This is a genomic window from Variovorax sp. GW821-FHT09B01, from assembly GCF_059418345.1.
On sequence record NZ_JBWKPQ010000015.1, the window covers coordinates 1 to 56169 of the forward strand.

Annotated in this window: 56 protein-coding genes and 3 pseudogenes (1 of these 59 only partly in view); 10 read left to right on the plus strand and 49 right to left on the minus strand. The window is 64.3% G+C overall.

Translation table 11 applies throughout. From position 1 onward, the window contains the following. Positions 1 to 51: 51 nt before the first annotated feature. Entirely contained in the window at positions 52 to 663 is a 612-nt protein-coding gene (locus AC07RV_RS30720; protein WP_492714965.1) for an AAA family ATPase, read from the minus strand. 79 nt (positions 664 to 742) lie between these two features. On the opposite strand from AC07RV_RS30720, the gene AC07RV_RS30725 reads away from it, so the two are divergent. The 3 genes from AC07RV_RS30725 to AC07RV_RS30735 are packed head-to-tail and all read left to right on the plus strand — an operon-like array spanning position 743 to position 6278. Further along, positions 743 to 3547 (plus strand): DEAD/DEAH box helicase, encoded by a 2805-nt coding sequence (locus tag AC07RV_RS30725; protein ID WP_444852557.1) that lies wholly within the window; start codon positions 743 to 745, stop codon positions 3545 to 3547. After that, a complete protein-coding gene (gene pglZ / locus AC07RV_RS30730; RefSeq protein ID WP_444852556.1) occupies positions 3544 to 5559 on the plus strand; it encodes a BREX-3 system phosphatase PglZ in 2016 nt (671 codons plus the stop codon). Before AC07RV_RS30725 ends, pglZ begins: the two co-directional genes overlap by 4 nt. Next, positions 5556 to 6278, plus strand: a complete 723-nt coding sequence (locus AC07RV_RS30735; RefSeq protein ID WP_444852555.1) for a hypothetical protein — start codon at positions 5556 to 5558, stop codon at positions 6276 to 6278. Before pglZ ends, AC07RV_RS30735 begins: the two co-directional genes overlap by 4 nt. A 32-nt stretch (positions 6279 to 6310) precedes the next feature. Here the strand turns inward: AC07RV_RS30735 and mobH are convergent, their stop codons facing one another. Next, positions 6311 to 8152, minus strand: a complete 1842-nt coding sequence (mobH, locus tag AC07RV_RS30740) for a MobH family relaxase (protein ID WP_444852554.1) — start codon at positions 8150 to 8152, stop codon at positions 6311 to 6313. 309 nt (positions 8153 to 8461) lie between these two features. Between mobH and AC07RV_RS30745 the strand changes: the two genes are divergently transcribed. From AC07RV_RS30745 to AC07RV_RS30755, 3 genes are read left to right on the plus strand one after another with little or no spacing between them, the layout of a single operon-like run. Further along, positions 8462 to 8779 carry a type II toxin-antitoxin system PrlF family antitoxin gene (locus AC07RV_RS30745; RefSeq protein ID WP_077565934.1) on the plus strand — a complete coding sequence of 106 codons (318 nt, stop codon included), beginning with the start codon at positions 8462 to 8464 and terminating at the stop codon, positions 8777 to 8779. Further along, positions 8779 to 9237 carry a type II toxin-antitoxin system YhaV family toxin gene (locus AC07RV_RS30750; protein ID WP_444852553.1) on the plus strand — a complete coding sequence of 153 codons (459 nt, stop codon included), beginning with the start codon at positions 8779 to 8781 and terminating at the stop codon, positions 9235 to 9237. The genes AC07RV_RS30745 and AC07RV_RS30750 overlap by 1 nt, the downstream gene beginning before the upstream one ends. 26 nt (positions 9238 to 9263) lie before the next feature. Next, complete coding sequence (locus tag AC07RV_RS30755) at positions 9264 to 9629, plus strand: DUF3742 family protein (RefSeq protein ID WP_444852552.1); 366 nt, start codon at positions 9264 to 9266, stop codon at positions 9627 to 9629. Between the two features lie 11 nt (positions 9630 to 9640). Here AC07RV_RS30755 and AC07RV_RS30760 read toward each other — a convergent pair whose 3' ends face one another. From AC07RV_RS30760 to AC07RV_RS30935, 36 genes and pseudogenes are all read right to left on the minus strand, one after another. Next, positions 9641 to 11161 (minus strand): conjugal transfer protein TraG N-terminal domain-containing protein, encoded by a 1521-nt coding sequence (locus AC07RV_RS30760; protein ID WP_444852551.1) that lies wholly within the window; start codon positions 11159 to 11161, stop codon positions 9641 to 9643. Positions 11162 to 11176: 15 nt separating this feature from the next. Continuing rightward, positions 11177 to 11542: a hypothetical protein gene (locus tag AC07RV_RS30765; RefSeq protein ID WP_444852560.1), complete on the minus strand. Its 366-nt coding sequence runs from the start codon at positions 11540 to 11542 to the stop codon at positions 11177 to 11179. Positions 11543 to 11544: 2 nt separating this feature from the next. Beyond that, on the minus strand, positions 11545 to 12963 hold the full coding sequence (locus AC07RV_RS30770; protein WP_444852550.1) for an integrating conjugative element protein: 1419 nt from the start codon (positions 12961 to 12963) through the stop codon (positions 11545 to 11547). Positions 12964 to 12973: 10 nt separating this feature from the next. After that, on the minus strand, positions 12974 to 13921 hold the full coding sequence (locus tag AC07RV_RS30775) for a TIGR03756 family integrating conjugative element protein (RefSeq protein ID WP_444852549.1): 948 nt from the start codon (positions 13919 to 13921) through the stop codon (positions 12974 to 12976). Next, positions 13918 to 14364, minus strand: a complete 447-nt coding sequence (locus AC07RV_RS30780; protein ID WP_444852548.1) for a TIGR03757 family integrating conjugative element protein — start codon at positions 14362 to 14364, stop codon at positions 13918 to 13920. The genes AC07RV_RS30775 and AC07RV_RS30780 overlap by 4 nt, the downstream gene beginning before the upstream one ends. A 144-nt stretch (positions 14365 to 14508) precedes the next feature. Continuing rightward, on the minus strand, positions 14509 to 15003 hold the full coding sequence (locus AC07RV_RS30785; protein WP_444852547.1) for a JAB domain-containing protein: 495 nt from the start codon (positions 15001 to 15003) through the stop codon (positions 14509 to 14511). 186 nt (positions 15004 to 15189) lie between these two features. Continuing rightward, positions 15190 to 15954, minus strand: coding sequence for a DsbA family protein (locus AC07RV_RS30790; protein ID WP_444852546.1), 765 nt, complete (start codon positions 15952 to 15954; stop codon positions 15190 to 15192). 15 nt (positions 15955 to 15969) lie between these two features. Beyond that, positions 15970 to 18879 carry a conjugative transfer ATPase gene (locus tag AC07RV_RS30795; protein WP_444852545.1) on the minus strand — a complete coding sequence of 970 codons (2910 nt, stop codon included), beginning with the start codon at positions 18877 to 18879 and terminating at the stop codon, positions 15970 to 15972. After that, on the minus strand, positions 18879 to 19328 hold the full coding sequence (locus AC07RV_RS30800; protein WP_444852544.1) for a TIGR03751 family conjugal transfer lipoprotein: 450 nt from the start codon (positions 19326 to 19328) through the stop codon (positions 18879 to 18881). The genes AC07RV_RS30795 and AC07RV_RS30800 overlap by 1 nt, the downstream gene beginning before the upstream one ends. Further along, complete coding sequence (locus AC07RV_RS30805; protein WP_444852543.1) at positions 19309 to 20718, minus strand: TIGR03752 family integrating conjugative element protein; 1410 nt, start codon at positions 20716 to 20718, stop codon at positions 19309 to 19311. Before AC07RV_RS30805 ends, AC07RV_RS30800 begins: the two co-directional genes overlap by 20 nt. After that, complete coding sequence (locus AC07RV_RS30810; protein ID WP_444852542.1) at positions 20708 to 21646, minus strand: TIGR03749 family integrating conjugative element protein; 939 nt, start codon at positions 21644 to 21646, stop codon at positions 20708 to 20710. The genes AC07RV_RS30805 and AC07RV_RS30810 overlap by 11 nt, the downstream gene beginning before the upstream one ends. After that, positions 21643 to 22335: a PFL_4703 family integrating conjugative element protein gene (locus tag AC07RV_RS30815; RefSeq protein WP_444852541.1), complete on the minus strand. Its 693-nt coding sequence runs from the start codon at positions 22333 to 22335 to the stop codon at positions 21643 to 21645. The genes AC07RV_RS30810 and AC07RV_RS30815 overlap by 4 nt, the downstream gene beginning before the upstream one ends. Further along, positions 22332 to 22742 (minus strand): TIGR03750 family conjugal transfer protein, encoded by a 411-nt coding sequence (locus tag AC07RV_RS30820; RefSeq protein ID WP_023124764.1) that lies wholly within the window; start codon positions 22740 to 22742, stop codon positions 22332 to 22334. Before AC07RV_RS30820 ends, AC07RV_RS30815 begins: the two co-directional genes overlap by 4 nt. Positions 22743 to 22755: 13 nt before the next feature. After that, a complete protein-coding gene (locus AC07RV_RS30825; protein ID WP_444852540.1) occupies positions 22756 to 23115 on the minus strand; it encodes a TIGR03745 family integrating conjugative element membrane protein in 360 nt (119 codons plus the stop codon). A gap of 16 nt (positions 23116 to 23131) precedes the next feature. Continuing rightward, a complete protein-coding gene (locus tag AC07RV_RS30830; RefSeq protein ID WP_444852539.1) occupies positions 23132 to 23365 on the minus strand; it encodes a TIGR03758 family integrating conjugative element protein in 234 nt (77 codons plus the stop codon). Continuing rightward, on the minus strand, positions 23362 to 23745 hold the full coding sequence (locus AC07RV_RS30835; RefSeq protein WP_237506486.1) for an integrative conjugative element protein, RAQPRD family: 384 nt from the start codon (positions 23743 to 23745) through the stop codon (positions 23362 to 23364). Before AC07RV_RS30835 ends, AC07RV_RS30830 begins: the two co-directional genes overlap by 4 nt. A gap of 98 nt (positions 23746 to 23843) precedes the next feature. Beyond that, entirely contained in the window at positions 23844 to 24593 is a 750-nt protein-coding gene (locus AC07RV_RS30840) for a TIGR03747 family integrating conjugative element membrane protein (RefSeq protein WP_444852538.1), read from the minus strand. Next, positions 24590 to 26773, minus strand: a complete 2184-nt coding sequence (gene traD, locus AC07RV_RS30845; protein WP_014596099.1) for a type IV conjugative transfer system coupling protein TraD — start codon at positions 26771 to 26773, stop codon at positions 24590 to 24592. Before traD ends, AC07RV_RS30840 begins: the two co-directional genes overlap by 4 nt. A gap of 4 nt (positions 26774 to 26777) precedes the next feature. Next, entirely contained in the window at positions 26778 to 27326 is a 549-nt protein-coding gene (locus tag AC07RV_RS30850; protein WP_444852537.1) for an integrating conjugative element protein, read from the minus strand. Then, on the minus strand, positions 27323 to 27928 hold the full coding sequence (locus AC07RV_RS30855) for a transglycosylase SLT domain-containing protein (protein WP_106685111.1): 606 nt from the start codon (positions 27926 to 27928) through the stop codon (positions 27323 to 27325). Before AC07RV_RS30855 ends, AC07RV_RS30850 begins: the two co-directional genes overlap by 4 nt. After that, complete coding sequence (locus AC07RV_RS30860) at positions 27910 to 28647, minus strand: TIGR03759 family integrating conjugative element protein (protein ID WP_106685112.1); 738 nt, start codon at positions 28645 to 28647, stop codon at positions 27910 to 27912. The genes AC07RV_RS30855 and AC07RV_RS30860 overlap by 19 nt, the downstream gene beginning before the upstream one ends. 14 nt (positions 28648 to 28661) lie before the next feature. Beyond that, positions 28662 to 29297, minus strand: a complete 636-nt coding sequence (locus AC07RV_RS30865) for a hypothetical protein (RefSeq protein ID WP_444852536.1) — start codon at positions 29295 to 29297, stop codon at positions 28662 to 28664. Then, positions 29294 to 29872, minus strand: coding sequence for a PFGI-1 class ICE element type IV pilus protein PilL2 (gene pilL2, locus AC07RV_RS30870; protein WP_077565967.1), 579 nt, complete (start codon positions 29870 to 29872; stop codon positions 29294 to 29296). Before pilL2 ends, AC07RV_RS30865 begins: the two co-directional genes overlap by 4 nt. Positions 29873 to 30091: 219 nt before the next feature. Further along, positions 30092 to 30815 (minus strand): annotated as a pseudogene (arsH, locus tag AC07RV_RS30875) (arsenical resistance protein ArsH). Continuing rightward, positions 30808 to 31230 (minus strand): arsenate reductase (glutaredoxin), encoded by a 423-nt coding sequence (gene arsC, locus AC07RV_RS30880; protein WP_077565969.1) that lies wholly within the window; start codon positions 31228 to 31230, stop codon positions 30808 to 30810. Before arsC ends, arsH begins: the two are co-directional and overlap by 8 nt. Before the next feature lie 14 nt (positions 31231 to 31244). Continuing rightward, positions 31245 to 31424: a hypothetical protein gene (locus tag AC07RV_RS30885; protein ID WP_077565971.1), complete on the minus strand. Its 180-nt coding sequence runs from the start codon at positions 31422 to 31424 to the stop codon at positions 31245 to 31247. 56 nt (positions 31425 to 31480) lie between these two features. Next, positions 31481 to 32362: an arsenite methyltransferase gene (locus AC07RV_RS30890; protein WP_492714886.1), complete on the minus strand. Its 882-nt coding sequence runs from the start codon at positions 32360 to 32362 to the stop codon at positions 31481 to 31483. Between the two features lie 50 nt (positions 32363 to 32412). After that, positions 32413 to 32775 (minus strand): annotated as a pseudogene (locus AC07RV_RS30895) (arsenic resistance protein); the annotation flags it as partial. Positions 32776 to 32856: 81 nt separating this feature from the next. Next, entirely contained in the window at positions 32857 to 34635 is a 1779-nt protein-coding gene (locus AC07RV_RS30900) for a hypothetical protein (protein WP_444852535.1), read from the minus strand. 20 nt (positions 34636 to 34655) lie between these two features. Beyond that, on the minus strand, positions 34656 to 34883 hold the full coding sequence (locus tag AC07RV_RS30905) for a hypothetical protein (protein ID WP_444852534.1): 228 nt from the start codon (positions 34881 to 34883) through the stop codon (positions 34656 to 34658). Beyond that, positions 34873 to 35679: an ATP-binding protein gene (locus AC07RV_RS30910; RefSeq protein ID WP_444852533.1), complete on the minus strand. Its 807-nt coding sequence runs from the start codon at positions 35677 to 35679 to the stop codon at positions 34873 to 34875. Before AC07RV_RS30910 ends, AC07RV_RS30905 begins: the two co-directional genes overlap by 11 nt. Further along, positions 35673 to 37724 carry a hypothetical protein gene (locus AC07RV_RS30915; RefSeq protein ID WP_444852532.1) on the minus strand — a complete coding sequence of 684 codons (2052 nt, stop codon included), beginning with the start codon at positions 37722 to 37724 and terminating at the stop codon, positions 35673 to 35675. Before AC07RV_RS30915 ends, AC07RV_RS30910 begins: the two co-directional genes overlap by 7 nt. 160 nt (positions 37725 to 37884) lie before the next feature. Then, entirely contained in the window at positions 37885 to 38319 is a 435-nt protein-coding gene (locus tag AC07RV_RS30920; RefSeq protein ID WP_374726535.1) for a ubiquitination-like system serine protease family protein, read from the minus strand. Further along, positions 38319 to 39488, minus strand: a complete 1170-nt coding sequence (locus tag AC07RV_RS30925) for a ThiF family adenylyltransferase (RefSeq protein WP_204735887.1) — start codon at positions 39486 to 39488, stop codon at positions 38319 to 38321. Before AC07RV_RS30925 ends, AC07RV_RS30920 begins: the two co-directional genes overlap by 1 nt. Then, positions 39463 to 39732, minus strand: coding sequence for a multiubiquitin domain-containing protein (locus AC07RV_RS30930; protein ID WP_204735888.1), 270 nt, complete (start codon positions 39730 to 39732; stop codon positions 39463 to 39465). The genes AC07RV_RS30925 and AC07RV_RS30930 overlap by 26 nt, the downstream gene beginning before the upstream one ends. A gap of 87 nt (positions 39733 to 39819) precedes the next feature. Beyond that, on the minus strand, positions 39820 to 40053 hold the full coding sequence (locus AC07RV_RS30935; RefSeq protein ID WP_310309847.1) for a DUF2188 domain-containing protein: 234 nt from the start codon (positions 40051 to 40053) through the stop codon (positions 39820 to 39822). An 85-nt stretch (positions 40054 to 40138) separates the two neighbouring features. Here AC07RV_RS30935 and AC07RV_RS30940 point away from each other — a divergent pair, with 85 nt between their 5' ends. The 4 genes and pseudogenes from AC07RV_RS30940 (at position 40139) to AC07RV_RS30955 (ending at position 42552) form a co-directional block, all read left to right on the plus strand. Beyond that, entirely contained in the window at positions 40139 to 41206 is a 1068-nt protein-coding gene (locus AC07RV_RS30940) for a helix-turn-helix domain-containing protein (protein WP_204735889.1), read from the plus strand. Between the two features lie 6 nt (positions 41207 to 41212). Continuing rightward, positions 41213 to 41707, plus strand: a complete 495-nt coding sequence (locus AC07RV_RS30945) for a PIN domain-containing protein (protein WP_444852531.1) — start codon at positions 41213 to 41215, stop codon at positions 41705 to 41707. 520 nt (positions 41708 to 42227) lie between these two features. After that, positions 42228 to 42389: pseudogene (locus AC07RV_RS30950) on the plus strand (IS6 family transposase); the annotation flags it as partial. 1 nt (position 42390) lies between these two features. After that, positions 42391 to 42552, plus strand: a complete 162-nt coding sequence (locus tag AC07RV_RS30955) for an integrase core domain-containing protein (protein WP_204734835.1) — start codon at positions 42391 to 42393, stop codon at positions 42550 to 42552. Positions 42553 to 42591: 39 nt separating this feature from the next. Here AC07RV_RS30955 and AC07RV_RS30960 read toward each other — a convergent pair whose 3' ends face one another. The 11 genes from AC07RV_RS30960 to AC07RV_RS31010 form a co-directional block, all read right to left on the minus strand. Next, a complete protein-coding gene (locus AC07RV_RS30960; protein ID WP_310309189.1) occupies positions 42592 to 43281 on the minus strand; it encodes a TetR/AcrR family transcriptional regulator in 690 nt (229 codons plus the stop codon). A 108-nt stretch (positions 43282 to 43389) separates the two neighbouring features. Then, positions 43390 to 44583, minus strand: coding sequence for an acyl-CoA dehydrogenase family protein (locus AC07RV_RS30965; protein WP_204734834.1), 1194 nt, complete (start codon positions 44581 to 44583; stop codon positions 43390 to 43392). A 38-nt stretch (positions 44584 to 44621) separates the two neighbouring features. After that, positions 44622 to 46403 (minus strand): acyclic terpene utilization AtuA family protein, encoded by a 1782-nt coding sequence (locus AC07RV_RS30970; protein ID WP_444852530.1) that lies wholly within the window; start codon positions 46401 to 46403, stop codon positions 44622 to 44624. A 30-nt stretch (positions 46404 to 46433) separates the two neighbouring features. Next, a complete protein-coding gene (locus AC07RV_RS30975; protein WP_204734832.1) occupies positions 46434 to 46925 on the minus strand; it encodes a PaaI family thioesterase in 492 nt (163 codons plus the stop codon). A 38-nt stretch (positions 46926 to 46963) separates the two neighbouring features. After that, positions 46964 to 48589: an MBL fold metallo-hydrolase gene (locus tag AC07RV_RS30980; protein WP_204734831.1), complete on the minus strand. Its 1626-nt coding sequence runs from the start codon at positions 48587 to 48589 to the stop codon at positions 46964 to 46966. Between the two features lie 31 nt (positions 48590 to 48620). Continuing rightward, positions 48621 to 50051: a VWA domain-containing protein gene (locus AC07RV_RS30985; RefSeq protein ID WP_444852529.1), complete on the minus strand. Its 1431-nt coding sequence runs from the start codon at positions 50049 to 50051 to the stop codon at positions 48621 to 48623. Next, positions 50035 to 51003, minus strand: a complete 969-nt coding sequence (locus AC07RV_RS30990) for an AAA family ATPase (protein WP_204734829.1) — start codon at positions 51001 to 51003, stop codon at positions 50035 to 50037. Before AC07RV_RS30990 ends, AC07RV_RS30985 begins: the two co-directional genes overlap by 17 nt. Then, complete coding sequence (locus AC07RV_RS30995; RefSeq protein WP_444852528.1) at positions 50975 to 52135, minus strand: acyl-CoA dehydrogenase family protein; 1161 nt, start codon at positions 52133 to 52135, stop codon at positions 50975 to 50977. The genes AC07RV_RS30990 and AC07RV_RS30995 overlap by 29 nt, the downstream gene beginning before the upstream one ends. Positions 52136 to 52148: 13 nt before the next feature. After that, on the minus strand, positions 52149 to 53312 hold the full coding sequence (locus AC07RV_RS31000; protein ID WP_204734827.1) for an acyl-CoA dehydrogenase family protein: 1164 nt from the start codon (positions 53310 to 53312) through the stop codon (positions 52149 to 52151). 55 nt (positions 53313 to 53367) lie between these two features. Then, on the minus strand, positions 53368 to 55329 hold the full coding sequence (locus AC07RV_RS31005; RefSeq protein ID WP_310309195.1) for an acetyl-CoA carboxylase biotin carboxylase subunit: 1962 nt from the start codon (positions 55327 to 55329) through the stop codon (positions 53368 to 53370). 8 nt (positions 55330 to 55337) lie between these two features. Beyond that, positions 55338 to 56169 carry the 3' portion of an acyl-CoA carboxylase subunit beta gene (locus AC07RV_RS31010; protein ID WP_492714895.1) on the minus strand. It continues 788 nt past the right edge of the window, so the window shows 832 of its 1620 coding nt (coding positions 789-1620); its start codon lies off the right edge, out of view; its stop codon occupies positions 55338 to 55340.

Here is a 56169-nt window from a genome sequence, read left to right on the forward strand (position 1 = left end):
CGCCGGCTTCTTCTTGCTTGGCATAGATGCTCCTGTTCGTCATGCTATGCCTCAAACACAAAATTTCTGACAGGCTCGCACATCTGCTTTTACGCGCTCCTCGTCGTGCATCACGGCTTCCTTGATGGATTCATCTACGGCACGTCTGATCTCCGCGTAGCTCAAGCCTTCTGCCTTGGCTGTGATGGCCTTGAGCGGAAAGGGCTTGGGCGCGAACTTCCCAAGCCGCGACTGGATCAGCTTGGTGGCCTGCGGCGCGCTCGGGAGCCGATACTCGATCACGTCATCAAATCGGCGAAAAAGCGCGTAGTCAAGGAACTCAACATGGTTCGTTGCTGCAACGATCAAGCTATGAGATTGGTCGCTCTCGATCATTTGCAGAAAACTGTTCAGTACCCGCCGAATCTCACCCACGTCATTGGCCAGCCCTCTTTGTGAGCCGATGGCGTCGAATTCGTCAAAGAAGTAGACGCCTCGCACATCATTGATGGCATCGAATATTTGACGCAGCTTGGCGGCGGTCTCCCCCATGAACTTGGTGATCAGTGCATCCAGTCGAACGGAGAACAGCGGAATGCCAAGTTCACCGGCCAACACAGAGGCGGTCATCGTCTTGCCGGTGCCCGGAGGCCCGACCAGCAGCAGTTTGCGTCTCGGCGACAGGCCATGTCACCGAGACTTGGCCAGAGCCTGCATTTGTCCAACAGGCTGTTGGACAAATGTCTTGCGGTTTGATGTGCGAATGAGCAGCCACTTCGACACCGACGACTGGTGCTGGCACACGCGCCAGGCTTCACCGTGCCGCGTGGTGGAGCGGTTGGCGCTGTGGGGCGAGACGGCTTACCGCGTCTGGTTGCCGGCCAAGGACGCCGTGGTGCGCGCCCGGACAGCGGACCTGGCCTCGCTGGAAAGCGTGCGCCCGAGCGTGGAGCAGATCCTGCACACCACGGCTGCGGCCAAACTGCTGGATGCACTGGAGGACAACCTGCTGTTGGCACCCATCCAGTCCAGCGTGGTGCCGCTGCCGCACCAGCTCTATGCGCTGAACCGCGCCATCAGCCGCGACCGCATCCGCTACCTGCTGGCTGACGAGGTTGGACTCGGCAAGACGATTGAGGCTGGCTTGGTGCTGCGCGAGTTGAAGTTGCGTGGCCGGGTGAAGCGCATCCTGGTGGTGGCGCCTAAGGGGCTGGTGCGCCAGTGGCAGGCGGAAATGCGTCTGCACTTTGGTGAGAAATTCCAGTTCATCGAACCGTCCGAGCTGGCGGCCTTCCGGCAGTGGCGCAGCGGCGGCGCGGGCGAGGAAGAAAACCTGTGGCGCATGCACGACCAGGTGATCTGCTCGCTGGATTCAGTGAAGCCGCTGGAAGGCCGTCGCGGCTGGAGCCTGGAGCAACTCAACACCTACAACCGCGAGCGCTTCGAGGACCTGATCTCAGCGTCGTGGGATCTGGTCATCATCGACGAAGCCCATCGCATGGGCGGCAGCACCGAGCAGGTGGCCCGCTACAAGCTGGGCGCAGCGCTGGCCGAAGCGTCGCCCTATCTCTTGCTGCTGTCGGCCACGCCGCACCAGGGCAAGACTGACCAGTTCATGCGGCTAATGCAGTTGCTGGACCGCGAAGCCTTCCCGGACGAGAGCAGCGTCAGCCGTGACCGAGTGCGGCCTTTCGTAATCCGCACCGAGAAGCGCGCATCGATCAATGCCGAAGGCCAGCCGCTGTTCAAGCCGCGTGTCACCCGGCTGCAGGCGGTGGCATGGCAGGCCCGACATGGTTCGCAGCAGCGCCTGTACGAGGCGGTGACCGACTATGTGCGCCATGGCTACAACCAGGCATTGGCATCCAAGCAGCGCCACATCGGTTTCTTGATGATTCTGATGCAGCGGCTGGTGACGTCCAGTACGGCAGCCATCCGTACCACACTGGAAAAACGCCAGGCACTGCTTGATGCGCCACAGCCCCAAGCAAATCTCTTTGAGAACACCAGCGCCGATGAGTGGGCAGACTTGGACGGCCAGTCTCAGGTGGATCTGGCCATGCAGTCCAGTGGCTGGGAGCTGGAGAAGTCCGAAGTCGAGATGCTGCTGGAGCTGGCGCGGGAAACCGAGGCCGCAGGCACCGATGCCAAGGCCGAGGCTCTGCTGGAGCTGATCTACAAGCTGCAGCAGGAGGAAGGCGACCCGGCGCTGAAGGTGCTGATCTTCACCGAGTTCGTGCCCACGCAAGCGATGCTGGCCGACTACCTGGAAAGCCGTGGCTTCTCGGTGACGACGCTCAACGGCAGCATGGATCTGGAAACCCGCACGCGTGCGCAGCAGGCGTTCTCCAAGGATGTGCGCGTGCTAATTTCGACGGATGCCGGTGGTGAAGGTCTGAACCTGCAGTTCTGCCATGTCATCGTCAACTTCGACATGCCGTGGAACCCCATGCGGATCGAGCAGCGCATTGGCCGGGTGGACCGTATAGGGCAGAAGCACGTAGTTCGCGCCATCAACTTCGTGCTTGAAGACACCGTGGAGCACCGGGTGCGCCAGGTGCTAGAGGAAAAGCTTGAAGTCATCGCGCAGGAGTTTGGCGTCGACAAAGCGGCCGACGTGATGGACTCGGTCGAGGCCGACCCGATCTTCGACGAGCTGTTCGTACATGGTCTGCAGAATCCGGATGCCATCGAACAGGGATGTGACGCGGTGGTGGCCCAGCTTCGATCCACCCTGGCGGAGTCGAAAAAGAACAGCGATCTGCTCACCACAGAACACGATCTGGATGCCGACGATGCCCGCAAGTGGCGTGACCACCCAGCGCAGTTCTGGCTGGAGCGCGCCATCACCAGCGGGTTGGCTGCGCGCGGTGGCTCGGCAGCAAAAGTTGGCAAGGCGTGGCGGGTGAAGTGGGCAGACGGCAGCGAGTCGGCACAGGCTTGTTTTGACGCCCGCACGGCGGATGAGAATCCGGAGTTGGAATGGGTCACGATGGAAGACCCACGCGCCCGGGCGGTGATCAGTGAGCTGCCGCGCTTTGTCGCCGGGCAGCCGCTGCCGGTGATCCGCGTGACCGGTCTTCCGGATTCGGTTCGCGGCATCTGGTCGCTATGGGAGATCAGTCTGGCGGCTGAAGGTCTGAGCCGGAAGCGCTTCCTTCCAGTGTTCATCAACGAGGAAGGCCGTCCCTTCGTGCCGACTGCCAAGCGCGTCTGGGATCTGCTGCTTACTGAAATCGTAGACGTGCATGCCGTGACGGGTGCCGAGGAGTCGGTGAGGTGGTTCGAGGCATCGCATGCGGCTGCCAGCGCCCAGGGGGAACGGATCTTCACGGAACTTCTGACCGAACACCGTGCCCGGCTGAAGGAAGAACGCGAGCGTGCGGTGTATGCCTTTGAGGCCCGAGGCCAGGCGATTGGCCGAATCGGCCTGCCCGCCGTGCGCGAGCACCGGCGCAAGCGGCTGCAACAGGAACACGATGCACGCATGGCCGCTCTCGATGACATGGAGGCCAGCGTGCCGGATTTGAATGCCGTGATGATGGTGCACGTCGGAGGTGATGCATGAGCCTTTGGACGGAACGCATCCTGAGCCATTTCACGGCCGATCTCACCCGGCTGTGGGTGGCGTGCGACCCTGACGATGTGTTGCTCGACGAGAAGCTGTTGACCGAGCTACGCGGGCGCGGCTTCGAGCTGATGCTGTACGAAGACCCGTTTGCCTTCCGCGCGGAATACGAGGAGCGCTACCGCGCGGCATGGGATCGGGGTGAGCCGGGGCCAGCGCCCTCGCTGGTTCTGCATCTGCGCAGCGCTGACGCGAACGCGTTGCCCTGGGACATCGTGCATCACGGTCGTGTGGTGCGCCTCAGCCTTGCCGATCTGTTCCCCAAGCTGGCTTACAGCGCCGTGCAGCAAGTCGAGCCGGAGCATCTTGCCGGGTTGTTTTATGTCCACCAGACCGAGTTGCAGTCAGCTCGGGGCGAGAACGAGTCGAAGGACTTCATCCTCGAACACGTCTACCAACTGGCGCCCAGATCGATTCGCAACCCGGTTGACTTCTGGCGCGAGCTGCTGCGGCTTCACTTTGCCAATCGCTCGTTGTCACCCCTGTTTGCTCAACACGCGGCAGGCATCATTCAGGGCAAGGGGCTGTTCACCGACCAACCCGTCGCCACATGGCTGGCGTCCAAGAGCGCGCTGCTGCGCGTGGTGCAGGATGCGTGGTATCGCTACCTGAAGACACTTGGACTGGATGGCACGCGCACGGGCGAACCGCCACCGCCAGACTACGGCGCCAAGATCGAGATCCCGTTCGACCACTCCGATGTGCAGGTGCTGGTCGACTCCATGTTCCTCGACGGCAGCTTGCATCCGCTGGCGGCGCACAGCGTCCCGGCGGGGATGCCGAGCTGGATCAAGGCCGGGATCGTCCAGGACCCGGCGGCGTTGCAGGCTTTGGTGCTCAAAGGCATCGATGGCCTGATCGAGATGACGCCAACGGCCGCCTCGTCGCACAAGGACTGGAGCGAGTTCGCCAAGCGCTACGGCGAGATCCTGGCTCGCACGCATGGCCTGCCCGGCACGGAAGGCAGCGAACACCTGCCCGTGATTCGGGAACGGATCAAGGCCCTGCAGGCGCAATCAGACGAGCATCTGCAAGCCTGGGTCGCAGCCAAGCACTACGCCGACCTGATTCTGCAGCCGGTGACCAAAGGCCCGGTGATGGTGCACCACGTGCCGCGCTTCTTGCGGCATCGGCGATCCGCAGGGGAAACCAAGGTGGCCTTGCTGGTATTTGACGGGCTGGCCTTCGACCAGTGGGTGCAGATCCGGGAGCGCCTGATCGCCACCACCAAGCGCTTCGCGTTCGACGAGGGAACCGCGTTCGCATGGCTGCCGACCGTGACATCGGTGTCGCGCCAGGCGCTGTTCTCCGGCCTGAAGCCGCGTGAGTTCGACGACTCCATCGACCGGACGGACAAGGAGGAATCCTTGTGGAAGACGTTCTGGCAGAACGAAGGCGTCAACTCGAATGAGGTGATGTACCGACGCGCGCTGCGCCAGATTGATCAACTGGATGTGCTTGAGGCGGACTTGAACGACCGGCGCCCGAAGGTGGTGGGCCTGGTCATCGATGAGGTGGATGACCGGCTCCACAAGGAGCGGTCCAAGAAGGACGTGGCGATGTGGATCGGGAACTGGTTGACGACTGGTTTCGTCGACCGGCTGTTCTCGCTGCTGCTGGACAAGGGGTTTCACATCTACCTCACGGCGGACCACGGCAACGTGGAGTCCACCGGCGTCGGCAGACCTAACCAGGGCGTGATTGCCGAGACGCGCGGCGAGCGCGTGCGGGTGTATCGGAGTGAGCCATTGCTGGCCGACTCCGCAGCGGCCTATCCCAGCACGGTCAGGCTGGACGTCGCAGGCCTTCCCGCGAACTTCATGCCCCTGTTCGCAGGCGGACGAACCGCCTTTGTGCCGGAGGGCGACCAGGTGGTGGTCCACGGCGGGGTGTCGGTCGAAGAACTGATCGTGCCCTTTGTGAAAGTCAGTTATGTGATAGGTACCGAATGAATTCATCAGCCCCAAAAATAGGCTTTGATCGGTTCATTCAGCTTGATTGGGCGGCTGCGGCACTGAATATACGTGCAGGCGTGGCTGGGCTAGATGATCTGAATGCACTGCTCGATGCAGCCGAGCTTGGCGTGGAAGCCAAGAAGAAAACGCGCACCGTGTTGAATCGGCTGTGGCTGGAGCCGCGTGCCGAACTGGTCGATTACGCCGATCGCGGCGTGGCCATCCACAAGACGCAGCCGGACATTCCCATCTCAGCATTGTGCTGGGGCATGTCCGTGGCGACGTACCCGTTCTTTGGCAAGGTGGCCGAGCTGGTGGGCCGCCTGTCCGCTATCCAGGGCGACTGCGCAGCCGCCGAAGTGCATCGGCGCATGAGCGAAACCTATGGGGAGCGCGAAGGCACCCGACGCATGACCAACATGGTGATTCAGAGTCAGGCGAGCTGGGGCGCGGTGGAACGGGTCGAGAAAGGCAAGCGGGTCATTCGCCTGCCACAGACGGGCATCGACAACGATGCACTCACGGTTTGGCTGATCGAAGCTGTCGTGCGCTACGCTGGCAAGCCGGTTTCAGTGACCAGTCTGCAGTCGCTGCCCGTGCTGTTCCCGTTCAGCTTGACGCGGCCTTTGGCTTATTTGGTGGCGAACAGCCCGAGCCTCACCCTCCGGTCGGAAGGACCGAGTAACCAGTTTGTCGCGTTGCGAGGCACGATTTGAGAACGGCATGCACTTCGCCTGTTTTGGGTTGACTATGCCAACTTCAAGAATGGGTTATTTGCCAGCTCGTCATTGAATATCGAGCAGGGTTCAAGAAGCAGATAACCATGCAGCTTCCGTGATTTTCTGGGGCCTGTGACTTCGCACGTCCAGATGTTCAGACCACTCGGCTGTTTGCGATGCAATTGCAGTCGCTCGAAACGCTTCTGCACCCACTGCCAATCCTGCAGGTTCTCCTGTTTGGCCAGTTTCCCTACCTGCGGGTGTTCCTGCGCATAGCGCTGGAACACGCCAGGGCTGACCAGGTAGGCGGTGTCGCTCACGGTATGCACCAGCGCTTTCGCATCGTTGATGATGAGCCGCCGCGTGGCGATGCCCTGTTTCAGCCACGCTATGAAGTGCTCGCCGGATGGCTGTGTCGTCGAGGATGTGGAGGCCGGCGGCGAAGGCGCAGCGCCGGCCAAGGTCGGCAGGGGCGCATCGGGGAGGCCTGCGGGCACTTCGTCCGGGGCGGTTTCCACATCCTGCTGGATGGTTGGTGAATTCCCCATTCCCACCATCGCCAGCATGTCCTCCATGGCGTCGGGGCTGGCCTGGGCCTTGGGTGGAGGTGCCGATGCGATGCCACTACCTTCCGCTGGCGGAGCGTTTGGGTTCTCCAAAGCGGACGTCGCGCCGTTCGCAGAAAGGGTGGCCCCTGCTTCGACATCTTCACCTGCGGTGGGCTTGTCGATCGTCACCGTCCCGGCAAACGGTGCTGGCCGCTCACCAGATTCCCAGATCAGCGCGGGCGCGAGCCGCAACAGGGTGAACGAGTGGCTCCAGCCGGTGGAACTGGTCACGGTAGCGCGCCAGATCGCTTTGCCGTCTGCTGTCGGCTGCAACATGCCGTGATCCTGCAGCACGTTGAACACGGCGGTGTTGTTCGCAGGAATGCCGTCGATGCCTTGGGATAGCAGGTGTGCGCGCAGCTTGTCCGAGACCGTCTTGCTGACCAGCCACAAACCATCCTCGGTGAGCCAGCCATCGGAGGCTTCGGGCTGGTTCAACTTCAGCTCCTTCTTGAGCAGGTAACGCAGCCCGTCCAGCAGCTTGCGTTGCAGCGCGTGCTTGGGCGCGGCCATGGCGCGTGTGGGGTCGCCGCCCAGTTCCTGGGCCACGGAAGCTCGGTCGGCCTGCACCACCAGTTCGCCCAGCACCCCTGCATGCTCGTACTGCCCGGCCAGGACATAAAGCAGCGGTGCCCACAGTGATGGGTAGCTGCTGAGCCAGTCCAGGACTTCACGGTCGAGTAGCTGGCGATAGAGCAAGCCTGTCGCGGCGCTGTGCAGGCGGTACTCGCGATCGTCACGGTAGCGGAAGCGGTATGGCTGGTGCAGCGGGCCGTGCCACGGATGCCAGGTATTGCCGTCGGCTAGCTCGACGTGCAGATCGACAGCGATCTTGCCGATGTCGTGCAGCAGTGCGGCGTAGGCGATGGCAGCAGTCCAGGCCTCGGCTTGCGCGGCCTGATCCTCGGGGTTGGCGCCGATGGGCAGCAGATGAGACTGGCGCAGCTTCAGGCTGTAGGCGACGATTTCCAGACCGTGGTCGAGCATGCCGCCTGGGTAAGCATGGTGATGCGCTTCGGAGGCAGGGAAAGCCTGAACCAGCTCGGCATAACGTTCCAGCGGCGCACGGTACAGCGCGGCGAACTGCTTGCGCGAGAGCGAGGTGCGCTGCCAGATGTGTTCCAGCAGTTTCTGTCGGCGCGGTGTCGCCAGCAGCGATGCGGCCGATTCCGGCCAGATCAGCCCTTTCGGGAGGTCGGTGGCGGGTGCTGGCGACGGAGCGGCAGCGACCGGGGGCCGTTTTCGCTGGAACAGAGAGAGCATGTGGGTGTCCTGATGGCGGGCCAAGCGGGAGGCCTTTTCGCCTTTTCGGGTAGGGCCTTTCCCCTTGCACCCCATTCCCTTGCTCCCTTTGACCTTTTGGCCTTTAGAAGCCTTTGGATATAGAGCGGTGAGCATTGGTCGTCCACCGTCAATGCGGGTATGGCGGGGCCGGATTGATGCGGGAAGGCTGGCTGTTCCCGCCCTACGATGAGGTTCATTGTTGGATGCTGGAGAACCCCGGTGAGAGCTCTCATTGACAAGGTAAGGATAATTCCTTACAATGTAGACATTGCGATCAGGAGAGCCGCCATGCCTGCCATTCACGAAGTTGCCACGTTGACCTCCAAAGGCCAGATCACGCTGCCCAAGTCCATCCGACAGGCGCTTGGCGCCGATACCGGCAGCAAGCTTGCGTTCGAGCTTCGTGGCAGTGAGGTCGTCGTGACCCGCGCCGATGCCGAGCACGAGGACCCGGCCATTGCCGCGTTTCTGACCTTGCTGGCCCGCGACATTGAAGCGGGCCGGAATGTGCGCGGCCTGCCCGAGGATCTGGCTCGCACAATGCTGGAGCACGCGGGGCACAAGGTGGACCTGGGCGATGATTTCGATGAGGACGTGGACATCTGATGCAACAGCATGGCTGGACACTGCTGTTCCACGACAACCTGATCGAGCAGATGCTGAAGCTGCGCGCGGCGGTGCTGCGCGCCCAAGACAACGACCCGGAAGGGTTCGGATCGAACGCCAACGTCAAGTTCTTCCGGGCCTTGGTCCAGTTGATGCAAGACGTGGTGCCAGGCGATCCGGCACGCGATGAGTACCGTCAAGGCAACACCATGGGGCCGGCCTATCGCCATTGGCGGCGGGCCAAGCTCGGAAGACGGTACCGGCTGTTCTTCCGCTACGACTCGAAGGCGAAGGTCATCGTGTACGCCTGGGTCAACGATGAACAGACCCTGCGGTCTTCGGGAAGCAAATCAGACCCGTATGCCGTGTTCGAGAAGATGCTCGGGCGCGGGAATCCGCCGGACGAATGGAGCGCATTGGTACAGGCAAGCAAGCAGGATTGGAGCAAACTGAAATAGGTATCCCTCAGCAGCAGGAGACGACCATGAGCACCACGACCCGCATCAGCACAGCAGAACGCCTCGGCCAGGCCTTGGGCCGTGGATGGCGCGCCTATGTGCGTGGCGAACGGCGGGCGTCGAACTGGTTGGTATCCAAGGGTGTGCCGGTAGCTGGTGCCACCGTGCTGTTGTGGACGGTCAAGCTGGTTGTGCTGGGATTGCTGTTTTACGTTGCTTTCTGGTTCGCACTCGTGGTGCTGAGTGTGACTGTGGCGGGATGGGCTGCTGCTGCCAATACCTTGGATGAGGACGAGTGGCCTTTCACTGACCTCACCGAACTGCGCAAGACGCCGGGCTACGATCCCAATCTGTATAACGATACGTCACACGAGTTGTACACTGACGACTGACCGGCCCCGCGCTACTTCAGCTTGCCTCCGGTAAGTGCACCAGCCCCCTTGCCGCCCGCTTGGCCGGCGCTCTTGCTCCCGTCTGAAAGCCCTTGGATGGCGTGCCCAGCCCGAATCCCAACCCAGGCAAGGCTCGCCAGCCAGAATCCGGGCAAGACCAGAAACATCGTTCCCGTGACGAACATCAGAAGCATGTCGCCAAAGGCGTTGTTCAGCCCCACCAGTGGATCGAAGTTGCTGTGTGGCCGGTTCCAGCCGAAGCCCCAGCCATAAAGCGCATCGAGGATGGTGCTGTCGATCCATCGTGCGAGCTGGAACCAGAAATCGACGAAGAACAGCGCGAACTGCACGACGCTCACGGTAACGACGGTCTTCAGGTCATAGGTGCCCACAACCAGCACCAGCGGGATGCAGATGACCAGCGCCATCTTGAGCAAGGCGAGCACCATAGGCAGCGCCTGGCGCACCACGTCCATGGCGGGAAACGCGGCCATCGCGCCGACAGCCATCCCTACGTCGCCCGTGGCCCGCGTCACGATGTTCGGCAGGGTTTTGTCGATCTGGCCACCGTAGTCTGTATAGACGCTGCCCTGGTTCAATTTCTGCTGCCGTGGCGAGGCGATGGTGCGGATCACCGAGTCGTCCACATCGGCTCGGCTCAGGAATCCGGCCCAGCCCGCCAGGCGATTCAGCAGGCTTGGGTCTACCTGCCCCAGCAGGCGTGCGCGCAGGCCATTGCCGGCATCGGCCCACCATTGCCTGCAGGTCGGGTAGCCGCCACCACTGGCCACCTGCGCAAGCCCCGCGTCGCGGGTGCTGTCGTAGGGCCAATCGTCGCGTGGCGTGCTGGAGCGGTAGGTGTCGTAGTAGCCGCCGGTGTCCGTGAAGAAGCGCGATCCGATCCAGGTCACGTCGTGCATCTGCGCCTCATCGAGGTTCGGGCGCTGCATGAACAGCTTGGCGCGGGCCGGTCCGTAGCAGTCTCGCGAGAAATCCGCCACTTCCTGAGCCAGCACCGGGTCGTCGATGCGAGTCGCGTCGATCTCCATCCTCATCTGCCGCAAGTCGGTGCCGCAGGGAATCGCCGCCACCGAGGCACCGGTCACTGCTCGCGAGAGTGTGTGCATAAAGGCCCACCAGACAGGCACCTTCGCCGACTGGTTGTTGATGGTGCTGAAGGACTGTGACCAGCCGGTATCCGTGGGTTGCGGCACGCTGACCTGGCATTGGGCCGAGCGTGCGCTGTCGTAGCGGATGGTGTTGAGGTCCACGTCGATGAATGGAATACCGGCGAACATCACCACCACGATGGCAACGAACACCCGGTTCTCGATGCGCGCAGCCGAGAGCACGCCCTTGTTGCCTTCGTCGGCACCTTCCGCACGGGCCTTCAGCCATTCCTGCACGATGATGGCAATGAAAGGCAGCGCGAAGACACCGCTCGCCACCAGCACGGCCCAGATGCCGTTGTGGACGATCCACGACACCAGCGTGAGGTAGTACTCCAGGTAGTCGGTGGTGAAAAGCGTCATGACCCCGATCTCCCCTCAAGCGGCCTGCAGTAACAGGCTGGCTTCCAGCGCGACGATCGCGGCAACGCCGGCGATCTCGCTGCGCACCAGGCGACGCCGCGCCTGCCTATCCGCCCCGCGTTGGGCCTCACGCGCCAGCAGCCGGCGGCGCATCCAGACCCAGCCGTAGGCTGTCGCGCCGTACAGGCACAGCCGCCACACTAGGAAGTAGCCCGCCGTGGCCGCCAGCCACCGCTCCCAGTTGGCAACGCTGCCGACGAGATAAATGCCGACGATGTTGGCGCCCACAGCGGCGGCAACGAGCACCACCGTCCACAGCAACGCCTTCGCCGCGCGCTGGTTAAGCAGCCAGCGGGGGCGCAGCCAACTGGCGCGCGGCAGGTTCATGGGTTGCCTCCCGGATTGCCCTTCTGGAGCCGGTCGAGGCGGTCGGGAATGGGATCGCCTTCGTAGATGCCACGCGAGCCAGCCGCGCGCGTGCCGTGGCGCTGGATGATGGCCATGGGCGAGTTGTTCGCCAGCTCGCGGCGCAGCTCCAGCTCGGTCTTGAGGTTGCGGATCTCCTGGTCGAGCGTGTCGCTCTCGTGGTTCACGGCCTCGACCGCCAACTGGTTCGCCGCGACGTTGGGCTCCTTCTTGCCGGTCAGCATGGTGCGCTGGAGCAGCAATGCCTTCTCCAGCACCGACGCCAGCGCGACCTCCGAGGCCAGGCGCCGCGCCAGCAGGTCTTGGTCAGGCTCGTCGCGCAGCGCCTCGATGACGCCGCGCGTGATGGGCAGCGAGGTGCTGCCAGCTGCGCGCAGGTTCTCGAAGGTGGTGTTGCGAGTTCCCGAGACCAGTTCCTGCAAGGCTTCCAGCTTTGCCTCGTACTCCTCCTGGATCAGCGGCGTCAGCCCGACGCCGGGCACCGTTTCGGTCTTGGTGCAGGAATCGCAGGTGCGCTGCACCTGTTCCCCAAGAACCCGTGTGGCCCATTCAGTCGCTTGTTGTGGCGACGTCCAAGTCTGGCAGGACAGGCTCGCGCAACTGGCGGAAGCGATGGACGACGTGTCGGTCACGCTGCGGCCGTTGACCAGGTTGTAGCCCGCGCGGGTGACGTCGCCGACCACGCGGATGGCCGACTGACCTGCGCCCCCCGCATTGCTGCCGCCTACCCAGGGCACGCCGTCGTTGCCGCGGCGCGTCTCTGCCTGCTCAATCGCCGACACGGCGTCCGTGCTCGACACCGCATCGCGCAGTGCCATGCCTTCGGCCATCTGGCTCCAGCCGAGCTGTCCGCCCGCCGTGTCGGCCATCTTCTCGGCCATGGCGCGGCAGGTCAGCTTGGAGCGGTCGAAATCCAGCCGCGCCTGCAGCACGCCGTTGGTCAGCAGGTTGTACAGGCCCGGATCAGCACGCTGGATGATCAGCGCAGGCAGCGATGCCACCGCGCTGGTGGCGCTCTGGATCACGTTGCTCATGATCTGCTGAAAGCCGTTGGTGACGCCGTTGAGCTGGTTGCGCAGCGTGGTTTGGATGCTCATGTCGCCGCAGATCAGGTTGCTGTTCCAGCCCACGCCGACGCCGATCGAGCGCATGCCGGCAGCGCGGCCCATGGACACTGCGCTGCCGCCGCCAATCGAATACATCACCTCGTCGCCGATCACGGAGCCGCCGGTTTGAAAGCCGGTCTGCGCCCACGCCAGGCCGCCGCCAAGAACGAGTGCGCCAGCCAGCACCCCGGTCAACACCCCAGTCAATACCGTGGGACGCAGCAGGCGGCACGCCTTGGTGGAGAGGTTTGTCAGTTCAGGACGCTTCATCGCCGTACCCTCATTGGAAATCGACGCTGCCGAGGAACACCTGGCCCCGGCGTTCGCAGCACGCATAGGGCCGCCACAGCGCCCAGGCGTAGTCGCCTTGCTGGGCTTGGGTCAGGAAGCCGCTGCGCGGGAACACCGTGCAGGAAGAGGACAGGACGGGCGTGAGTTCCTGCCACTTGCCCGTCGAGGCATCGCCTTCCATCAGCGCGCCGGCAGGCCAGTAGCCGGGCCGCGAGTTGGCGAGCAGCGGCTGATAGACGTGGATTTGTCCACGGCGCGTGACGACATCGCCAGCGCGCTGGGCCACCACGGCGCCAGCCTTGTGGTCGTCGGCCTGGTGCAGGAAACCGCCACGCGGATACACGTTGCCCCACAGGTTCAGCGTGGTGCGCGCGCCGACCTCGCGCCTACCCGGAATCAGCGCCTCCGGGTAGACCATCTCGGGCACGTTGTAACGCCAGGCCAGCGTGTCCAGGGTGCTGAGCAGGTACGGCATGAACGCCGTGCCCGCGCCCTCGCAGAAGTAGCCCGACGATGAGACGAACTGGTTGAACACCTCGACGCCGGGATGGCCGATGACGTCCGCGTTCTTGAACTTGGCGAGATTGTTCTCGTGGTCTTCGTTGGTGGTGCCGTCTCCGCCGGCCTGGGCCGAAGGGTTGGGCGTGCTCATCGGTCGAACTTCGACCCAGGGGTTCTCGCCGGTGTTGCTGTAGCTGGAGACGACCGCATCGGGGATGTAGTGGCGTACCTTGATCGACGTGCGCACCGTGCAGCCCGTCCAGGTGCAGTAGAGCCAGTAGCAGATGCCGACGACGCGGTATTCGAGGCAGTCTGGCGAGGCCACTGAGCCAACGATGGTTGCGGTGTTGAGGGCATAGCTGCCCGTGGCGCTGAGCAGCAGCATTGACGCCACGCCAGTACGCAGGCGGCGCATCCGCTCGAAGGGTCGGATCATGGCTGCGGGCTCCGGTGTTGCGCAATGCGCGCGACGGCACGGGCCACGTCCGGCTCGCCATAGACCACGTAACGCTGATCCACCACGACGGCCGGAATGCTGGTGACGCCCAGGCTCCATGCGTCGGCGACGCCCTGGTATGCGGAAGCGATGCGGCGCTGGAGGTCGGCACCGCCGTTGTTCAGGCGGCGCTTGACGATGGCCGTGGCCTGCTCAGGATGGGCGGGCAGCTGTGCGGAAAGCGCGGCTTCGATGCGCGGGCCTTCATCCAACTCGATCAACCGCTCGCCACCCATGGTCTTGACCGGGTGGCGGCTGTCGGTGACGACCACCACATCGGCGGCGAAGGTGGTTGGGCTGAAAACGGCCAAGAACGCCGGCAGTGCAACGGCCAGGCCAAGGGTTCGCCAGCCGGATGCGAAGCGGAATAAAGATGCTGGCATGTCGCGTGCCCTGGAAGTTGATCAGAGCCATAGTCGAACGCGAACCCGCTACCGCCCCAACAAACAATGCGCATCGCGGGCACCCCGCATACCTGTTCGGTGCTGCCGTATGGAAAAAAGCGGAGGCCGAAGCCCCCACTGTGATTACAAAAGACCAGACTCGGCGAACGAGTACGGTGCGCCCTGACCAATCACAAAATGGTCGAGTACCCGCACGTCGATAAGCGCCAAGGCCGTCTTCAACTGATCGGTCAGCAAGCGATCCGCATTGGATGGCTCGGTGGTGCCCGAGGGGTGCTGATGGGCGAAGATGACCGCAGCGGCGTTCAGTTGCAACGCTCGCTGCAGCACGACACGTGGATAAACCGAGGTCGCATTGATCGTTCCATGGAACATCGGCTCCACGGCCAGCACGTCGTGCATGCTGTTCATGAACACGACGACGAATATCTCATTGGGCTCGGCGACCAGCTTCAAGCGAAGGTAGTCCCTGACCGCAGCGGGCCGCTCAAGGCGCGGCCCTGCTTTGAAAACCCGTCGCTCCAGCAACACGATGGCTTGCTGGATGATCCAGTCCTCGTTCTGAACAGAAATATCGGAAAGCGACTCCAGGCAGGAGTCATTGATGACGACAGGCATGGCGAACCTCCAGGCAGGGAAATCGGAGGGCGCACGTGCCCCAGGAGGGCAGGCCCTCCTGGGAGTGGAACAACGGAATAAGGTGCATCCATCACCACAGCAGCGGTGATCGTTCGCGGCCAGGATGCGAGGCGAACGGGTAGCGGTCAGCGCAGTGTGCTGCGCCGTAGCCTCAATGACCGCGGGCTACCTGGGCATGTCGCCGACGACGTCGGCAGGCATTTCGGTGGCAGGTGAAGCGACGGAATCCTCAGCCGCCAGCATGTCCATGGCCGACAGCAGTGCATCGCCTTCGATCGGCCCCTGCAGCAGGATCGCCTGGCCGGTCTGGCGATCGTGCAGACGAATCGAAGGCGTCGCGGTCACGCCGCCCTTCATGGCTTCCTCGGCCTGAGCGCGAATCAACGCTTCGGGTCGCTCGCTTGCCAAACACTGCTCGACGGCTGGGTTGAGGCCGGGATAACGCAGACCCTCAGGCAAGCCCAGGCCGTCGCTGCGCGTGTGCGCATAGACCCATTCAATGGCCTGCCAGAAAGCCGCATGCCCACCTGTCTCGGCGGCGCACTCGGCCAGGCGTGCCTCGGCGGAGGCGGCCGGCTCGTGCGCGGCCAGCGGCTGGTGGTGCCATTGCAGGGCCACGTCGGTGTTGCTGCCGACCCAGCGCTTGAGTTGCGGAAAGTACGCTCGGCAGAACGGACATTCGAGGTCGGCATAGAGCGTCAGCGTGAACCGGCCCTCGGGGTTGCCCATCTGCCAGGGAGGCCCGGCCATCTGCGCCGTGCTGATCGGCACGGGAGCTTGCGATTCTGATTCGCTGAGTGCGCGAGACACGAGCCATATCAACAGCAGTGTGATCAATCCAGCGGCCAAGAACCAGGGCCAGCGCTTGCGCGAGCGCCGACGGCGGAACGCCTGCACCGGCATAGGAATGGAAGGACGTTTCGGTTTCACGGCAGTCTCCGGCGGCTATTGCGGCAGGCCCAAGGCTGGCGACTCGATGCCGCGCGCCTGGTCGATCTTCTCGGCCACCTTGAAGGCCGCGTCGAGTTCACTGATGCCGTGCTGCTGCATGAGTTGGTAACGCTCGGCTTTCTCCTCGGGTTCGGTCTGCGCGAGCGCGAGATACAGGCTCGGTGGCACGGCCCGGAACAGCACTTCCAGGCTCTTGGAGAGGATGACGCCCTCGGTGAACTTCCCAGCTTCTTTGCGCGCGGAAAGCATCAGCGCCTTCTGCGCGGGTGACAGTTCGCGAAACCGGGCGATCTTCTCGACCTCATCGGGTGGCATCGACAGGCAGATCCACCACTCGATCATGTTGAGCATGGGCTCTGCGGCGCGCGGCAAGTCGTCGATGTTTTGTGTGGCAAGCCAGAACCAGGCTCCCAGCTTGCGCCACATCTTGGTGATCTTCACCACGTAGGGGGCGAGCAGCGGGTTCTTGGTGATGATGTGCCCTTCGTCGGTGACGTTGATGATCGGGCGGCCCAGGTACTGATCGCGCTCGGCAATGTTGTTCACCGTGCTGATCAGGCTGATGTAGGCAATGGAGAGCTGCGCGTTGTAGCCCTCGCGGGCATAGGTCGCCAGATCGACCAGGGTGATGTCGGCTTCGGGCCACGGCGAGCCGTCGCGGTCGAACATTTCGCCGTCCGTGCCTTGGCAGAACATGTCCATGGCGTCGGCCATCTCCAGCAGCCGCACACGCCGCATTTCCGGCAGCGTCGGGTCCTGGCTGCGCGTTCGCAGTGCGTTGCGCACATCGCGCGTGAGCACGGTGCGCTTTTCGCCATCCTTTCTGTGGCAGTGCTCTGCGGCGTCAAGGATGCACTGACGGATCAGCGAGCGGTCGGCCCGTGTCATCCGGGCTTCTTCCTTGTCTTCGCCGCCGGTGATCATCAGCCGCGCGGTGATCTCCAATTCGCCCAGCACGTCGCGCTGCTCATCCGCCTCCATGGCCACAGCATCGGGTGGAAGGTCTTCGTCCAGCGCATCGGCGTCGAGCGTCTGCACGCCGCTGGGCGTCTCGATCAGCCGCCGCGCATCCGCGAACGGCGCGAGCGTCACACCCGAGCCTGGGGCCAGTTTGACCCGGTTCACGGTCAGACCCAGGCGCCGGGCAAAATCGCTGAACAGGCCGAAGCTGTTGCCGGCCTCGACAATGAACAGCCGTGGCCGGTAGATCGCCGTGACCTGATTCAAGAGGTTGTTGAGGGTCGCCGACTTGCCCGAACCCGTCGGGCCGAACAGAAACAGGTGGGCATTCATCTGCCGGTCCAGGCGGTTGAGCGGGTCGAAGGTGATCGGCCCGCCGCCGCGGTTGAACATCGTGATGCCGGGGTGCCCCGTACCCTGGGCGCGGCCCCACACGGGCGATAGGTTGGCCGCGTGCTGGGCGAACATCAGTTGGGTGTACCACTTGCGCCGATCCTGGCCGGGGTTGTAGCAGCACGGCAGCCAGCGCAGGTAGCTGTTCAGCGGGGCCACCTCGTCATCCTCGCGCACCGGCTGCAAGCCGGCGTTGAGCATGACGTTCGCCAGGTCCAGGCCGCGTCGGTCCAGTTCCGCCTCATCGCGCCCGCGCAGGTAGAACGCCAGCGTGCCGCGATAGAGCTTGTGCGCGCTGCCGATCAGGGAGCGGGCTTCATGCACGTCCTTGAGCGTCTGCTCCGACGCCAGCGTCTCGCCCACGGCCTTCTTCGCCAGGTGGTTGAGATCCGCTTCCAGAACATCCTGGGGCGTGGCGACCATCGTCAGGCAAAGGGTGGTGTCCTCGGGCATCTGGTCGAACAGCGTGTTGATCGCATCGCCCTTGCGGGTCTCGCCGGTCAGGTGCCCCGTGCCCGGCGGCATGCGCAGGCGGTCGGTGATCAGCACGCGGTGCGGCAGGCCGTCGAAGTACCAGGTGCCATGCGCCACGTCGGAGCGCGGCTGGCCGAAGAACAGCCGCTGGCTGAAATCCCGCCCGCTCGCCAATTCGATCTCGCCGTCTTCGCCGGCCTCCGTACTTTCGGGGTAGCGCGCCAGCGCATAGAAGCGCTCCCGGTCTTCGGCCCCAGGCCCAAGCAACGTGGGACGCGGGTTGAACCAGCGCAGAAGCCAGTCGTGAACATCCGCAGCCACCATGCGCCTGGCCTGAATGCCGGCGTTCGCCAGTCCGCCGCACAGGCGGTCGCAGACGATATTGAGCATCTGCTCGGGCGTCTGGCCGCGGCGGCTGTTTTGCCCTTGGCCGGTCACGCGGCGATAGACCACCATGCGCACGCGCCGGGTCTGGCCGCGCCAGCGCAGCCGTGTGACCACCGTGTCCTCGAACAGACCGCCCGGCTTTGCCACCGCGCGCAGGTGGTGGCCGAAGAAGCGCAGGTAGAACTCGCTGAACGCCGTATCACGGGCGCGCGGCTGCACATAGTCGCGCAGGGTCTGCATGTACTGGTCGAAACTGGGCTCGTCCTGAGCGTAGAGCTGCAGCACCCAGGGGTTCTCGTCCAGTTCATCGAAACTGTCCTGCAGCGCGTTCTCCAAGGCATCGCGGGCCTGCGCGAGCCAGCCAGGTTCCCGGCCTTCGGTGCCCAGCGGCACCAGCTCGTAGAACGCCGCCACCGATTGCCCGTCCTCCAGCAACATGGCTTTTGACTGCGGCAGGAACTCCACCCAGGGCAGCAGTTCCACGAACGACGGCGCGACCTCGTACAGCGCCTGCTCGTCTGCCAGGGTCGCCGACCTGCGAGCTTGCACCGCCGTGCCGGGTTCGGGGATGCCGGCCTGACGCAGTGCCTCGACGTGGCGCTGCCAGCCGTCCGGCTGCTCGTCATCGCCAGCGCCGGACGCGTCCAGCTTCGGTGCGGCCAGCTTCGGCCAGGAGAGTTTCCAGCGCATCAGTAGTCCTCCACGCGCTCGCCTGGCATGGCGTACTGCACGCGCTGGTACAGCGGGAACACGGTCGTATAGCCCGGAATCGGCACCGGGTCGGTGCCCGCCAAATGGGGATACACGTACATGACCAGATCGGGGTTGGGCAGGCGCTGGAACTGGCGATAGACCTCGTTGCGCGCCGTGCGCGTATAGCGCATCTGCTCGACGGGCGCGGCTTGCACATCCATCTCGGTCAGCGGACGGCGAAGGCTCTGGCGCGCATCGAGCAACTGCCTACGCGCCACCTGGCCGGCGCCACCGCCGCCGTCACCGGCGTTCTGTTGCCAGATGTCCATCATCGTGCTGTCGCCGTGGGTCAGCAGCTTTTCCTTGCTGGTGGCGCAGCCGCCGAGCAGCGCGACGGCCAAGGCCAGCGCCAGGCCTTGAGCCCAGCTATTCAAGTTCGAGGGCATGGCTTTCTCCTGCGCGGTGATCGACCTTGCGGCCTTCTGGGTCGAAGTCGATGGCGAGCGGCTTTTCGAGGTGGACGGCGACCTTGGCACCGGGCTGCACATAAACGGCAGCGAAGGCCTGGCCGTAGAGCTTGTTGACCCAGCTCGACATGTCCTGAACGCCACTGGCGAGAATCCGGCCCACGGCTTCCTGGCCGCTGATGCCCACGCTGCCGATGGAGCCGTCGGCGCCGACATAGGACGCCCTGCCGCTGTCGGATTCGATCAGTGAGGCCACGCCAGCGCCAGCCGCCGTGATCAGCGCCTGGGTGCCGAGGTACTGCTGCGCATTGCTGCGCCGCTCGCCGCTGACACAGGGAATGCCGTGCGGATCGCTGATCCAGCCCAGGCCGTCGCGTTGTTGGTTGTTTTGCTGGTTGCCCTCGCGATCCTCGGGAATGGTGCGGATGGTCCCGTCATGGAACACGAAGGTGATGCTGCGCACCTGGCCGCGCACACACGAGAGCGTCCAGTCGCCCGATGCGGTGCCGGAGAACACGGCTCCGGCCACATCGGGAATGTCGATGCCGTTCGCGGTCAAATTGTCAGGCCCGACCAAGACCTTGAAGGGGTATGGGTCGTTCACCGTGCCGTCGATCGGCACGCGGCCAATCAGCGCCGTCATTGCCACCGACCCCATCAGCGTCGAGTTGGTCGGCACGGTATAGACGGGCGTCGCGCTCTTGACGCCAGCGGCGCGTGCGCCCGCGTTCGCCACGGTTTGCGCTGTGGTTTCCAGCGTGCTCTGTGCGGAACCGAAGCTGGTGGGGAAGCTTATGCCGCCATTCGACCTGCCGCGCCAGTCGCTTTGTTTCGCGTCATCAGGCTCCACCCAGCGCATATCGCCGTCCATGCCAGCCTCGTCGCCGTCACGCAGGCCCAGCCCCACCGGCAAATCGGCATGGCCGCCACCACGCCCGCCGATGCTGTCCAGGCGCTGCTGCAGGTCAGCGAGCAGCCCCTCGGTCTGCTGGCGCGCGCTGGCCGCCTGCTGCTGGTCGCGGCGCAGGTTGGAGCGCTCGGATTCGAGGGCGGAACTGATGCGCTGGTCGATGGCGTTCTCGCGCTGGCGCAGTCGCTGATTCTCCTCACGCTGCGACCTGTTGTCGGACAGCGCGGTCTGAAGTTCGGTGCGCAACTGCTTCACCTGGGCAACCAGCGTCGCCACGGTGTCGCGCGGGGTGTCACCCTCGATGCCCAGCGCCTTCATTTCCTCCGGCGTAAGCCTGCCGCCGCCATCCGCGACAGACGGTGCCGACGGGCCGTCACCGGAGAACAGCCGGATGGCGACGAACAGCACCAGCAGGGCCACGGGGATCAGCAGCCACTTCAGGAGTCCGTTACTGCGCATGGCGGGCCTCCCTGTCGTGGCTGGCTGCTGCTTTTGGCTGCGGGAGATGCACGGCGGGGTCGAAGCGATGGATCGCCGGCAGCAGCGACTGCGCGAGCCCGTGCCCGCGCGTCACCAGGTACAGGACGGTGGTGTCCTCGGGGGTTCCGCGCGGGCCAAGCACCTCGTGCTGGAAGGTGGCGGTGAGAAAATCGCCTTGCAGCACGCGCGGGTCGAGGTTGATCCAGTCGTTGCTGTTGTTGGTCAGGCGCACGGCAGTGACCCACTGGTCTTCCAGACGCCACGAGGCGAGCGCGACCACGCGTGCCGGCAAGGTCGGCATCAGCGTGCCGAGGTCGAGGTCGCGGCGCAGGTTGACCCGCATGACGCCTGGCAAGGCTTCCACGGTGCGCAGCGGTGCGTAGAGGTTCTGCGCAGCAAAACGTGTCAGCACGACGGGGATTGGCGTTTCGCGCCGCGCCGTCCGGGTGCCTGCCTGATCCTGAGCACGAGCTTGGGGCGCATCGGCACCGTCAGGCTGATCGCCATAGCGCGCCGGTGCGCTGTTGCCCTCGACGATGCGCACCGGCTCCAGCTCGGCTTCGCCGTCCTTGGGCGGCTCCGCGGCAATGTCGAGCAGGATCAGCGCGCCGGTGTCGGCGTCCTGCAATTGCAGCCGCGTGGGCTCGATCGGCTCGCTGGCGCGCAGGTACACCGCGCCGCCCGCGCTCTGCACGCGCAAGCGCTCACCGACGCCTGCGGGAACGCCCACGCGGACGTTTCGGTCGATGAACACGATGCGCTCCTGGCCGACCTTCAACGGCACCGCCAGCGGCATGCGCTCCCAACGCAGGATCTCCACCGCCTGGACAGCGGGGGACACGACCACTGCGGCGGCCACGGCCAGCAGCCCCAGCAGCGCGAGTACAGGATGCTTCATGGGCTTCATGGGGAATTACCTCCTTGAGGCGCTTGTGGCGTCAGGCCACCAGGCACCGGGCGCGTCGGCTCCGGTGCGCTGATGCGCTGGGGCGTGCCCTCGTAGCAGTCGAGCACCAGGCCGAACGGGTTGCGTGCGGGATCGACGTCCACCCGCGCGACCTTTACGGGGTAGCGCACCAGGGCGCGTTTGACCTGCTCGGCGCCGTAGTACTCGTCGGCGCTGATGTCCAACGTCACCACCCAGTCGCGGTCGGAGATCACACGCACGCGCGCCGTGGGGTTGTCGCCATAGCTGCGACCGGGGATTTCGTAGATGCCGCGCACCCGCTGGCGCAGTTCGCCGGTGCTGCGGCGGTAGTCGTAGTCCGCCTTGAGGAATGCCTGGCAGGACGGGGTGAGGTACGGCGAGAGCGTATGGAGGTTGCGCGGGTAATCTTCTTCGCCATTCGTCGGCCAGCGGTTGAGGGTCTGGAACACGTAGAACGTGAACGCATAGACCGACTCGGGCGGCACTTCCCACCACTTGCGGGTACTGCCGGAGCGCAGGTCAGGCGGGACGTGGATGGTCAGATCGCGCGGTGCGCTCCACCAGCCGCCGCCCATGACCAGGGCGACGATGACCAGCGCACCCGCGCCGAGGCGCATCGTCTTGATGTGCGCCTGCAGGTGGGTGATCTCGTTCTTGAAACGGCTCATCGCGCGCCCCCGTGCATGCCCCTGCGGATGGTCCAGAAGCCGGAGCGCGAGATCAGCACATGGCCGCCCACCCAACCGGCCATCAGCGGATGGCGCGTGGCAATGCGCCACTGCAACTGCCGGTACAGCCAGGTGTCGGGACGCCCACGCTTGAGACGGCGCAGGATGCCGCCGCCGATGAAAACGCCCAGCGCCACGCCCAGGACAACAAAGGTCGGCGCGATGGCAATGGTGCGTAACACCCAGGACAACGGCGCGCCGACCACCAGGCCGGCGGCGCCGGACAGGCCGCAGCAGATCCACAGCTCGTCGGCGGTAAGACCGCGAACGACCACCGGGTGCCTGTTGAGCCGGTGTGGAAGGAACGTGACTGTCCCATCGGCACGGACATGCTGTTGCTCGGACATGGCCCGTCCTCGCTTACAGGATGCCGGTGGCTTCGGTGAGCAGCCAGATGCCGATCACGAGCAGGACGGCGCCGATGGCGACCGTGAGACCGAACTGGCCCCAGGTCTTGCGGCCGGTGTGGATTTCCGCGTAGGTGCCGTAGGCGTGGTAGCACACGCCAATGAACATCGACGCCACCACCAGGAGGGCCACGAGCATGATGATGTCGTAGCCGTAGTTCCTGATCGTTTCCATGATGCCGCTGCCGGCGCCGCGGGTTGGGTTTTCCAACTGCGGCAGCCCTTGCGCAAACGTCAGCGCGGGCAGCGCGGCGGCACCCAGGGCGACGGCGGCGCGTTGGACAAAACGAGTAGTGAAGATGTGGTTTGGCATGGTCAATCCCTTCAGGTCAGGAGAGGAGGAAGAACGTCAGGACGAGGTACATCGCGACAAAGCGCACGACGACGCCGAGGAACTGGCGCTGGTTGAGGCGGTTCTCGGCCCACCCCACGTAGGCCGTTCGGATGGCCCAGACGCCCCAGACGAGCAGAACCGCAAACACGATGCCGACCAGAACGGTCGCCATCGCGGACGGCGCGATGCCGCTGTTGGCTTGAAATGCCGAGACCTGGGCGCCGTTCATGGTCTGCCCTGCTCAGTCGTCGGCAGCGATGGCGGGGCGGCCCGCTCGGTGCGGTACTCGCCAGCCAGTTCAAAAAGGTCGCGCGGCTGGGCGCGTGACGGTGTGAGATGGGCTTGGATGCCGGTGCGCATACGCTCTAGGTCAGCCAGCAGTCGCGGGTAATCGAAGTGGTAGCGCTCGCCCGGCTGGATGGAGGCATGCGCGGCGCCACCCGCGACGGTGCGCTTCAGCGCATCGAGCTGGCGCAGCGCAGCGACCAGCTCCTGGCGCTGTGCCGGGGATTCGGCCAACGCCATCGGGAACTGGCCCATCAGAAGGGCCGTCACGAGAAAAGTGGGCACGCCGCGATGCGCGGCGCGCAGCCAGATCGGAGCCAACATCGCGCCATTCCTGTGTGATCAGCAATGGCTTGATCGTGGCGATCAGAGGCGTATCAAGCCGCAAACAATAAGAACCTGCGGATGACCGGATTGATGGCCTAGAGATACTTCTTGAAGCTCCCTGCAGTCAGGCTCACGGCCAGTCCCAGCAAGGCCGCGCTCGGCAGCAGGATCAGCAGCGGATGTACCGAGATCGGCAAGGCCAGGTACGTGACCCAAGGCAGCACGGCCAGCGGCATCAGACTGGCTTTCGCTCGGTGGTAGAGGAAGCCGGATTCGCGGCCCGCGCCGAACCGGCGAACGTCACGCCTCACCAAGCCGTCGATCAAACCAACAAACGCTGCTGTGAAGATCAGCGGCAGCGTGAGCGCCAGGACCAGCAGGCGCACGAGGAAAGTAAGCGTCGTGAAGGCTGCGGCGATCAAGTAACTCTCCGTCCAGACATAGACCTGACTGATGAAGTAGCGGAAGTTCCGCGCTTGCCCCTGGCTGGGCGCACGGGCGCGCTCGGCGGTCTGGCTCATGCGCTCCAGCAGCCCCGATCGCACGAACACCCATTCGTAGCCAGTGTCCACCAACTCATGCGCCGTGCGCCCCGGCTCCTGCACGACTACGCTGCGCGTGAAGTGGTTGGACAGGTGCCCCAGCTCGTACTGCAACATTTGCTGAGAGTGCTGCCAGCCTTGATCCTTCCAGAACAGGTGCATGCCGATGCACTCCATCAGGATAGAGAACAGCAGCGAGCCGACCAGCACCCCGAGCAGCCGGAACGGCAAGGTAATGGTGCCGACGATCAGGCCCTGGCGGCGGTTCTGCTCGCGCTGCGCAGTCGAGGCGGCATCGCTCATGGCGCGGCCTCTTCGCTGGCCGTGTCGCCCGTGCCGGTGATGGGTGTGGCGATGGCCGTCTCATCGAGCAGATCGTCCGGCAAGGCCGCGTCCTGCAAGACCGGGGAGCTGGTGAACTCCCACCACTGCGTGGCCTCGCTGTAGCTCTGGCGCATGTGCCCGGCCAGTTGCTGCAAGTCCGCCGGCATCACTTCATCCGGGTCTGGCGCCGGCAACGGCATACGCACCTTCCAAAGCTGACCGCCCTGCAGCAGCGCGAAGCACTGGCCTTTGGGCAGGCCGACGATGTGCGATGGCTCGATCATCGGCACGCTGGACATGCTGATGCGGTCCTGGGTGTTTGACGTAAAGTCTGTCGCTCCACGAATATCGGAGCTGTCGGTCGCGCCGCTGACGATGGTGGTCGTATAGACCTCGACCTTCGGCAATTGCCGGGTCAGCAATTCAGCGGTAGCCGTCTCGCGCACGCGCAGCATGAACAGGTTGTTGAAGTTGCCGATCACCTGACCGGCCTTCGCGCGGTTGCCAATGCGTGCTTCGATGTCCGAGAGCGTCTGTGTGTACGCGGTGACTTGCAGGCCAGCGCCGCCGCCCTTGTTGATCAGCGGGATGAACTCGTCGCCCATCAACTCGTTGAACTCATCGGCATGGACGTTGATCGGCACGCGCGAGCCAGCCGATGCGCCCGGCAGGCCGTCGTCGATCCCGTGCTTGTAGATGTGGCCGGCGACCGAAACCAGGTCGGAGAACATGGAATTGCCGACCGCCGCGGCGACCTCGGCGTCGGACAGCGCATCGAGGCCGACATAGACCACGGCGCGCTTCCTGATCACCTGCATCCAATCGAAGATCGGGCGTGGGTCAGCCAGGTCGGAGTAGTTCGGGGCCAGAAGCTGGGCGATCTTGCCGCTGGTGAGCTTCTCCAGCAGCGGCAGCAGCGATGCGACGATCTTGTCGAAGTAGGTCTTGTCGTAGCGCACTGCCGAGCGCAGGCCGTCGAGCACCGGGTCGTAGTTGCGCGCCTGCGAGAGGTACTGCTCCAGCGCCACCACGCGCTTTTCGCGCCCGATCATGTTGCGCGGGATGTTCTTCTCGTTGAGCTTGGCCTCGATCTGGACGATCACCTCCCAGGCCTTGGGCTCGGTCTTGGCGAAGTAGTGCTGGGCGTACTCGATGAACAGCGCGTCGATGTTGATCACATGGCGCTGGATCAGCATGTAGTCCGGGCGCTGGCCCAGTTCCACCAGGGCGCGGGCGATGATGTTGACGAAGCGCCATGCAAACTCGCGAAATGCCGCGCTGTTGCCTTCCCCGGAGAGCTGCCCTGCAACACGGGTGGCCACCTCGCTGATGCGCCCAAAGCGGCCCACGGCGTTGTAGCGCGCGGAAATGTCGGGCCAGCCCAAGTGGAAGACATAGAACTCGCCCTCGCGCCCCGCGCGCTTGGCCTCGACGTACACTCGCTTCAAAAGATCGGCGTCGCCCTTGGGGTCGATGACGATGACGACCTCGTGCTCGCCGTCGGCGTTCTTGCGCCGGATGTCCTGAGTCACGAACAACTCGGCCAACCGCGTCTTGCCCACGCGCGTGGTGCCCAGCACCAGCGAATGCCCGACGCGCTCACCCAGCGGTAGGCTGACGTCCACCTCATCGGGTTCGATGCCGTGCAGGCGCGGCAGGCCGCCCACAGGCGGCAGCGGGCGCACCGGGTTGAAAGGCACATCCCAGCCCGTGAGCGCAGGTAGCCGGGACAGCGGGAATGGCGCGAACTCCAGCCGTTCCTCCAGCCTGCGCGCCAGCCGGTAGGCCGGCGTCAGCTCGACGTAGCGGCGAAATTCCGGTCTGTATGTCTGCATCAGCCTATGGGTATGTTTCTGCTCCCACAGAAATCCGCGTCCCACGAACAGACGCTGCTGGCTGACCGGCACGTCCTTGCTGGTCATCACATAGCGCGGCAAGCGGCGAATGTTGCGTCGGTAGCGCAGGATGACGCGGGCATCGCGGTAGCGGATGGCACCGTAGATGCAGAACGCCAGCGCACTGCCGACGCCCATGGCGGGGCTCAGCGCGAGCGACCACGGGGCCACCAGGGACAGAAACGCGGCGCCTGCACACGCCGCGACGGTATAGAACTCCACCGCTGGGCGCAGCAGAACCTCAACCGGCTGTTTCCCCGACATGGCTTCATTGCTCGATGCCGGTGGCTGTGATCAGCACCGGGTAATGCCGCAGACCCAGGCGCTCGGCCAGGTCGTCACCGGCCACAGGCGCAAGGGGGACGCCGGGCACCAGGGCACGCAGCCGTGCCAGGCCCTGCATGGTCTCGACGTTAACCACCAGGCCCACCGCGCCGCGCTCGCGCAGCGAGGCCGCCTGACGACGAAGCCAGGCGTGAGAAGCCTCGTCGTCGCCGACGACCACGAAAGGCCGCAGACCCGGTGCCTCGATCACGCGCCGCGCGACGGTGCCAGGCGTGAGCTTGGCGCTGCGCACCGGCAACATCGCGGCCTCGCCCATGGGCGTGACGGGCACCGGGAGCATCGGGATGGGCGGTTGGGCCGGGGCATCGGCGCGCGGCTGAAGGTTCAGAGCCTCGTAGTACGGCAGCGCCGACGTGCCGCCACGGTCTTCGACCACAATCAGCGGCTCTCCGGCACGCGAGGCCAGCGGCAGAGCCGCCAGCAGCACGAGCAGGCCCTTCAGTGTGAGATTGGCCAGAGGGAACTTCGTCATGGGGATGTCTCCTGGTGCGCGGCGAGGGCTGCGGCGGTTGGGCGCGTACCCTGCACACGGGCAAGGTGGCGCGACACGCTGCGCCGATAGCGGGCGGCAGGTTCTCCACCCGCAGGACGGTGGTAGCGACCGATTGCCAGTAACCAGTCCTCGCCAGATGTGTGCTGCTCCTTCAGGATTTCAGCGGCGATGGCGAGGTTGCTGTATGGGTTGAGCAGGTCGCACGGGCTGGCGTAGCGCTGCTGGTGGTAGCCGAGGTTGATCTGGCCCAGGCCCGCGTCGATGCGTGTGTGCGGCGTGGAGTGCATTGCCTGCTGCAAACCGGCGCAGGCGTCGGCACGGGTGGCGAAGCGGTGCGACTGGCCGGCGACGTTGAGCGACCACGGCCACGGGACGATGCGCCCGTTGCGGCGGATGCCGCTCTCCTGCAAGGCCACCGCGTAGAGCACCGTCGAGGGAATGCCCGCGCGCTGGGCCGCAAGTTGATAGGCCGGTGGCGGAATCTCTTGGGCATGGGCGGCGCAGGCGCACAGGCCCGCCGCGAGCACCAGTGCGCGCAAGCACTGCGAAACGGAGGTGGCCGCTACGGCTGGCGCTGCCATTGACCGTTCACCTCGCGCACGACTGCTGGAAGGTCTCCGGGCAAGCTCAGCGACAGCCACCGCCCGCCATCATGGTTGAGCGTGATGCCACCGCTGCGCACGCGCGCCGGATCGACGTTCGCACGCTTGGCCCAGTCGCGGATGCGCGTGTCGTCTTGGCGGCTGCCGACCATGTACAGGTCGAACTCGGTGCCGGAGGATTGCAGGCGCTGCACAAGCTGTCCGCAGGCCGCGCAGCCGTCCTTGACGAATACTGCCGTGCGGCCTGAACCGCGCAAGGGGTTGGCGCTTGTGGCGGCGCCGGGCTTGTCGTCAGGCAGGTTCACCCGCTGCATGCCGGGATTCAGGCGCTGCCAGGCCTCGTCGTAGGCACGTTGGTAGGCGAGCAGCTTCTCGACGCGGCGCGCTTCGACCTGCACCTGCAGCTCGGCGTAGCGGTGCCGTTCCTCGTCGGTGCGCGCCTCGATGCCCAGGGCGGACAGCGGGTCCAGGTTGGGCGAGTAGATGCCCAGCGGCCCGTCCATCAGTTCGCGGTAGCGCGCCCACTCCTGCGGTTGCAGGCCCCATTCGCTTGTCACCCGGTCGTCCAGGGCGTGGGCGATCAGCGAGCGCTCCTGACTGTGCGCATTGCCGGCGGGAGCCGTGGCCGGCTGCTGCGCCCCGGCGGGCAACTGGGCAGACGCGAGCAGAAGCGCGGAAAGGATGATGGCTGGCTTCATGTCGTGTCCTCAGCTCAAGGGATCGCCACGCGACGGGTCTGGTCGCCGGTCTGGAACACGGCGGTGCTGCCCTCGACCGCCTGCAAGCGCCACGAGCCGATCGCATCGCCTGGAAGCAGCACCTGAAGCTGGTCGGGCGTGAAGTCCCCGCTGCTCGGCGCGACGGACAGGCTGCGCTGGCCGGCGCGAAGTTCGGCGCCGACAATGCGGAACGGCAGTGGCGGCGGCTCGGGCTTGGCGGTGACGGGTTGGCTCGGGGAGCGCCGCTGGGCTGGCGTTGTGGCACGCGGGGTGGTCTGGCGTGCCCTGATCTGCTCGACCTCCTTGCGCAGCGCCAGAACGTCGTCGGCAGTGGCATGACCGCCCATCGTCTGCTCGATTTGGGCGATGCGTGCCTCCAGCGCTTGGCGGGTGTCCTGCAGGCCTGCGGCGGTGGCGGCTGCGGGCTGCTGCTGCATGGTCGCGGCCAGCCCGGCTACCTGGGCTTCGAGGCGTTGCAGCCGGGTGTCGAGCCGCTGCTGGTCGGCCTGATCGTTTATCGCCTGGTGGCCCCGAAGTGCGAAGACACTGAGGCCAATCAGCCAAAGCCACAGCAGGCTCTGCACCACCACGGTGAAGGTCGGGCGCCGGAGAGACTGCGTGGGGTTCATGGCTGGCCTCCCGAAATGGAAGGAGGCAGCGGGAACGTCTGCGCCGCTTCGGCGGCGGGCAGCCCGGGAACCGGCTCGGTGCCTGCATCGCGACCGGGCTGCTCGAAGCAGACCTGCCGTGTCCGGTCATCTGCGTGCACTTCCCAGGCCGGGCCGGCCAGGGTGAGCAGCGCATCGCGCAAGGTCATGGGGCCGAGATGTAGATGCGCCGCTGGCAGCGGCAGCGCGTACAGCGCGGTCACCGCGTGCGCGGTCTCGCAAAGCTGGTAGCCGCTGCGCTTGAGTACATGCCGCAGCCCGTCGCCGACCGTGGCACGGGCATCCTCGGGCATAGACACGTCGATGGTCTGCAACAGCAAGTCACGCTGCGCCGCCGAGGGTGCCAGCTCGACCAGCGTGTAGCGGCCATAGCGCACGACGGGAATGAACTCAGAGGCCTCGGGTTCGGGAACGGAGGCGACTTCTTCTATGGCGTTTGGCACCAGTGGCGCGGTCGTGGTGGCGCAGCCGCTGGCTAGCGCTGCAGCCAGGAGACCAGCGCCGACCAGACGCCGGGATACTTGGATTGCGGGCATGACATCGGCTCTTCTGTTGCGATGCCGATACCTTGGCGGCGCGCCGCCGCACGGTCAGCCAGGAATGCGATCTGCGGGCTACCCGTTTTCAGAGGTACGCCCCTGACGCCAGCCGCATATCGTCAAGGCGGCACAAGAGGCGCAGCCGTTGTTGCGCATCACCAGCCGTGCATGGATCAGCCTGGGCTGCGCCTCAGCAAGGAGCCAACACATGAGTTCTCATATCGCCGCTTGATCGACCCGCCGGCTCAGGGCTTTGGCGCTTTCCTTGCGCTCGCTGTAGCGATCCACTAGATAGGGCGCCACATCGCGCGTGAGCAGCGAGAACTTCATCAGCTCTTCCATCACATCCACGATGCGGTCGTAATAGGCAGAGGGCTTCATGCGTCCTGCTTCATCAAACTCCTGGTATGCCTTGGCCACCGAGGACTGGTTGGGAATGGTCAGCATCCGCATCCAGCGGCCCAACACGCGCATCTGGTTGATGGCATTGAAGGATTGAGAACCGCCCGATACCTGCATCACCGCCAGCGTCTTGCCCTGAGTGGGGCGCACCGCGCCGATGGACAGTGGAATCCAGTCGATCTGCGTTTTCATCAGGCCGGTCATGGCGCCGTGGCGCTCAGGCGAACTCCACACCATGCTTTCGGCCCATTGCACCAGTTCGTGCAGTTCCCTGACCTTCGGGTGATCGTGAGGCGCATCGTCCACCAGCGGCAGGCCCGAGGGGTTGAACATTCGCGTTTCGCCACCGAGCGCACGCAGGATGCGCGCCGCTTCTTCGGCAGCCAGGCGGCTGAACGAGCGTTCGCGCAGTAGAGCCGTAGAGCAGCAGGAAGCGCGGCGCGTGGGTGGCACGCTCGGGCGCCATCAGCCGCTGGGCATCGGGTTGCTGGAACAGCGCGGTGCCGATATTGGGCAGGTCAACTCTGGATTCAGACACGGCGGCCTTCCGCATTCACGACGGCTTCGCCGTCTTCCTTGCTGAATGCACCGCGCTGCGGCTGGGGCAGGATGTCCAACACCGTCTCCGAAGGCCGGCACAGCATGGTGCCCAGCGGCGTGACCACGATGGGGCGGTTGATAAGAATGGGGTGCTGGAGCATGAATCCGATCAACTGCTCGTCGCTCCATTTCGGGTCATCGAGACCCAACTCGGCATAAGGCGTACCCTTTTCGCGCAGGACGGCACGTACCGGCACGCCCATGGCGGCGATCAGCGCTGTCAACGTGGCCCGGTCGGGCGGTGTCTTCAGGTACTCGATGACGACAGGCTCCTCGCCACTGTTACGGATCATGGCGAGCACGTTGCGCGATGTGCCGCAGGCGGGGTTGTGATAAATAGTGATTGGATTCATTGCTGTATGCCGACTCAGAAATTCGTAGGGTTGGGGATCTGTGTTCCAGTGGCCCAGGCGTATTCGATGGTTGCCAATATGCTGAGCAGCCCAAGCATGAGGTGGCCCAAGGCTGGGCCGCTCGGAACGTACAGCGCCATCCAAAGCGGCAGGTAGCGTTCGAATCGGCCCATAGGCGAGGCAGCGCGGGCCATGACACTCTCCAGCTCGCCAAGGCCCACAGGCGCTTTAGCACCCACGGGCCCTTCAGTCATGAGAGATGCGACGGCGTGGTGCCCGGCTTGATGGCTTCGATCGTGGCCGAGACGACGAAGTCGGTGACCTTGCGTCCCGGCGCCCAGTCCTCGATGAAGGTCTTCGACTCGTCTTTCGGCTGGATGCGGATCTGCTCGAATCCGGCGGCACGCATCATCGCCTCCAGGTCGGCAATCAGCGATGCGTTGCCCATGCACCCGGCAATGAGCGCGGCATCGTTGCGCATGTCCTCGGGCAGCGGGGCAGTCGCGACCACGTCGGAAATGGCCAGCCGCCCCCCGGCCTTGAGCACGCGGAAAGCCTCGCGGAACACCTGGGGCTTGTCGGGCGACAGGTTGATGACGCAATTGGAGATCACCACGTCGGCAACAGCATCGGCAATCGGCAGGTGCTCGATCTCGCCGAGGCGGAACTCCACGTTCCCGTACTGCCCCTTCAGGGCGTTGGCACGCGCCTTGGAGACCATCTCCGGGGTCATGTCAACGCCGATCACTTGGCCGCTAGGCCCGACCTCGCCAACGGCCAGGAAGCAGTCGAAGCCGCCGCCCGATCCCAGGTCGACGACTGTTTCGCCCGGCTTCAGTGCGGCAATGGCCTTGGGGTTGCCGCAGCCCAGGCCCATATCGGCGCCAGCAGGCGCCAGATCCAAGTCGGCCTGGCTGTAGCCCAGACGGGTGGAGATGAGCGTGTTGATGGCGCCATCGTCGCTGACGCCGCAGCAACTCGAAGCATTGCCGCTGCTTTGGCCCTTGTCGCTGGCCTGAGCCACCTGGGCATAGGCATTTCGCACGGTACGGCGATGCGCATCGTCACTCATTGGTGTCAACGATACGTTGGGCTGCGTCGCAGGGGTGCAGCAGGTATTCGGCTTGTCCATAGATGGGCTCCTTAGGTGAGAGGTTCCAGATACCCGTTTGCCGACATTCGTCATAACGCTGCAAAACGCACGCGCGTGCGGTTGGCAAAAGCCACCAGGGACAGCATCACTGGCACCTCGACCAGCACGCCAACCACGGTGGCCAGCGCCGCGCCCGAGTTCAGGCCAAACAGGCCAATAGCCACGGCCACCGCCAACTCGAAGAAGTTGGACGTACCGATCAGCGCGCAGGGCGCGGCAATCGGGTGCGGCAGACGCCAGGCCCAGGCCCAGGCATAACCCAGGGCGAAAATGGCGTAGGACTGGATCAGGATGGGCACGGCAATCAGCGCAATCAGCATGGGCTGGGCCAGGATCACCGGGCCCTGAAAGCCGAACAGCAGCACCACGGTCAGCAGCAGCCCGAGCATGGAAGCAGCGTTCGCCCAAGTGAATTTGACCCTACTTCTGCAAGCCATTTTGACCCTAGGTCGGATGGCCGCCTGGACCAGGCCCTATGGGCCGACCTGTTCCAGCAGTGATGGTGTCAAAACACCCTGCATGCGCTGAAAGGAGGGGTACCACTTCCTCAGCGCTGTGATCGCTTCCTTCGGCGTGCCGCCAAACACCTGCAGCTTGGCGCCGCACATGCGAGCAACGAACCCGTCGCCCGCCTCAAACACCCAAAACACCGGTTTCTTCCCTGGCAGACCCAGCAAGTTGAGCCGCCTGCAGGGCATGGCGCTGGGCTGCGCCGCCTGAGAGACTGTCCAACCGGCTTGAGGGAGCCAAGTCAAACATGGCCCCACGCACACGCTCAACACCGACTTCCATGTTTTGTCTAGCGCTTTCCTGAAAGCGTACTCCCGGGCGGACTTGTTGGGAAGGGGTAAGCTGGGCCAACCGACAGACGTAGGGTTGTTGGCCGCAGGGTGCCCAATGAACACCCAGTGGCCACCGGGCTGCTGAGCAGCGGACCAGTCGCAGGGCTCAATCGCTGGCGTCGCATCCTCCGGCAATATGTGATCCACACCTGCCCGTGCCTGAAAATGGGCTGAACGCCAGAGCTGGAGCAGGGTGAAGCCGGCCGCCTGGTATTCCAGCCAAATGTGTAAGGGAGAGTGCGGCGATATGGACGCTCCGCGCAATGTGAACGGACAGGCATAAAAGCCGGTGGGCCCCAACCCGCCGTACAGCGTATTGGCCTTGTCTGGCCCTGGAGGCCGGTAGGGCCAGCGTCGTTCGCGCGCCTGCGGCTCCACCTGTTGTGCCCACATCCACTCGGTCCATGCAGGAACCGCTTCGGGGTTGTGGTGCAGAAGTCGCTTCTCGTCACCGCTTGGCAGGAATTGGAATTGTTGACCCCAGCGATCGCCATGGCGAACTCCATGACTGCGCAGGTAGCGAGCGACTGACTTGTAGACATGGTTTGCTGGCGTTTCTGCCCAGTACGTGGGTCTGGGCGGCGCAGGGTGGTGACGCCGAATTTTCTTCGTTTGGAGGGGCAAATCGTATGTAGATGCGTGGCGGAATGACCGCCAGGCCGGGGGTGCTGCTTCGGCTTGGCAGGTCATGCACTTTGGGTATGCCAGCCCCAAGGCACTGGAGAGTTCCCACACCACGTGCGAGGTCAGCGCTTCGCGTGACAACGGGGCCAGCTCTCGCCATGCGGAGGATCTGACGACGCGCGACAACTGATCCAGCCATTGAACAACGGCGTCAAGTGCTTGTGTTTGGGGCGGGGTCAGGCGGGGAACACGACAGACCTCGGGTGTGAAGAAAGTGAACTGACCGCATGGGCAGCAAGCTCGAAGGTTCAGGTCGGCAGTCGTGAGCTTGTCGGGGAACGCGCGGCCACAGTGACAGCGCTCAAGCAGAGGGCGGTTGTGGATGGGGCAGTCCTGCAGCAGCCGAAGTGAAAACAGGGCAGAGTGATATCCCTCATCAAGGCAAGTCAGACAAACCCGAAAACCCTGGGCCACCAGCGGCCGCATCCACGAGGGCAGAGCGCCCAGGTGAGACCACCGAAAAACCTCCAGCGGCTCACCGAGCGCGTGCGCCAGCGCCTCGGTGTTGAAGGCGCACTTGGGGTTGTGCAGCGGGTGCAGGCGTCGACGGTGCTGGGGTGCTGTGAGGCTGGCGGGCCAGCCGGGCAGTTCTCCTGCCTTGTGCCCGTTCAGGGCGGCCACACGCATGAGGGTGTGCCACAGCGACGCGTAGGGTCTGATGCTGCCGCGGTACCAGGTCAGAGTGGCGATCAAACCGGCGGCCAACTCGGTCGCAGCATCGGTCATGGGCACAGTGAGGCCATGCATCACCCCGTCACCTTGGGTCGCAATTTGGGAGCGGCAGCCGACACAATGGCCATCAAGGGCTTGTGACCACTGTCGGCCACGATGGCCTGCCAGGACTCGGGCGCCGTGACGTCGTCCCACTCCGCGCCGCCGGCCAGCCGCAAGAGCACGTGCCGGCAGGCGTGTGCGACAGTCTTCATCGGGAAATCGAGGGGTCCAGCGTAGCGCTCAGGCAGTTCATCGACCATCGCGTTGAAGAGGGCGTCTGCCTGATGCTCCATGCGCTGGCCTGCGGCCCATGCTTTGGGTGCCAGGCCTGCGGAGTAGGAGATATCCGATCCTGGAGGCCAGCATGTGTTGTCGTAGCCGGCCATCACATAGGCCAGTTCCCTGGACGTTGCGCACCCCATGAAAAGGCTTGGACAAGAGCATGAAGCGGGCAGCAACATGGGCGCCACCGGACAAGGCCATTCCCATGGGTTCGTCGAAGAATTGCAGCGAGGCGACGGAAAAGACACACAGGCGGATGCGCTGTCTCTCCAGCGTGCTGTGCAGCTCCACCAGCCAGATCCACTCACGCTGGGTCATGGCCTGCGCCTCGTCAATGACCAGCACCAGAAAACGCCCCCGACCTTGAGCGGCCATGGCCATCCAGCGCTCGATGAGCATGTGCTGGCGGTCGAGTGGACTACGAACCGCGTGAGCCAGCGGATGTTGGCTGGCCTGCAGCAGATTCGCGTAGAACCGGCCCACCGACTGCGCCGTACCGGAATCGATGTGGCTCCAGACCACCATGGGTACAAATCCCCCGTGCCGCTCGGACAGCAGCCGCTGCAGCCAATGGTTGACTGCGCTGGATTTGCCGAACCGAGACGGGCCAAAAATGGTGGCACCGTCGGCCTGATCGTCCAGCCAACCGGCCATCGTATTGGCCATGTCATGGATGGCCAGTGTGAACAGCGAATAGTCGCGGGTCACGATGGGGTGCTCCGGCGCGATATGTGCCGGAACAAGTGCTGCGGCGGTCTGGGGTTCAATCACCACTGCTGGGCCGTTCTGGGTGGGGGGAGGGCGCTTGGCGGAGCGGGTCCAATGGCGACGGATGGTGTCGGCCGTTGAGGTCGCGCTGGCTCTGTCACTGGTTCAGGCGCTGGCGGCGCTGACCCTGCCTGGGCTGTGAGTGCGCTTCTGGCCAGCGACACCATGGATTGGCCGGCCTTCGACTCGGCGTGGCGCTGCAAGACGCGCCTGGCTTCAAGGTAGGCTGGGTGGGCGGGCAGTTTTTTGTCAGGCGAAGATTCCGCGTAATGCACCAACTCTTCGATGGCGTCGCAGTGGCTGGACAGGTGCAGCAGGCGCCGTTTGTGCAGTGCACGTATCGCTTGGCGGATGTATAGCGTGTGAGGTGTTTGATGCCAAGGCGGGGCCGCGCGCACGGTACCCAGGTACAGACCCTGTGCGTTTGAAACGCTGGCGTAGCGGGCATCGTCCTCATCCTCAATGTGGAGCCAGAGGTTCTTACCTATGAGGTCGGTGCGCAGGCACAGCCACTCGGCCGAATACCGGGCGTTGGCAAAGTTGAAATGGGGGCGCCGTCCGGTGGCAACACCTCCGAGCAGGGTGCACAACTTGCGCACGCCCACCATCCTGCGGACGGCACCGGGGTCCGCCACGCGCACGTGTGTTTCTCTCTGTGCGCACAACCACTCGAGCTGATCGAGTGGGCTGCGGTAGCCCAGGCCGCTGTGGGGTGTTGCGTTGTAGTTGGCGATGATGGTGTCGAGCAACTCAGCGGCGTACTCGAGTTGAAACTGCGTGGCTTGGGCTGCCGCGTCCGGATCGGCGCGCCGGACATCGTTTGGTGAGCCACCTGTGGTTGGCGACAGCCGATGAAACCCACCGTCGGCCAGCCGCCGAAAGAATGACTCGACAAAAGGACGGTCGTCCAAGCTGCGCCGGCTGGCGAACGTTGTGGTGTCTTGTGGTTTCAGAACCCGGGCGCCGACCACATCATGCATGGGCTGTTCGACGCGGTTGCAGATGTTGGCCAAGGCACCATCGACACTGAATTCGTCCCAACAGGCCCCCAGAAAACGAGGCGACCGATAGGAGGCAAAGCCAGCCTTGTCGACGTAGGCGTTGTCGCTGAACTGCAGGTCACGCGGGGTCCATGGCGAGAGTGCGTGTTTGACAGCGCGCAGCACGTCCTCGGCCGAGCACTCCCGGCGCAGGCTCAGGTGGTAGCCCAGCACCACGCGGGACGCCACTTCCATGATGACGACAACCCAAAGTCGATGGATCTTGCGCGGCTCGGTCCCGCCGTGAGGAGATGGGACCATCACCACCATGCGCGCATCCAGCTTGTGTGCGTCGCATTCAACTCTCCCAAAAGCCTGCAACCTTGGGCGCTCGACACCGTCACCTGCGCGGGCTTTGCGAACAGCGTTCTGGCCGCCCAGGATCTCGAGCTGGCGTTTGGGGTTCTGGGCAAGCACCTTGGAAATGAAGGTGTTGATCGTGACGTAGCCCAAGCGATCCACGTTGAACGGCCACTCCCCACGCTCTTCATTGCCGAGCTTGCGCAGCTCCTCGATGAACCAGCGAAACAGCGCTTGCCTGGGTTGCTTGGCCGTGGCCAGTGCGGGGCCCTTGAGGAGGATCTGCCGGCGAAAGCGGGCTTCAAGGTCTTGGCCGCCCGGTGAAGAAAAGATCCATTGGAGCGCGCCGGCCGCGCCTCCGCCCCATGGACTGATCACTGGAGGTGTTTCACGGGTGTAGGGTTTGATCCGCAGAAACGGCAATGCACCTCGCCAGCCCAGCAGCGTGCCGTCATCCTGCTGCTGCAGGCAGCGCTCGACGATGATGCGGTAGACGTTGCGCCTCTTCAGGCCGGTTTCCTGGAGCAGTTGAGCCTCGTTGGCCCCGCCCAGGTACAGCACGATGGCACGTTTGCGGTTGAGGAATTGCCGCTGCCTTGCTGGAGGCAACGCTGCCTCATCGACCTCGACCCATTGGGTGATGTCGACCTGTGGCGGCGCAGTGAAGTCACTGGCTGCCGTGCGCACTCCGACCCGTTGCCGTTTTGTCATTGCTGACCCCAGCACTGAAGGCAATCACGGGCGAAATTTACTTGAAATCGCCATCAAGGGCCAGTTTCTCTTGCAAGGGTCCCGTGAAATCGGCGCGAACGCCTCCCAGACTCGCCAGGGTGCGTATGGCCTCCAATTGCCAGTAAGCGACAGAACCCTACTACAAAAGCCGACGTAACCACTCAATAAAACGCGTCACCCAAGACGCCGACTGCGTAGTTTCTTCTCTGGGCTGATCCACCCTGGACTCTCTTTGTGCTTCCACTTCCACTGCGCGATGGTCGCCCGCCCGCACTCGCCTGATCTGCCCTTCGGACATGGCACTTGCCCATAGAACTTTTCCGGAGGTTATCCAATAGTGCGACCGACAGGGAAAGCTCCAGTTGCCAATGGACGGATGCAAAGACACAGTGGCTCCGTGATCGCTCAAGTGCCACTTCGCTGGATTCAGCGGCGTCACGACTTCCATGCCGCAGCCGCAGCAGCACAGATGTGTCGCTGTCCGATACTTCATGGAAATGTAGAGTCGGCCTCCTTCCAGACGAGCCGGAATGAAATCGACATACTCATGCTGAATGCGGTTCAGTCGAGCCATTACACTCCCTCAGCCACAATTTCGTTGGCGCTGATCGAGTAGCCGCATCGGTAGTCGTGACAACTATCGGCATAGAAGCCGACGAGCTTTTTGAAGCGAATAACGGCAATTGAGGCGGCCAAAGCGTTCAACTCCACGATCTGGATGTTCGTCGAGTATTCGTTTTCTGCGCCATTGCCATCTGCAAAGGAAATGTGAGGGCGGGCCTGATTCCTGGTCTGTGGCGTGCTCGTGACCACCCGGACGAGTCCCCTCAGTTGATCGTCATTGCGCAGCACACCCATGCCCGTCTCGATGAACGGTGTTCCCATCTGTTCCAGCGCAGCAACGATCTCACGCTTGGCCTGGCTGGAGTCCATGCACAGGAACACATAGTCGAACCCCTGCAACTCGCTGGCGTTTGAGCTGTCCAGAAAGCGGGGGTGGGCAACTATGCCGGCACGCATCTCGCCGTAGACACGCGCCCAGTACTGGACTTTCGTGCTGTGTGCTCTCAGGTCTCCGATGGACGCAGCACCCGGCGCACGGAACGCATTGTGTTGTTCAAACACATCGCCATCGAAAAGGTGGATCTCCGCGATACGAGTCTTGGCCAGGAAATCCAGAACATAGGCGCCCGTGCCGCCCAACCCGACGATGGCCACGCGAAGCCGGGCCAGCTTTTCGTTGAGGGCGCCAACGTTCACCCGGGCAGAAGCCGTGTCGATGTAGTTGAACAAGGTCTCTTCCTCGCCCGCCAAATGCACCGGATGCGTCATTGCCGTCACGGACGGATCGATCATCCGGGCTTCTCCACTGATGCGTTCGATATACGTCGTCATCTTGTGGTGGTAGTCGCGATAGTCGGCCTTGGCGGAAAACGTGAAGTCGGCCTGAATCCCGTCACCGAACGATTGGGCGGGGCTCCCATTTTCGATGGAGGTCATCTTTGCGCCGGTGCTCAGGCAAGGATGCTCCCCGGTCCAGTAGGTCACATGGGTTTCCGGCTTCTTGGTCGCGTCATCCGCCAGCTCCAGGCCGGAGATCAATATTCCACGCTTGATCTGCCGCTGTGCATTGGCGTAGGGAATGTCCTTGATGAGAAGGTACGCCCCTTTGCATTCGAGGTCGTAACCGTCCTGGCGCAGCCTTTGCAGGTCAGGACTACGAGCGATTGGTCGGCGTGACATCGAACTCCATCCCATCGTTGACCTTGACCGACTCGCCAGCCACCAGAGACCCCTTGGGCTTGCCCGAGTGACCCTTGGTGTACTGGATCGTGAAATCGACGCCATCCCCAGTGGGCGGGTTGTCGAATGACAGGGCGACGATTTCCGCAAAGGTCAGGAAGTCCTTCTCCACAACCTTCGCACGGCCGTTGAAGATGACGGTGACGTCCTTCTTGCCCGGAGATTTGTCTGCTGCTTCATTCATGATGAATTTGTCCTTGGGTTGATGCTTTTGGTGCCCGCCTCCGCGCATGTGCCGGGCAGGTAACCTCTGGCTGTTACAACAGTCCGCCTACTTGGCGTCCTTTGGCGGGCACGGATCGTTGCCGTAGGAGTCCCGGGCACGGATACGCCCGTCCTGCCCGTGAATCAGCAGTTCGCCCTGACCCTGCCGGGCCATCTCGCGTCCTGTCTGGATCGCCTGCGCCTGGGTGTCGAAGACCTGGCTTGCGCGCTGCCCGCCTTCGCGCAAGGCTCCCCACTGAGCGCCGCGCATAACGATGTGAACATTGTTTCGATTTGCCATTTGGAACCTCCAATGGATTGACGAAATGGAGTTTACAAAATAAAATTCAAGCAGTCAATCTGTAAACCAAAAATCGGAGAGCATCATGATCGGAAATCGGCTTAAAAGGTCCCGCGAAGCGCTGGGCCTGTCGCTGCGCGACCTCGAAGCCGCCATCCATGGGCAGGTGTCGGCGCAGGCCATCGGCAAGTACGAGCGCGATGAAATGATGCCCAGTTCGACGGTGCTGCTCGCACTGGGGCGGGCGCTTCGCGTCTCGCCGGAATTCCTTCTCAGCGAGCGAGAAATCGAGCTGACGGGGGTGGACTTCCGCAAGGCACCGCATGCCGGCGTGAAGGAAGAGCGCGCGGTCGAGGCCGCCATCCTGGATCAGGTCGAGCGCTATCTGGAGCTGGAGGAACTGTTCCCCGGGCTAGACGAAGCATGGATTGCCCCTGGCGCCGTAGAGTTCGAAATCCATCGAATCGAAGATGCGGAGCGGGCCGCCTATGCCCTGCGAGAACTCTGGGCACTTGGCATCGACCCGATTCCCATCATGGCCGAGCTGCTGGAGGACAAAGGGGTCAAGGTGATCGCGTTGGACCTTCCCATCGCCGTTTCGGGCTCCAAGGCGTTCGTCACGCGGCCTGAACATGGGGACGTACCGGTCATTGTCGTCAATCAGCACCACAACGGAGAAAGGCAGCGGTTCACGCTGGCACACGAACTCGCTCACCTCGTGCTGCGGTTCAGTGGTCTTAGCGAAGCGGATCAGGAGAAGGCTGCGGATCGGTTCGCCGGTGCCTTTCTCATGGCGAAGGACATGGTGTTGCGGCTACTGGGTCAACACCGCACGTCTATTTCGTTGGGCGAGTTGGCCGAGTTGAAGAAAATCTTCAAGGTCAGCGTGGCTTCGCTGGTCGTGCGTTGTTCGCAGTTGGGCGTGCTGACGAAGGCCGCCTACGGGAGGTTGTGGGCGCAGATTCGCGGCCTGGGGTGGAATGGGCCGGCATCGGCGGAGCCTTACTCACTGCCCGCAGAAGTGCCGTTACGGATGGAGCGCATGTGTCTGCGAGCAGTCGCCGAAGCCGTCATATCCGAGGCCAAAGCGGCCGAGCTTCTCAATATCAGCGTTCGTGAGCTTGATCGGCGTCTGATGGGACAAATCGTATAGATCGCCATGATCATCCTGGTCTCCGACACATCCATACTGATCGACTTGGAACGGGGCGGGCTGCTCGAGGCTGCTTTTTCCTGTGGATTGACGATGGTTGTTCCAGATCTCTTGTATGAGAGGGAACTGGAACCGGAAAACGGCCCATTCCTGCGAAAGCTGGGCTTGGGCGTGGTCGCGCTGACCTCTGAGGAGGTGGCTTTTGCGCAGCAACTTCGCACCGAGCGCAAAGCGCTCTCGTTGCCGGATTGCTTCGCGCTGAGCTGCGCGACCCGCGCCGATCACGCTCTCGTGACGGGCGACAGGATTCTTCGCAGTGAGGCCACCGCGCGTCGAAGGACCGTTTATGGACTACTCTGGATACTGGATCAGATGGTTGCATCCGGGGGAATCTCGATGGCTGCGCTCCATGAGGGCCTGACACGCATATCGTCCGATCGCCGCTGCCGTCTTCCTCACGCCGAAGTACGTATGCGATTAGATGCCTGGGCGAACCCGTAGCCACGTCGGCAAACCATGCTCATTCAGGGTGATCTGCGCGAACGCATCCCAATTTGTCAGGTCGCGTAAGGCCTCCCAAGGTTTGGATCACTCTCCTTCCCGTTTGCTGGAGGCAGCGCAGTGAAGGCACTGGCTGCCGTGCGCACTCCGATCAGTTGCCGTTGTGTCATTGCTGACCCCAGCACTGAAGGCAATCACGGGCGAAAATTTCTTGAAATCGCCATTAGGGGCCAGTTTCTCTTGCACAGCGGCCCCTGAAACTGGCACGAAAGGAGGGGATTCAGCTGCTATTTGACCCCAGATCTAGGGTCAAAATGTCTTGCGCGAACGCACTGCGCTTACACAAGAGAAGTTGTACTCAAACTGCAAGAGAAGTTGTGTTCTATGCAGCCTGTGGGCTTGGTTGCCGCTGATGCACCAAGCCTGGCGAGTCCAAACGCCAGTTGAACACCAGATTACGCCGATTCACGGTCCGATACAAGTCCGAGCCGACCAACTGCGGTGGCGCCGTCAGCCAGCGAAGGTGCGGGGCAGGCACATGATGGGGTTCAAGACATTCCACACGGCCCGTCGACTGATCACGGATATCGAGACCATGCACATGATTCGCAAGGGGCAGATGAACTGCCCCAAAGGGTCAACCACGTCGGTCGCACAACAGTTCTATAGCTTGACCATTTGAATTGAGAGGTCGTTGCACAAGTCAGCACGCCCCCCATCCGCTATCGCGACAGAACCCGGCCGATTGGCTGCACCGATATAACCATCATCGACCCCATGAATCCTTGGGCCGTGTTCCACCGGTCGAGTACCGTATAAAACAGTTTCCCAACCTCTACTTCTGACTGGCTCAGAAATTCGAGGGGACTTCAAGGCTAACAAAATCAAGTCCGGATTGCCGGGGGGGCTTGTATGCACAGGGCTACCACTGCGTCGGTCAGGGCATCAATCGAGATTCCCTTTTTAGGATTGAACCACAGCGCTGACCCGTTCAATAGTCCGAACATCAAATGGCGCGCAAGCGACACCTCGCCTTGCAAGCAGCCGGTCGACGCGAGTTCTTGGAGCACGGGCGTCCATGTCGCTTCGTAGTCACCTTGCAGCTTCGCGATGACATTCTGCTGCCTTCTGTTGAGAGAGCGGGACTCGTAGAGCACCGCATGCATGAAGTCTCTGCTCGGCCCCAGTAGCGTATCGAAATGCGATCGGATCAATTGCCGCAGCGTAGTCGCAGCGTCATGTTCGGCAAGGAGCACGATCGTCTGGCGCGCCAGCGCGCTACGCATGCCTTCCTGCATCACCTCATACAACAGCGCATCCTTGCTTTTGAAGTGACAAAACAGTGATCCGGAATGCATGCCAACGGCGCAGGCGATGTCGCGCGTGCTCGTGCCGTTGAAGCCGTTGCGTCGAAACAGTTTGGCCGCAGCCTTGACGATATCTTGGCGGCGGTTGCCTTCATTTCGCTCTTGCGGCGTCTTGCGTGGGCGGCCTCGCGGCCGCTTGGTTGCTGCGAAAGTGGGAAGGGAGCGCGCGGCACACATCATCCGCAAACGAGTAGCGACGCCTGCCAAAGGTGCCGGTTCGTAAGCTCAGGCCAGCCCGAAAGCGGCGGACGGAGGCCTCGACCGTGTTGCGAACCTTGGTCCGGCTGGTCGGCGCCGGGGATGACGGCCATCGGCTCAGTACGACTTCGGCAAGCCCAGCACATGTTCGCCGATGTAGTTGAGCAGCATCTCGTTGTTGATGGGCGCGATTTCCAGCAGGCGCACCATGGGCCACAGCGTAACGATGTCGTAGTCGCGGTCGAACCCGTAACCGCCGTGGGTTTGCATCGCGGCCTCGACGGCGGCTACTGCCGCTTGCGAGCCTAACAGCTTGGCCATGTTGGCATGCGCACCGGCGTCCTCGCCGGCGTCGAAGTGCTCGGCGGCGTTGTAGGTCATCAGGCGCGCCGCCTCGATTTGCGCCTTGGCCTGCGCCATGCGGTGCTGTAGCGCCTGGTAGGAGCCGATCGGCTTGCCGAATGGCTTGCGATCTTTCGAGTAGGCCACCGCCTTGGCCAGCGCATAGTCACCCAGGCCGATGGCGGCGCCGGCGGCCAGCAGGCGCTCGGAGTTCAGGCCTTCGAACATCAGCTTGGCGCCCTTGCCGGCTTCGCCGATCAGCGCGTCGGCGGGCAGTTTGACGTTGTCAAAGAACACCATGTACTGGCGCTCGGCGGTCTCGACCTGGATGTTGAGTTGCGTGAGCTGGATGCCGGGCGTTTTCATGTCGAGCACGAACAGCGAGATGCCTTCGGTGCGGTTTTTCACCTCGCCTGCCTTGGTGGTGCGGGCAATCACCAGCATGTAGTCGGCATCGCGCGCGCCAGAAATGAAGACCTTCTGGCCATTGAGCACCCAGCCATCGCCGTCCGGTGTTGCCAGTGTGGTCATGGCAAAGCTGTTGGTGCCGGCATTGGGTTCGGTGATGGCAAAGCACAGTTTCTTCTCTCCGGTGCAGGTGGGCGTGACGAACTTGCGGATTTGCTCGGGTGTGCCGTTGCGCATGATTGGCACCCGGCCCAGGCCGGTGACGACCAGAAACAGCGTGGGAACGCCGGCCAGCGCCAGGGCTTCATTGAGCGCGGTGATCTCCAGTACGCCGCCGCCTGAGCCGCCGTACTCTTCCGGAACCGACAGGCCTAGCAGGCCGAATTCGCCGAGCTTTAGCCACAGCTCGTCGGGGAAGCGGTCTTCCTTGATGCACTGCAGGATGTAGCTGCGTGGGTACAGGGTGGTGACGCCGCGGGCGGCTTCCTGCACGTCGCGGATGCGATCACGCAGGGCTGCGGAAGCGGTGTTGGCAATGGCGGTGGTGGCCGGGGTGTTCATGGTTTGTGACTCCGTCTTGGGTTAGTGGTTGAACGTTCTCAAAGAGCCATGTCGGCTGGAATGGGTACCGGAAAATCGAGCAGCATCTGGGCAAAGGCCTTGCCCTGCGAGTCCATGCGAACCGAAGCGATGCCGCCGCCGCCCAGGGCTTCGTGCATCAGAAAATTCAGCGCGTGCGTGCCAGGCAGATCAAAGCGCTGCACGCTGCCCTTGACGAGGTGGGCGAACCAGGCCGCCACCGCCTGCTCGCTCAGGGCGGCGCGGATGAAGGGCAGGTAAGCGGGCTTGCGCGCCAAGATGCCGATGTTGGCGGCGTCGCCCTTGTCGCCACTGCGGCCCCAGGCCAGCTTCACCAGCGGCACTATCCGCGTGCCGCGCGCATAGGCGTCGGCGTCAGGCAGCGGGCCGTCGACCTGGGGCAGGGTCGCCGGATCAAACGCCTGGCCGTGCCATGGCGGTGCCGCCACGGTCTGGTCGCCCATGTCGATGCTGGCGGCCACCTGTGCCTTGGGTACCAGGCAGGAGAACAGCCGCACCACCGGCTGCACCTTGGGCCGGCCGCCGGTGAAACCGGTGATGGCCGGTGCCGACATCAGGGCCAGCGGCGCCACTTCGCGCGAAAACAGTTCGAGCGCGTCCTTGACCGGGTGGCGCACGCCGACCTTGAGCATCACTTCGCGCGCATCGGGCTGCGCGTGGGGGCCGTAGGTGTCTTCGGCGCCGATGGCCTCGACACAGGTTTCGGTGAAGTCGGGCCAACCGCGCTGCGCATAGTGGCGCCGCACGCGCGCCAGCATGGCGGCGCCCACGCGCTGCGCCTTGGCGCCGGCATCGATGCCGCCGATCATGAACAGGCTCATGGCCCGAAAGCCGTCGGCGTAGGTGATGCTGGCCTTGGCCTGGTCGGTCGGCGGCAGGCCGCGCGCGCCCTTGACCTCGACGCGGTCGGGGCCGACCTGCGTCAGTGTCACGCCGGTAAAGTCGCACACCACATCGGGCAGGATGTAGGCGCGCGGGTCGCCGATTTCATAGAGCATCTGCTCGCCTACCGTGGAGGGGCAGACCAGCCCGCCCGTGCCTTCGGGCTTGGTGATGATGAAGCTGCCGTCGGCGCGGCACTCGGCGACGGGAAAACCCATGTCGTCCCAGCCCGGTACCGACTCCCAGTCGGTGTAGTTGCCGCCGGTGGTCTGTGTGCCGCACTCGATCAGGTGGCCGGCCAAGCTGCCCTGCGCGAGCAGATCGTGGTCGGTGGCGGCCCAGCCAAAGGCATGGATCAGCGGCGCCAGCGTGACCGCGCTGTCGACGCAGCGGCCCGTGACCACGATGTCGGCGCCGGCATCGAGCGCCGCGGCGATCGGGAAGGCGCCCAGATAGGCGTTGGCGCTCATGACCTTTTGTGGAAAGGGGCTGCCCGCGAACATCTCCTGGGTGTTGGCCGAGCGCAGTGCCTCTACCTGAGGCATCAGGTCGTCGCCCAGTACGGCGGCGATTTTCAGATCGACACCTTCGGCCTGGGCTGCCGCCACCAGCGCGGCGCGGCAGGCCGATGGGTTGACGCCGCCCGCGTTGGCAATGACCTTGATGCCGCGCGACTTCAGTTCCTTCATCAGGGGCTGGAGGGCGGTCACGAAATCCGGTGCATAGCCCAGTGCCGGGTCTTTGACCTTGGCGCGGCTGAGCAGCGACATGGTGATTTCGGCCAGGTAGTCGAACACCAGGACGTCGATGTTGCCGTGCTGCACCAGTTGGGCGGCGGCGAACTCAGAGTCGCCCCAGAAGCCCGAGGCGCTGCCAATGCGAAGGGTGTCTTTTTTCATGAATGTCTCCAGTTGATTGGGGGAGTGGGGTCAGCGCGGGGTGGTGGCAAGACTGCGTGGCCAGAATACACGCCAGATACCTTTGGCTGTGGCGCAGACGGTGCCATGGGCATCCAGGAACTCCCCTTCGGCAAATGCCGTCGTGCGGCTGATGCGCACCACCTTGCCGCGCGCCTCAAAGCTATCGCCCAAGGCAGCGTTGAGGAAGGTGATGTCGAGGTTGATCGTGAACTGGCGCAGCTCGAAGGGGTCAATGTCGGCCACCTCAGGCATGTCCAGCAGCGAGGAGATGATCGCCCAGCCCAGCGCGCCGTCAAACATATAGGAGATGACGCCGCCATTGATCACGGTGTCCGAACCGCCGCCGCCGCGTTGGGTGGGGAGGGCTTTGGGCAGTCGCACAATGGCTCTGCCCACGCCTGTTTCTTCCACTTCCAGCCCTTGCGCCTTCAGAAAGGGGTTGTCGTTCCAGCTTTTCTTGTAAGCGGCGATGCGGTCAAGGTGGGGGGCGTTGGCATTCATATGGGGTTCCTGAGGCTTGTTTAAAAATCGTAGGGGATTCAAAGCATCGCCAGTTGTTCGATGCGTTGCACGTGGGCCGCCAACGAACGGCGCGCCAGTGGCCAGAGCGCTGCGGGCGTGTCGTCATAGGCGAGTGGCAGCCAGTCGTCCAGGCTGCCTTGCGGGACGGCGCGCATGGCCGCCAGCACCGTGGCCTCGCGACGCAGGCGGTGCGCCCTGAGCTGCGCAATGGACTGCGCCGCCCAGCCGATGACGTGGCCGTGCGCCGGCAGGATGAATTCGATACCGTCCTCTTCGCAGGCCTGCGCCAAGCGGTCCAGCGAATCGAGGTAGGCGCTCATGTCGCCGTCGGGCGGGTCGATGATGGTGGTGCTGCCGCTGAGAATGTGGTCGCCCGAGAACAGCAGACCGTCTTCTTCGAGGATGAGGCAGAGGTGGTTGGCGGCGTGCCCTGGGGTATGGACCACGCGCAGGGTGCTGTGGTGCTCGCCATCGTGCAGCATCAGGCGCTCGCCGTCGGCCAGCGCGCGGTCGGGGGCGAAGGCTGCCGTGGAGCGGGCGGTGGCGGCGCTGGCCAGACCCAGCACGGGCGGCGTACGGCCCGTCAGGCGGGCGCAGGCCTGGGCCAGCGGCCGTGCGGCGGGGGAGTGGTCGGCGTGCGAGTGGGTGCAGACGATGGCCGTGATCTGGCCCGCTGTGAACGCCAGCAGGCGCTCGATATGGTCGTTCAGCAAGGGGCCCGGATCGATGACGATGTAGCCACTGGCCGCGTCACCCACGATGTAGCTGTTGGTGCCGGGGCCGGTCATGACGCTGGCGTTGGGGGCGGTGAGGCGATGCAGGTGCCGCAGCAGGGGCACCGGCCGTTCGTGCTGCCAGTCCAGCGCATGTTCCAGTTGTCCGGATGGGCACACCAGCGCGAGCTCGGCGTAGGGCAGGTCCTGTTCCATGAAGCGCTGCGGTTGACCGCCGACCAGACCACCACGGGGGGTGGAGTTCCACAGTGGTTCGTCCTCGGTGCAGGCCGCCAGGGCCTGCCCGGCCTGTTCGAAGGCCGACAGCCAGTGCAGGGTGCGGATGGTGGGGAAGATCATGAAAAAGTTGCCGGCCTGGTGCTGCGCCAGCGCATCCTGGGGCCGGACCCAGACCGGCTCGAACTGCTCCATTTCGTCGGCCACCGGTTCCTGCTGGTCGGGCATCAGCGCAGCGAAGAAGACGGTGTCGAAACGCTTGGGCACGCTGCGGTCGGTGGTCCAGCAGGCCAGCATGCGCGCCTGATCGACCGCCAGTGACCAGCCCTGGGCTTGCAGTTGCGGGTACAGCGCCCGGCTGCGGTCCAGCACTTGAAGGTGGGTGCGGGTGATGGGCCTGCCATCGGCCTGCACGGCCAGCAGGATGCCCAGTTCCTCGAAGGTTTCCCGCAGCGCCGCCAGCGCCGCCGTGCGGTAGCGTCCGCCCGCCAGCGTGTGTGTCTGGTGGTCGTCGGCGTCCACTCGCCCGCCGGGGAACACATAGGCGCCGGGCAAGAAGCTGGCGTTTGGCGAGCGCCGGGTCATCAGCACTTCGACGCCCAGCGGTCCGTCACGCAGCAGCAGCAGGGTGGCCGCTGGGTGCGCCACGGCCGGTTCTTTGTGGGGGTGCAGTTGCAGGGTGGGGCGGGCCATGGCGGTGTTCCTTGCGCGGGGGATGGGGGCTCTACGCGCTGGCCGAATGGGTGCGCAGCAAGGCGTCGAGTGTGCTTTCCAGGTGGGTGAGGGAATTGCATTCGCGCGCGATGTGGCAATAGGGCGCGTAGCGCTTCATCTCCGAATCGCCCAGGCCCCAGAACGAGGTGGGCTCGGGATTGAGCCAGATCACCCGGCGCGCGCGCTCATAAAGCTGCTTCATGACCTCGACATGCGCCTCGCCGCGGTTGTTGCGCGCGTCGCCCAGGATCAGCACCGTGGTGCGGCGGTCGATGTCGCCCAGCAATTGTTCTTCAATATCGAGCAGGGTTTGACCGTAGTCGGTGCCGCTGCCGCCCACGGCCTGCATCACTTTGTCGACCGCTTGCTCGACCGGCAGCAGCTCGAAGGTGTCGCTCACGTCCACCAGGTGGTTGGTGAAGGCGAAACTGCGCACGTCGCTGACCTGCTCGCCCAGGCTGTGCAGGAACAGCAGCAGAAAGCGCGCGTACTGGCGCACCGAGCCGCTGACGTCGCAAATGGCCACCACGCGTGGCCGGTCCACCACCTTGGACCGCCAGAAGGTCTCGAACATCACGCCGTCGTAGGCCGCGTTCTTGCGCAGGGTCTTGCGGAAGTCGAGCTGGCCGCGCACCCGCTGCTTCTTGCGCCGCGAGTGGCGATCAGCCAGCCGCTTGGCGATTTTGCTGACGATGACGTGCATGCGCGCGAAATCGCGCTTTTCGATGTTGGAGAGCTTTTGCGTTTGCAGGAAGTCGTCGTGCAACTGGCGCGTCGGGGCCGTGCCGAAGAGCGCGAGTTTGCGTTCGACAAAATTGCGAACCTCCTCGAACAATTTCTTGCGCGCCAGTTCAAGCTCCTTGGCGCGCTTGGGCGCCAGCGTCTGGCGTTTGGCGTCAGAGATTTCGCGGTCCAATAGTTCCAGGCCCATGGCCTGCTGGATCTTCTGGGTGTAAAAACCCTTTTGCGTGAAGAACCAGATGTCGGTCAGGCCCACCTCGCGCGCGGCCTCCTGCATGCGCTTGGCCAGCGCCGCCGAGTCGCCCGACAGCAACAACTGCGACAAGGCCTGGCCGCCGCTGCCCTGGCAACCGCCCGGCCCGCCGGAGCCGGTGGCTGTCTGGTTTTTGGGGCTTTGCTCGGGCGGGTCCTGCGCTGGTGTGGCGTCGGCGCCGGGTTGGACGCCGGGCCGGACCGCGCCGCCAGGGGCTGCCAGGTTTTCAAAAGAGCTGAAACGAAAGAAATGGTCAAAGGCCTCGTCGAACAGGGCGCGGTCGACCGTGGTCTTGGCCAGCGTGGTGCCCAGCGCGATTTTGAGCAGGGCGCGGTCGCTCCAACCCACCAGTTCGACGGCACGCGCCGCCTCGACCTGGGCGTTGAGATGGATTTCAAGGTCGCTGCCGCGCAGCGCCTTGAAAAAGTCTTCAAGCGTGGCTTGCACGGGGACTCTCCGCATCCTTGCGCGCTTGTTGCAGCAGGGTGGACATCTGCGCGTTGGCGGTGGCGATGTCTTGCTCGAACTTGAGGAAGACATTGAGCGTGTCGCGCACCACGTCCAGGTTCAGGTGTTCGGCGTGCAGCAGCAGCAGCGTCTTGGCCCAGTCGATGGTTTCGCTGACCGAGGGCAGTTTTTTCAGGTCCAACTGGCGCACTGCCTGGATGAAGGCCACCAGCTCCCGGTTCAGTGTTGCCGACAGGCCGGGCACGCGCCGCTCCAGGATGCGCCGCTCCAGCGCGGCTTCGGGGAAGGAGATGTGCAGGTGCAGGCAGCGGCGCTTGAGCGCGTCGCTCATTTCGCGCGTGTTGTTGCTGGTGAGAAAGACGAGGGGCTTGACCTTGGCCTTGATGGTGCCGAGTTCGGGTACCGAGACCTGGAAGTCGGACAGCACTTCGAGCAGGAAGGCCTCGAATTCGGGGTCGGACTTGTCGATCTCGTCGATCAGCAGCACGCAGCCGCGCTCTTGGTGCAAGGCCTGGTAGAGAGGGCGCGGTTCGAGGAAATGCTCGCTGAAAAACAGGTCGTCGTGCGCATGCAGCTTGTCCATGGAGGCGGCCAGGCCGACGGCGCCCTGCATCATCTCGCCCAGCTTGTCCTTGAGCAGTTGCGTGTAGAGCAATTGCTTGCCGTATTTCCACTCGTACAAAGCCTTGGATTCGTCCAGGCCTTCGTAACACTGCATGCGGATCAGGGGCACGTCGAGAATCTCGGCCATGCCCTTGGCCAGTTCGGTCTTGCCGACGCCGGCCGGGCCTTCGACCAGGATCGGCTTTTCCAGGTTGAAGCCCAGGTAGACCGAGGTGGCGATTTCGCGGCTGGCGATGTAGTCGACCGAGGCGAAGGCTTTGGAGACTCGGTCAAAGGAATCAAAGTGGGCTTGGTGCAGTGTTTTCATGGGTTGTCGTTGATTCCAAAAGGGTTTCTCCGGCCTGGAATTGCCGGGATTCGGCGATGCTGCGGGCGATGCCCTGCACCAGGCGCAGGTCGCGCGCCAGGGTGAGCAGGGCCGGTTCATGGGCGTCCAGGGCTGCGGCAAAGGATTCACAGGCGCCTTGCCAGCGATCAAACAGGCGGCGCGCGCCCAGGTTGAACGCCGCCAGCGCCTCGTCGGGCCCGTGCTGGTCCAGGTGCTGGGCGGCATGGCGTGCCACGGGCGAGAGGGCGTCGAGTTCGAGTTGCAAGCCACCCAGCTCCCGGGTCAAAGCCGGCGTGCGGGCTGCATGGCGAAACCAGCGTGCCAGGGTATCCAGCTCGGCTTGCATGGCGCCGAGCATCGGGCCCAGCAGCAGCGCGTCTTCGATCGCGCGCAGCGGCCGAGCGATGGTGTCGAAAGCCTGTCCAGGCTCGCCCAGGCGCTGGCTTTCCGGCACCCGGCAGCCGACCAGGCGCAGGCCGCAATTGCCCAGCGGCGCCAGTCCGCGCACTTTGTCGTCCAGTTCGCGGGTCAGGCCCGGTGTGTTGGCCTCAATGACGAAAGCATCGAAGCGCTTGCGCCCTTCTTTTTCGCCGCTGACGGCCAGCACGATGATGGCATCGGCGGCCGGACCGTTGCTGACGAAGGCCTTGTGGCCGTCAAGAAGCCAGTCGTCGCCGTCCCGTACCGCCCGGCAGCTCAGGTGTTTGGGGTGTGCGCCGGTGCCGGGCTCGGAGATCGCGAGTGCCAGCAGGGTGTCGCCGACCGCCATGGATTGCAGCAGCGCACGATGCCGGTCGCTGCGCAGATTCGGCGACAGCACGAAGCGCGCCAGCATTTGCTGCATCATCCACGCCATGCCCAGCCCCAGACTGGCGGATTCCCGGGCGACGATGCCGGCCAGCGCGCTGACCAGCGCGGAGTCCGCTACGGGCGCCCCACCGTCGCTGTCGAAGCCCACGCCGAGCAGGCCACTGGCGCCGAGGTGGCGCCACCAGGCGCGGGGGAAGCCGTGCGTGCAGTCAGACGCTGGCGCGTTCGCCAGGGCCAAGCGCATGGCCTCGGGCAGCGCCGGGTCCGACTTGGGTTGCTCAGGGGATTGAGAGCCGCTCATAGGTCCATCCAGATCAGGCGTAAAACCCGAGCTGTCGCGCCGCCAGGTCGCGCATCACTTCTTCGGCGCCGCCACCGATGGCGTTGACCTTGACTTCGCGGTAAATGCGCTCCACCTTGACGCCGCGCATGAAACCGGCGCCGCCGTGCAGTTGCACCGCCTCGCTGGCGCAATAGGCCATGGTCTGGGTGGCCTGGTTTTTCAGCAGGCAGATTTCGCCCACCGGCGTGTCGCCCTGTTCGACGCGCCAGGCGAGCAATTCCAGCATGGCCTGGGTCGCCTCGACGCGCATGGCCATGTCGGCGAGTTTGTGGCGGGTGACCTGCTGGTCGATCAACTTGCCGCCAAACATCTCGCGCTCACGCGACCAGACCAGCGCCTCGTCCAGGCAGACACGGGCAAAACCGTTGGCGCCGGCGGCGAGAAAGATACGCTCGCGGTTGAAATTCTTCATGATGGCTTTGAAGCCCTGGTTTTCCACCCCCACCAGGTTCTCCACCGGCACGCGGCAGTTGTCGAAATACAGGTCGGCGGTGTCGGAGCACCACCAGCCCATTTTTCTCAAGGGCGTTTGCGTAAAGCCGGGCGTGCCTTTCTCGATCAGCAGCAGCGACACGCCGCCCGGCCCCGGCCCGCCGGTGCGCACCGCCACGGTGTAGAAGTCGGCGCGCATGCCGGAGGTGATGAAGGTTTTCGAGCCGTTGACGACGTAGTGGTCACCATCCCGGCGCGCCGTGGTCTTGAGGTTGGCCACGTCCGAACCGCCGGAGGGTTCGGTGATGCCGAGTGCGCTGATCTTCTCGCCCCGCAGCACCGGCGGCAAGACGCGCTGCTGGAGCGCCTCGCTGCCCACGTTGACGATGGGCGGGCAGCCGATGGTGTGCGACAGCAGACTCGCCAGCACACCGCCAGCACCGCAACGCGCCAGTTCCTGCGCGGCGATGATGGTCATGAACAGGTCGCCGTCGTTGCCGCCATGGCTTTGCGGAAAACCCAGGCCCAGCAGGCCGATTTCGGCCGCCTTGCGGTACAGATCGACAGGAAAGGACTCGGCTTCGTCCCAGGCATCCACGTGCGGACTGATTTCTCGGGCGACGAAGCGGCGCATCGCGTCGCGGAACGCCAGGTGCTCGGGCGTATAGAAGGGACTCTTGGCAGGCAGGGTTTCGGCAGGCATGGGTATTACTCCTCGTGGGTGTGGCGGGTGTCGTGCGTGCAGGGCGGTGCGCGCCTCAATCAGGCTGCTCGACCAGCGACACCAACAAGGCGCGCGTGGCCACCTGGTCGCCAGCGCGCACCGCCACTTGGTCCACCACGCCGTCGCGACGGGCCAGCAGTTGGTGCTCCATCTTCATGGCTTCGAGCACCACAAGGCGTTGCCCCTTGGTGACGGTGTCGCCAGGTTGGACGTCAACGGCCAGTACCCGTCCATTCATGGGGGCGAGCACACGTGACTCCGCGCTGCCTGCAGCTGCGGCCGGTGGGTCATAGGTCAGGTCTTCAAAGCTGGCGCTCAGGTCGCCCAGTTCCAGGTGCAACACGCCGCCGGCAAACACCGCAGCCGCGTGCTGTTGCACGCCATCGGCGATCAGGTGCAGGCACTCGCCTTGACGCCCGCTGAGGGTGACGTGGTGCAGCGCCGCGCCCACTTCGAGCGTGTAGCGGTGGGCGCCAGTGACCGTGATATGCACGGCATGTCGGTGTTCGCCCTCGCCGATCAGCATCGGCCAGCGTGCCGGTCCGCTGGAGCGCCAGGGCGCGGCTGCGACCGGCGTGGCGCTGGCTTCAAACCACAGCGTGCCGGCCAGCGCCAGCGCCAGCGAGTCGGGCTGGGGCCGCACCAGCGCCGCAGCGCCGAAGTGCTGGGCGATGAAGGCCGTGGTCGTTTCGCCAGCGGCGAAGGCCGGGTGGCTGGCCACGGCTTCGAGGAAGGCACGGTTGTGGGGCAGACCGAGCAGGCGGGTGCGTTGCAGCGCACCGATCAGGCGTCGCCGGGCTTCGTCGCGGGTGGCGCCGTGTGCAATGATCTTGGCGATCATCGGATCGTAGTGAGGGCTCACGGTCTGACCCGATGCCAGGCCGTGGTCAACGCGCACGCCTTCGCCCGTGGGCGGGCTCCAGAGCGCAACATCGCCACTTTGCGGCAGGAAGCCCGCGTACGGGTCTTCGGCATACAGGCGCACTTCGATCGCGTGCCCGTTCAATTGCACTTGCTCCTGCGCCAGCGGCAAGGGCTCGCCACGGGCCACGGCGATCTGCCAGGCCACCAGGTCCAGTCCGGTGATGCACTCGGTCACCGGGTGTTCGACCTGCAGCCGTGTGTTCATCTCCAGAAAGTAGAAACGCCCTTCGCGGTCGAGCAGAAACTCGACCGTGCCGGCGCCGACGTAGTTCACGGTGCGCGCCGCCGCCACCGCCGCCGCGCCCATTTGCGCGCGCAGCTCGGGCGTGACCGCCGGGGAGGGCGCTTCTTCGAACACCTTCTGGTGCCGGCGCTGGATCGAGCAGTCGCGTTCGCCCAGGTGGATGATGTGGCCGTGCTGGTCGCCGAAGACCTGGATTTCGACGTGGCGCGGCTCCATCACCGCGCGCTCCAGGATGAGCTCTTCGCTGCCGAAGGCGTTGCCGGCTTCCGAGCGGGCGCTGACCAGGGCGACCGCCAGGTCTTGCGGGTGTTCGACCAGCCGCATGCCGCGCCCGCCGCCGCCCGCCGCCGCCTTGACCATGATCGGGAAACCGATCTCGGCAGCTTTCGTGAGCAGCGTGGCATCGGATTGGTCGGTGCCCTGATATCCCGGCACGCAGGGCACGCCCGCCGCCAGCATCAGGCGTTTGGCGCCGGCCTTGTTGCCCATTTTCAGGATGGCCTGCGGGTCCGGGCCGATGAACACCAGCCCGGCGTCCAGGCAAGCCTGCGCAAAGCCGTCGTTCTCGGACAGGAAGCCGTAGCCGGGGTGTACCGCGTCGGCGCCTGTGCTGCGCGCCGCCGCCAGCAGCGCCGCAACGTTGAGGTAGCTCTCGCGTACCGGCGCCGGGCCGATGCACACGGCCTCGTCGGCCAGGGCGACATGCAGCGCCCGCGCATCGGCTTCGCTGTAAACGGCCACCGTGCGGTAGCCCAGGGCCTGGGCTGTGCGGATGATCCGGCAGGCGATTTCTCCGCGGTTGGCGATCAGGATTTTGGTGAAGTTCATCAGGGTTCTCACATCCGTGCCACGCCAAAAGTGTTCGAAAGCAAGGGCCTCAACCCGGCTTCCCGACACACCGCCAGGGTGGTGGCGAGCGCGCGGCGGGTGTCGCGCGGGTCGATGATGCCGTCGTCCCACAGGCGCGCGGTGGCAAACAGCGAATGCGATTCGAGGTCAAAACGTGCCAGGATCTCGCTTTTCATGGTGGCCATGGTTTCGGCGGGTGGCTCCTTGCCAGTGCGGGCAAATTTTTCTTCGGTGACGATGCGCATCACGGTGGCGGCCTGCTCGCCGCCCATCACAGCCACCCGCGCGTTGGGCCAGGCGAACACGAAGCGCGGATCGTAGGCGCGGCCGCACATGCCGTAGTTGCCGGCACCGAAGGAGGCACCTGTCATCACGGTGATTTGCGGCACGGTGGCATTGGCCACGGCCTGGATCATCTTGGCGCCATGCTTGATCATTCCGACCTGCTCCACATCCTTGCCGACCATGAAGCCGGTGGTGTTCTGCAGATAGACGATCGGGGTGCCCGACTGGCAGCACAACTGGATGAACTGGGTTGCCTTGGTGGCGCCTTGCGGATCAATGGGCCCGTTGTTGCCGATGAAGCCGCAAGGGTATCCCTCGATGGCACCATGGCCGCACACGGTGCCGGAGCCGTACAGCGGTTTGAATTCGAGGAAGTCGGAGTCGTCGATCACCCGCGCCAGCACTTCGCGCATGTCGTAGGGCTGGCGAAAGTCAACCGGCACCACGCCCGCCAGTTGCTCGACCGGATAACGCGGCTCTTTCCAGATCTTCACCGCGCTCATCGGCAAGCGGTCGTTCCACGGCAGCCGCGCC

Coding starts and splice junctions, on each gene's coding strand:
- AC07RV_RS30820 (WP_023124764.1), bottom strand. CDS start 22,742: ATGTCCGAGCAACAGCATGTCCGTGCCGATGGGACAGTCACGTTCCTT.
- AC07RV_RS30835 (WP_237506486.1), bottom strand. CDS start 23,745: ATGTTGGCTCCGATCTGGCTGCGCGCCGCGCATCGCGGCGTGCCCACT.
- AC07RV_RS30770 (WP_444852550.1), bottom strand. CDS start 12,963: ATGAAGCGTCCTGAACTGACAAACCTCTCCACCAAGGCGTGCCGCCTG.
- AC07RV_RS31005 (WP_310309195.1), bottom strand. CDS start 55,329: ATGAACTTCACCAAAATCCTGATCGCCAACCGCGGAGAAATCGCCTGC.
- AC07RV_RS30920 (WP_374726535.1), bottom strand. CDS start 38,319: ATGGCTCGACTGAACCGCATTCAGCATGAGTATGTCGATTTCATTCCG.
- AC07RV_RS30860 (WP_106685112.1), bottom strand. CDS start 28,647: ATGAAGCCAGCCATCATCCTTTCCGCGCTTCTGCTCGCGTCTGCCCAG.
- AC07RV_RS30780 (WP_444852548.1), bottom strand. CDS start 14,364: ATGCCAGCATCTTTATTCCGCTTCGCATCCGGCTGGCGAACCCTTGGC.
- AC07RV_RS30965 (WP_204734834.1), bottom strand. CDS start 44,583: ATGAACACCCCGGCCACCACCGCCATTGCCAACACCGCTTCCGCAGCC.
- AC07RV_RS30810 (WP_444852542.1), bottom strand. CDS start 21,646: ATGAAGCCCATGAAGCATCCTGTACTCGCGCTGCTGGGGCTGCTGGCC.
- AC07RV_RS30865 (WP_444852536.1), bottom strand. CDS start 29,297: ATGAACCCCACGCAGTCTCTCCGGCGCCCGACCTTCACCGTGGTGGTG.
- AC07RV_RS30945 (WP_444852531.1), top strand. CDS start 41,213: ATGATCATCCTGGTCTCCGACACATCCATACTGATCGACTTGGAACGG.
- AC07RV_RS30900 (WP_444852535.1), bottom strand. CDS start 34,635: ATGACCGATGCTGCGACCGAGTTGGCCGCCGGTTTGATCGCCACTCTG.
- AC07RV_RS30735 (WP_444852555.1), top strand. CDS start 5,556: ATGAATTCATCAGCCCCAAAAATAGGCTTTGATCGGTTCATTCAGCTT.
- AC07RV_RS30850 (WP_444852537.1), bottom strand. CDS start 27,326: ATGACGAAGTTCCCTCTGGCCAATCTCACACTGAAGGGCCTGCTCGTG.
- AC07RV_RS30800 (WP_444852544.1), bottom strand. CDS start 19,328: ATGCCCTCGAACTTGAATAGCTGGGCTCAAGGCCTGGCGCTGGCCTTG.
- AC07RV_RS30935 (WP_310309847.1), bottom strand. CDS start 40,053: ATGGCAAATCGAAACAATGTTCACATCGTTATGCGCGGCGCTCAGTGG.
- AC07RV_RS30980 (WP_204734831.1), bottom strand. CDS start 48,589: ATGGCCCGCCCCACCCTGCAACTGCACCCCCACAAAGAACCGGCCGTG.
- AC07RV_RS30885 (WP_077565971.1), bottom strand. CDS start 31,424: ATGGCCCGCGCTGCCTCGCCTATGGGCCGATTCGAACGCTACCTGCCG.
- arsC (WP_077565969.1), bottom strand. CDS start 31,230: ATGAATCCAATCACTATTTATCACAACCCCGCCTGCGGCACATCGCGC.
- AC07RV_RS30785 (WP_444852547.1), bottom strand. CDS start 15,003: ATGCCTGTCGTCATCAATGACTCCTGCCTGGAGTCGCTTTCCGATATT.
- AC07RV_RS30725 (WP_444852557.1), top strand. CDS start 743: ATGAGCAGCCACTTCGACACCGACGACTGGTGCTGGCACACGCGCCAG.
- pglZ (WP_444852556.1), top strand. CDS start 3,544: ATGAGCCTTTGGACGGAACGCATCCTGAGCCATTTCACGGCCGATCTC.
- AC07RV_RS30830 (WP_444852539.1), bottom strand. CDS start 23,365: ATGAACGGCGCCCAGGTCTCGGCATTTCAAGCCAACAGCGGCATCGCG.
- AC07RV_RS30755 (WP_444852552.1), top strand. CDS start 9,264: ATGAGCACCACGACCCGCATCAGCACAGCAGAACGCCTCGGCCAGGCC.
- mobH (WP_444852554.1), bottom strand. CDS start 8,152: ATGCTCTCTCTGTTCCAGCGAAAACGGCCCCCGGTCGCTGCCGCTCCG.
- AC07RV_RS30775 (WP_444852549.1), bottom strand. CDS start 13,921: ATGATCCGACCCTTCGAGCGGATGCGCCGCCTGCGTACTGGCGTGGCG.
- AC07RV_RS30930 (WP_204735888.1), bottom strand. CDS start 39,732: ATGAATGAAGCAGCAGACAAATCTCCGGGCAAGAAGGACGTCACCGTC.
- AC07RV_RS30925 (WP_204735887.1), bottom strand. CDS start 39,488: ATGTCACGCCGACCAATCGCTCGTAGTCCTGACCTGCAAAGGCTGCGC.
- pilL2 (WP_077565967.1), bottom strand. CDS start 29,872: ATGCCCGCAATCCAAGTATCCCGGCGTCTGGTCGGCGCTGGTCTCCTG.
- traD (WP_014596099.1), bottom strand. CDS start 26,773: ATGTCGGGGAAACAGCCGGTTGAGGTTCTGCTGCGCCCAGCGGTGGAG.
- AC07RV_RS30905 (WP_444852534.1), bottom strand. CDS start 34,883: ATGGTCGATGAACTGCCTGAGCGCTACGCTGGACCCCTCGATTTCCCG.
- AC07RV_RS30815 (WP_444852541.1), bottom strand. CDS start 22,335: ATGAGCCGTTTCAAGAACGAGATCACCCACCTGCAGGCGCACATCAAG.
- AC07RV_RS30890 (WP_492714886.1), bottom strand. CDS start 32,362: ATGGACAAGCCGAATACCTGCTGCACCCCTGCGACGCAGCCCAACGTA.
- AC07RV_RS31000 (WP_204734827.1), bottom strand. CDS start 53,312: ATGCCTGCCGAAACCCTGCCTGCCAAGAGTCCCTTCTATACGCCCGAG.
- AC07RV_RS30750 (WP_444852553.1), top strand. CDS start 8,779: ATGCAACAGCATGGCTGGACACTGCTGTTCCACGACAACCTGATCGAG.
- AC07RV_RS30795 (WP_444852545.1), bottom strand. CDS start 18,879: ATGCGCTGGAAACTCTCCTGGCCGAAGCTGGCCGCACCGAAGCTGGAC.
- AC07RV_RS30825 (WP_444852540.1), bottom strand. CDS start 23,115: ATGCCAAACCACATCTTCACTACTCGTTTTGTCCAACGCGCCGCCGTC.
- AC07RV_RS30745 (WP_077565934.1), top strand. CDS start 8,462: ATGCCTGCCATTCACGAAGTTGCCACGTTGACCTCCAAAGGCCAGATC.
- AC07RV_RS30995 (WP_444852528.1), bottom strand. CDS start 52,135: ATGAGCGGCTCTCAATCCCCTGAGCAACCCAAGTCGGACCCGGCGCTG.
- AC07RV_RS30970 (WP_444852530.1), bottom strand. CDS start 46,403: ATGAAAAAAGACACCCTTCGCATTGGCAGCGCCTCGGGCTTCTGGGGC.
- AC07RV_RS30840 (WP_444852538.1), bottom strand. CDS start 24,593: ATGAGCGATGCCGCCTCGACTGCGCAGCGCGAGCAGAACCGCCGCCAG.
- AC07RV_RS30975 (WP_204734832.1), bottom strand. CDS start 46,925: ATGAATGCCAACGCCCCCCACCTTGACCGCATCGCCGCTTACAAGAAA.
- AC07RV_RS30940 (WP_204735889.1), top strand. CDS start 40,139: ATGATCGGAAATCGGCTTAAAAGGTCCCGCGAAGCGCTGGGCCTGTCG.
- AC07RV_RS30760 (WP_444852551.1), bottom strand. CDS start 11,161: ATGACGCTTTTCACCACCGACTACCTGGAGTACTACCTCACGCTGGTG.
- AC07RV_RS30915 (WP_444852532.1), bottom strand. CDS start 37,724: ATGACAAAACGGCAACGGGTCGGAGTGCGCACGGCAGCCAGTGACTTC.
- AC07RV_RS30805 (WP_444852543.1), bottom strand. CDS start 20,718: ATGCGCAGTAACGGACTCCTGAAGTGGCTGCTGATCCCCGTGGCCCTG.
- AC07RV_RS30990 (WP_204734829.1), bottom strand. CDS start 51,003: ATGAAAACACTGCACCAAGCCCACTTTGATTCCTTTGACCGAGTCTCC.
- AC07RV_RS30855 (WP_106685111.1), bottom strand. CDS start 27,928: ATGGCAGCGCCAGCCGTAGCGGCCACCTCCGTTTCGCAGTGCTTGCGC.